The organism is Clostridium sediminicola, from assembly GCF_050402865.1.
GTDB lineage: Bacteria > Bacillota > Clostridia > Clostridiales > Clostridiaceae > Clostridium_AF > Clostridium_AF sediminicola.
The window spans coordinates 1-57,671 of sequence record NZ_BAABMF010000017.1; the positions used below are offsets into that span (position 1 = coordinate 1).

General features: G+C 29.6%; 49 protein-coding genes, 9 tRNA genes, 1 pseudogene and 1 other annotated feature (1 of these 60 running past the window's edge). Of the genes and pseudogenes, 9 read left to right on the forward strand and 50 right to left on the reverse strand.

Annotated features, from left to right (window positions below; all coding sequences use genetic code 11):
* Window positions 1-508 precede the first annotated feature (508 nt).
* Entirely contained in the window at window positions 509-994 is a 486-nt protein-coding gene (gene bcp, locus ACQ3F0_RS20555) for a thioredoxin-dependent thiol peroxidase (protein WP_428867606.1), read from the forward strand.
* A 72-nt stretch (window positions 995-1,066) separates the two neighbouring features.
* Here the strand turns inward: bcp and murD are convergent, their stop codons facing one another.
* The 41 genes and pseudogenes from murD to purR form a co-directional block, all read right to left on the reverse strand.
* The gene (gene murD, locus ACQ3F0_RS20560; protein WP_428867607.1) at window positions 1,067-2,449 is read right to left on the reverse strand and encodes a UDP-N-acetylmuramoyl-L-alanine--D-glutamate ligase; all 1,383 of its coding nucleotides are present in this window, start codon (window positions 2,447-2,449) and stop codon (window positions 1,067-1,069) included.
* A gap of 359 nt (window positions 2,450-2,808) precedes the next feature.
* Window positions 2,809-4,200, reverse strand: a complete 1,392-nt coding sequence (locus tag ACQ3F0_RS20565; protein WP_428867608.1) for a glycine--tRNA ligase — start codon at window positions 4,198-4,200, stop codon at window positions 2,809-2,811.
* Window positions 4,201-4,306: 106 nt separating this feature from the next.
* Window positions 4,307-4,470 (reverse strand) — a binding site (T-box leader).
* Window positions 4,471-4,544: 74 nt separating this feature from the next.
* A tRNA-Asn gene (locus ACQ3F0_RS20570) sits at window positions 4,545-4,619 on the reverse strand.
* Window positions 4,620-4,744: 125 nt separating this feature from the next.
* Entirely contained in the window at window positions 4,745-6,280 is a 1,536-nt protein-coding gene (gene lysS / locus ACQ3F0_RS20575) for a lysine--tRNA ligase (protein ID WP_428867609.1), read from the reverse strand.
* Between the two features lie 36 nt (window positions 6,281-6,316).
* Entirely contained in the window at window positions 6,317-6,796 is a 480-nt protein-coding gene (greA, locus tag ACQ3F0_RS20580; protein WP_428867610.1) for a transcription elongation factor GreA, read from the reverse strand.
* 120 nt (window positions 6,797-6,916) lie between these two features.
* Window positions 6,917-7,735 carry a hypothetical protein gene (locus ACQ3F0_RS20585; protein WP_428867611.1) on the reverse strand — a complete coding sequence of 273 codons (819 nt, stop codon included), beginning with the start codon at window positions 7,733-7,735 and terminating at the stop codon, window positions 6,917-6,919.
* A gap of 49 nt (window positions 7,736-7,784) precedes the next feature.
* Window positions 7,785-8,762 (reverse strand): tRNA dihydrouridine synthase DusB, encoded by a 978-nt coding sequence (gene dusB / locus ACQ3F0_RS20590; protein ID WP_428867612.1) that lies wholly within the window; start codon window positions 8,760-8,762, stop codon window positions 7,785-7,787.
* Window positions 8,763-8,777: 15 nt separating this feature from the next.
* On the reverse strand, window positions 8,778-9,554 hold the full coding sequence (locus ACQ3F0_RS20595) for a type III pantothenate kinase (protein WP_428867613.1): 777 nt from the start codon (window positions 9,552-9,554) through the stop codon (window positions 8,778-8,780).
* 113 nt (window positions 9,555-9,667) lie between these two features.
* The gene (locus ACQ3F0_RS20600) at window positions 9,668-11,338 is read right to left on the reverse strand and encodes a formate--tetrahydrofolate ligase (protein ID WP_428867614.1); all 1,671 of its coding nucleotides are present in this window, start codon (window positions 11,336-11,338) and stop codon (window positions 9,668-9,670) included.
* Between the two features lie 205 nt (window positions 11,339-11,543).
* Window positions 11,544-11,927 carry a thioesterase family protein gene (locus ACQ3F0_RS20605; RefSeq protein WP_428867615.1) on the reverse strand — a complete coding sequence of 128 codons (384 nt, stop codon included), beginning with the start codon at window positions 11,925-11,927 and terminating at the stop codon, window positions 11,544-11,546.
* A 105-nt stretch (window positions 11,928-12,032) separates the two neighbouring features.
* Window positions 12,033-13,913: an ATP-dependent zinc metalloprotease FtsH gene (gene ftsH, locus ACQ3F0_RS20610; RefSeq protein ID WP_428867616.1), complete on the reverse strand. Its 1,881-nt coding sequence runs from the start codon at window positions 13,911-13,913 to the stop codon at window positions 12,033-12,035.
* A gap of 153 nt (window positions 13,914-14,066) precedes the next feature.
* Window positions 14,067-14,603 (reverse strand): hypoxanthine phosphoribosyltransferase, encoded by a 537-nt coding sequence (hpt, locus tag ACQ3F0_RS20615; RefSeq protein WP_428867617.1) that lies wholly within the window; start codon window positions 14,601-14,603, stop codon window positions 14,067-14,069.
* The gene (gene tilS, locus ACQ3F0_RS20620; protein ID WP_428867618.1) at window positions 14,573-16,003 is read right to left on the reverse strand and encodes a tRNA lysidine(34) synthetase TilS; all 1,431 of its coding nucleotides are present in this window, start codon (window positions 16,001-16,003) and stop codon (window positions 14,573-14,575) included. Before tilS ends, hpt begins: the two co-directional genes overlap by 31 nt.
* 458 nt (window positions 16,004-16,461) lie before the next feature.
* A complete protein-coding gene (gene spoIIE / locus ACQ3F0_RS20625; protein ID WP_428867619.1) occupies window positions 16,462-18,855 on the reverse strand; it encodes a stage II sporulation protein E in 2,394 nt (797 codons plus the stop codon).
* An 814-nt stretch (window positions 18,856-19,669) separates the two neighbouring features.
* Window positions 19,670-19,746: transfer RNA gene (locus tag ACQ3F0_RS20630), tRNA-Met, on the reverse strand.
* A gap of 23 nt (window positions 19,747-19,769) precedes the next feature.
* Window positions 19,770-19,845, reverse strand: a tRNA-Met gene (locus tag ACQ3F0_RS20635).
* Window positions 19,846-19,940: 95 nt separating this feature from the next.
* Window positions 19,941-20,016: transfer RNA gene (locus ACQ3F0_RS20640), tRNA-Met, on the reverse strand.
* A gap of 4 nt (window positions 20,017-20,020) precedes the next feature.
* A tRNA-Leu gene (locus ACQ3F0_RS20645) sits at window positions 20,021-20,109 on the reverse strand.
* Between the two features lie 3 nt (window positions 20,110-20,112).
* A tRNA-Met gene (locus ACQ3F0_RS20650) sits at window positions 20,113-20,189 on the reverse strand.
* Window positions 20,190-20,212: 23 nt separating this feature from the next.
* Window positions 20,213-20,288 (reverse strand) — tRNA-Met (locus ACQ3F0_RS20655).
* A gap of 4 nt (window positions 20,289-20,292) precedes the next feature.
* Window positions 20,293-20,381: transfer RNA gene (locus tag ACQ3F0_RS20660), tRNA-Leu, on the reverse strand.
* Window positions 20,382-20,562: 181 nt separating this feature from the next.
* On the reverse strand, window positions 20,563-20,967 hold the full coding sequence (locus ACQ3F0_RS20665; RefSeq protein ID WP_428867620.1) for a S1 domain-containing RNA-binding protein: 405 nt from the start codon (window positions 20,965-20,967) through the stop codon (window positions 20,563-20,565).
* A 48-nt stretch (window positions 20,968-21,015) separates the two neighbouring features.
* The gene (locus ACQ3F0_RS20670; RefSeq protein ID WP_428867621.1) at window positions 21,016-21,309 is read right to left on the reverse strand and encodes an FtsB family cell division protein; all 294 of its coding nucleotides are present in this window, start codon (window positions 21,307-21,309) and stop codon (window positions 21,016-21,018) included.
* 55 nt (window positions 21,310-21,364) lie between these two features.
* The gene (gene yabQ, locus ACQ3F0_RS20675; RefSeq protein WP_428867622.1) at window positions 21,365-21,769 is read right to left on the reverse strand and encodes a spore cortex biosynthesis protein YabQ; all 405 of its coding nucleotides are present in this window, start codon (window positions 21,767-21,769) and stop codon (window positions 21,365-21,367) included.
* 7 nt (window positions 21,770-21,776) lie between these two features.
* On the reverse strand, window positions 21,777-22,067 hold the full coding sequence (yabP, locus tag ACQ3F0_RS20680) for a sporulation protein YabP (RefSeq protein ID WP_428867623.1): 291 nt from the start codon (window positions 22,065-22,067) through the stop codon (window positions 21,777-21,779).
* Window positions 22,068-22,207: 140 nt separating this feature from the next.
* Entirely contained in the window at window positions 22,208-22,471 is a 264-nt protein-coding gene (locus ACQ3F0_RS20685; protein ID WP_428867624.1) for an RNA-binding S4 domain-containing protein, read from the reverse strand.
* A 108-nt stretch (window positions 22,472-22,579) separates the two neighbouring features.
* Window positions 22,580-22,855 (reverse strand): HU family DNA-binding protein, encoded by a 276-nt coding sequence (locus ACQ3F0_RS20690; RefSeq protein ID WP_428867625.1) that lies wholly within the window; start codon window positions 22,853-22,855, stop codon window positions 22,580-22,582.
* 93 nt (window positions 22,856-22,948) lie between these two features.
* Window positions 22,949-24,400 carry a bifunctional methyltransferase/pyrophosphohydrolase YabN gene (yabN, locus tag ACQ3F0_RS20695; RefSeq protein ID WP_428867626.1) on the reverse strand — a complete coding sequence of 484 codons (1,452 nt, stop codon included), beginning with the start codon at window positions 24,398-24,400 and terminating at the stop codon, window positions 22,949-22,951.
* A 15-nt stretch (window positions 24,401-24,415) separates the two neighbouring features.
* Window positions 24,416-25,969 carry a putative polysaccharide biosynthesis protein gene (locus tag ACQ3F0_RS20700; RefSeq protein ID WP_428867627.1) on the reverse strand — a complete coding sequence of 518 codons (1,554 nt, stop codon included), beginning with the start codon at window positions 25,967-25,969 and terminating at the stop codon, window positions 24,416-24,418.
* A 103-nt stretch (window positions 25,970-26,072) separates the two neighbouring features.
* Window positions 26,073-26,627, reverse strand: a complete 555-nt coding sequence (gene spoVT, locus ACQ3F0_RS20705) for a stage V sporulation protein T (RefSeq protein ID WP_428867628.1) — start codon at window positions 26,625-26,627, stop codon at window positions 26,073-26,075.
* A 162-nt stretch (window positions 26,628-26,789) separates the two neighbouring features.
* Window positions 26,790-27,803, reverse strand: a complete 1,014-nt coding sequence (locus ACQ3F0_RS20710) for a peptidylprolyl isomerase (RefSeq protein ID WP_428867629.1) — start codon at window positions 27,801-27,803, stop codon at window positions 26,790-26,792.
* 53 nt (window positions 27,804-27,856) lie between these two features.
* Window positions 27,857-31,372 (reverse strand): transcription-repair coupling factor, encoded by a 3,516-nt coding sequence (gene mfd / locus ACQ3F0_RS20715; protein ID WP_428867630.1) that lies wholly within the window; start codon window positions 31,370-31,372, stop codon window positions 27,857-27,859.
* Window positions 31,373-31,390: 18 nt separating this feature from the next.
* Window positions 31,391-31,963, reverse strand: a complete 573-nt coding sequence (gene pth, locus ACQ3F0_RS20720) for an aminoacyl-tRNA hydrolase (RefSeq protein ID WP_428867631.1) — start codon at window positions 31,961-31,963, stop codon at window positions 31,391-31,393.
* A gap of 189 nt (window positions 31,964-32,152) precedes the next feature.
* Window positions 32,153-33,334 carry a S1C family serine protease gene (locus ACQ3F0_RS20725; protein WP_428867632.1) on the reverse strand — a complete coding sequence of 394 codons (1,182 nt, stop codon included), beginning with the start codon at window positions 33,332-33,334 and terminating at the stop codon, window positions 32,153-32,155.
* A 185-nt stretch (window positions 33,335-33,519) separates the two neighbouring features.
* The gene (locus ACQ3F0_RS20730) at window positions 33,520-34,929 is read right to left on the reverse strand and encodes an ATP-binding protein (RefSeq protein ID WP_428867633.1); all 1,410 of its coding nucleotides are present in this window, start codon (window positions 34,927-34,929) and stop codon (window positions 33,520-33,522) included.
* Window positions 34,929-35,615 (reverse strand): response regulator, encoded by a 687-nt coding sequence (locus ACQ3F0_RS20735; protein ID WP_428867634.1) that lies wholly within the window; start codon window positions 35,613-35,615, stop codon window positions 34,929-34,931. The genes ACQ3F0_RS20730 and ACQ3F0_RS20735 overlap by 1 nt, the downstream gene beginning before the upstream one ends.
* Before the next feature lie 156 nt (window positions 35,616-35,771).
* Window positions 35,772-36,728: a ribose-phosphate diphosphokinase gene (locus ACQ3F0_RS20740; protein WP_428867635.1), complete on the reverse strand. Its 957-nt coding sequence runs from the start codon at window positions 36,726-36,728 to the stop codon at window positions 35,772-35,774.
* Window positions 36,729-36,752: 24 nt separating this feature from the next.
* Window positions 36,753-38,123, reverse strand: coding sequence for a bifunctional UDP-N-acetylglucosamine diphosphorylase/glucosamine-1-phosphate N-acetyltransferase GlmU (glmU, locus tag ACQ3F0_RS20745; RefSeq protein ID WP_428867636.1), 1,371 nt, complete (start codon window positions 38,121-38,123; stop codon window positions 36,753-36,755).
* 223 nt (window positions 38,124-38,346) lie between these two features.
* Window positions 38,347-38,649 carry a septation regulator SpoVG gene (gene spoVG, locus ACQ3F0_RS20750; protein WP_428867637.1) on the reverse strand — a complete coding sequence of 101 codons (303 nt, stop codon included), beginning with the start codon at window positions 38,647-38,649 and terminating at the stop codon, window positions 38,347-38,349.
* Between the two features lie 1,226 nt (window positions 38,650-39,875).
* Window positions 39,876-40,145, reverse strand: a pseudogene (gene spoVG, locus ACQ3F0_RS20755) (septation regulator SpoVG); the annotation flags it as partial.
* A 109-nt stretch (window positions 40,146-40,254) separates the two neighbouring features.
* Window positions 40,255-41,073 (reverse strand): pur operon repressor, encoded by an 819-nt coding sequence (purR, locus tag ACQ3F0_RS20760; protein WP_428867638.1) that lies wholly within the window; start codon window positions 41,071-41,073, stop codon window positions 40,255-40,257.
* A 328-nt stretch (window positions 41,074-41,401) separates the two neighbouring features.
* Between purR and murC the strand changes: the two genes are divergently transcribed.
* Window positions 41,402-42,787 (forward strand): UDP-N-acetylmuramate--L-alanine ligase, encoded by a 1,386-nt coding sequence (gene murC, locus ACQ3F0_RS20765; RefSeq protein ID WP_428867639.1) that lies wholly within the window; start codon window positions 41,402-41,404, stop codon window positions 42,785-42,787.
* Between the two features lie 251 nt (window positions 42,788-43,038).
* Here murC and ACQ3F0_RS20770 read toward each other — a convergent pair whose 3' ends face one another.
* The 3 genes from ACQ3F0_RS20770 to ACQ3F0_RS20780 form a co-directional block, all read right to left on the reverse strand.
* Window positions 43,039-43,704, reverse strand: a complete 666-nt coding sequence (locus ACQ3F0_RS20770) for a rhomboid family intramembrane serine protease (protein ID WP_428867640.1) — start codon at window positions 43,702-43,704, stop codon at window positions 43,039-43,041.
* 189 nt (window positions 43,705-43,893) lie between these two features.
* Window positions 43,894-44,766, reverse strand: coding sequence for a metal ABC transporter permease (locus tag ACQ3F0_RS20775; protein WP_428867641.1), 873 nt, complete (start codon window positions 44,764-44,766; stop codon window positions 43,894-43,896).
* Entirely contained in the window at window positions 44,763-45,530 is a 768-nt protein-coding gene (locus ACQ3F0_RS20780) for a metal ABC transporter ATP-binding protein (RefSeq protein ID WP_428867642.1), read from the reverse strand. Before ACQ3F0_RS20780 ends, ACQ3F0_RS20775 begins: the two co-directional genes overlap by 4 nt.
* Before the next feature lie 637 nt (window positions 45,531-46,167).
* On the opposite strand from ACQ3F0_RS20780, the gene ACQ3F0_RS20785 reads away from it, so the two are divergent.
* From ACQ3F0_RS20785 to ACQ3F0_RS20805, 5 genes are all read left to right on the forward strand, one after another.
* Window positions 46,168-46,479: a hypothetical protein gene (locus ACQ3F0_RS20785; protein WP_428867643.1), complete on the forward strand. Its 312-nt coding sequence runs from the start codon at window positions 46,168-46,170 to the stop codon at window positions 46,477-46,479.
* A gap of 49 nt (window positions 46,480-46,528) precedes the next feature.
* A tRNA-Pro gene (locus ACQ3F0_RS20790) sits at window positions 46,529-46,604 on the forward strand.
* Between the two features lie 167 nt (window positions 46,605-46,771).
* Window positions 46,772-47,296, forward strand: a complete 525-nt coding sequence (locus ACQ3F0_RS20795; RefSeq protein WP_428867644.1) for a phosphatase PAP2 family protein — start codon at window positions 46,772-46,774, stop codon at window positions 47,294-47,296.
* A 92-nt stretch (window positions 47,297-47,388) separates the two neighbouring features.
* Window positions 47,389-48,045, forward strand: coding sequence for an HAD family hydrolase (locus ACQ3F0_RS20800; protein WP_428867645.1), 657 nt, complete (start codon window positions 47,389-47,391; stop codon window positions 48,043-48,045).
* A gap of 72 nt (window positions 48,046-48,117) precedes the next feature.
* Entirely contained in the window at window positions 48,118-48,567 is a 450-nt protein-coding gene (locus ACQ3F0_RS20805) for a hypothetical protein (protein ID WP_428867646.1), read from the forward strand.
* 10 nt (window positions 48,568-48,577) lie between these two features.
* Here the strand turns inward: ACQ3F0_RS20805 and ACQ3F0_RS20810 are convergent, their stop codons facing one another.
* The 5 genes from ACQ3F0_RS20810 to ACQ3F0_RS20830 all read right to left on the reverse strand — a co-directional run bounded on the left by ACQ3F0_RS20810 (window position 48,578) and on the right by ACQ3F0_RS20830 (window position 54,156).
* On the reverse strand, window positions 48,578-49,594 hold the full coding sequence (locus ACQ3F0_RS20810; protein WP_428867647.1) for a LacI family DNA-binding transcriptional regulator: 1,017 nt from the start codon (window positions 49,592-49,594) through the stop codon (window positions 48,578-48,580).
* A 185-nt stretch (window positions 49,595-49,779) separates the two neighbouring features.
* A complete protein-coding gene (locus ACQ3F0_RS20815; RefSeq protein ID WP_428867648.1) occupies window positions 49,780-50,721 on the reverse strand; it encodes a PucR family transcriptional regulator in 942 nt (313 codons plus the stop codon).
* Window positions 50,722-50,731: 10 nt separating this feature from the next.
* Window positions 50,732-51,841 carry an ABC transporter ATP-binding protein gene (locus tag ACQ3F0_RS20820; protein WP_428867649.1) on the reverse strand — a complete coding sequence of 370 codons (1,110 nt, stop codon included), beginning with the start codon at window positions 51,839-51,841 and terminating at the stop codon, window positions 50,732-50,734.
* Between the two features lie 102 nt (window positions 51,842-51,943).
* Window positions 51,944-52,876 carry a tRNA modification radical SAM protein MnmL/YtqA gene (gene mnmL / locus ACQ3F0_RS20825; RefSeq protein WP_428867650.1) on the reverse strand — a complete coding sequence of 311 codons (933 nt, stop codon included), beginning with the start codon at window positions 52,874-52,876 and terminating at the stop codon, window positions 51,944-51,946.
* A 203-nt stretch (window positions 52,877-53,079) separates the two neighbouring features.
* On the reverse strand, window positions 53,080-54,156 hold the full coding sequence (locus tag ACQ3F0_RS20830; RefSeq protein WP_428867651.1) for a hypothetical protein: 1,077 nt from the start codon (window positions 54,154-54,156) through the stop codon (window positions 53,080-53,082).
* Window positions 54,157-54,348: 192 nt separating this feature from the next.
* Here ACQ3F0_RS20830 and ACQ3F0_RS20835 point away from each other — a divergent pair, with 192 nt between their 5' ends.
* Window positions 54,349-55,416: a YkvI family membrane protein gene (locus tag ACQ3F0_RS20835; protein WP_428867652.1), complete on the forward strand. Its 1,068-nt coding sequence runs from the start codon at window positions 54,349-54,351 to the stop codon at window positions 55,414-55,416.
* Between the two features lie 45 nt (window positions 55,417-55,461).
* Complete coding sequence (locus tag ACQ3F0_RS20840) at window positions 55,462-56,349, forward strand: radical SAM protein (RefSeq protein WP_428867692.1); 888 nt, start codon at window positions 55,462-55,464, stop codon at window positions 56,347-56,349.
* A gap of 261 nt (window positions 56,350-56,610) precedes the next feature.
* Here ACQ3F0_RS20840 and ACQ3F0_RS20845 read toward each other — a convergent pair whose 3' ends face one another.
* A protein-coding gene (locus ACQ3F0_RS20845) for a YgeY family selenium metabolism-linked hydrolase (RefSeq protein ID WP_428867653.1) crosses the window boundary here: on the reverse strand, window positions 56,611-57,671 show its 3' portion. The gene runs 139 nt beyond the window's last position; 1,061 of the gene's 1,200 nt are visible here — the last part of the coding sequence; the start codon falls outside the window, past its right edge; its stop codon occupies window positions 56,611-56,613.

The following is a 57,671-nucleotide window of genomic DNA, read 5'->3' on the forward strand; positions in this document are numbered from 1 at the left end:
GTCCTGAGCCAGGATCAAACTCTCAATTTGAAAAGTTCAATCATTTACTCATTACTTAAATTCATTGACTGGCATTTATTATCATTCTCTGTTTAATTTTCAAAGATCAAATCTGTTAAATCTTTCTTGCTGTTTTTTCGACAGCTAATTTAGTTTAACACTTTAATTCATCGTTGTCAAGAGTTTTTAATTTTTTCTTTCGACCGTTTTTTCGGTTTCTCTTGGCGACAAGGAATATCTTATCAAAATTATTCTAACTCTGTTTTTATTTTAATCCTAATATAGCAATTTATATGTATATTTCTTTGAATTTCTGAATATATTTAAGTTTTTCTCATACTGATACACTAGGCGTAGTTTATACTTGTCCTTGGCAAATTTTATTTGAATTTGCTGTTGAGACATATATTGCATCCTCAAATAAAATTATTTATCATTGAAGTATAAATAGATTTGTTTTATAATTATTATTAATAAACAAACTTTCTCATTAAAGGATGTGATTTTATTGAATAATGAAAATATTATAGAACTTTCAATAGGTATGAAAGCTCCCGATTTTACCATTTCCGGATCTGATAATCAAAATCATACTCTAAGTCACTACAGAGGTAAAAATGTTATACTCTATTTCTACCCAAGAGATAACACTCCTGGATGCACTAAAGAAGCAGAGTCTTTCAGGGATCACCATCGATGCTTAACAAAATTAAACACTATCGTTCTAGGAATTAGTAGCGATGCATTGAAATCTCACAATAAATTTATTGAAAAACTAAAACTTCCTTTTATACTTTTATCTGATGAAGATGAAAAAGTGTGTAAGTTATATGATGTATTAAAAGAAAAAAAACTTTATGGAAAGATATCAATAGGAATAGAAAGAAGTACCTTTATTATAGACGAAGAAGGCATAATAAGAAAAATTTATAGAAAAGTTAGAGTTAAAGAACATGTGGCTAATATAATAACTTTTCTTGATAAAAATAAATAAGATAACCCACTTATAGAAGTTAAGAGTTAAGGATGGAACAGCGAAAGCTTTCCATCCTTAACTCTTAACTATCTATTCTGATAGTGTTTTCACTATTTCCTTAAATTTAATTCCTCTATCTTCAAAATTTATAAACTGATCAAAACTTGCACATGCAGGAGACAACGTTACAATATCACCTTTTTCTGCTACTTTATATGCCAATTTTACTGCTTCTGCAAGATTATCTACATCAAAAATTTCTATTTCAGCTTTCTTATTAATACCTTCCTTTTCAAAAGCTTCTCTAATTTTATCTTTAGTATCTCCTAATAATATAAGTTTTTTAACATACTCATATCCGTCTTTCGCCAATACATCAAAAGGAATTTTTTTATCATATCCACCAGCAATTAATATAACTTTAGTTTCAAATGCCTTTAACCCTGCCAATGTCCTAGTAGGACTAGATGCTATTGAATCATTATAATATTCAACCCCATTAACCTCATCAACAAATTCTGATCTATGCTCTACTCCTCTAAAAGTTGTTGCTACTTTTTTCATTGCATTAATGTCAACATCATCATACGTCATACAAAATGCAGCAAGAAGATTTTCTATATTATGCATACCCTTTAATTTAACTCTATCTTTTGAACAAACTTTTTTACCATAAATATATAAGTTTCCTTCACTAAAATAAGCACCTTCTTTAATATCTTCCTTGGTACTAAATTTCCTTATATTATTATGAGCTTTCTTATCCATATTATCAGATAATTCATTATCTCTGTTAAGTACTAGGACACTTCCTTTTTTCTGAAACTTAAAGATATTTTCTTTTGCTTCCACATACTCATCCATATCTTTATGGATATCAAGATGATTTGGTGTAATATTTGTAATCAATGCTACATTCATTGATTGTTTCATAGTCATTAATTGAAAACTAGATAATTCTAGTACAACTTTATCTTCTTCTGTCATTTCTTCAATTTGAGCAAATAAAGGTGTTCCAATATTACCTCCAATCCAAGCTTTATATCCCATTTCTTTTAGTATGTTGTATACAATAGTTGTAGTTGTTGTTTTTCCGTCACTTCCAGTGATGCCATAAACTTTACCAGGACAATATTTCACAAACTCTTCCATCTCAGAAGTAATATAAGCACCTTCTTCCTTACATTTTACCAATGCAGGATTATCTATTCTCATTGATGGCGTTTTGAAAACTACTTGGAATCTAGTTAATCCAGATAAGTAATTTTCACCTAGCACTAATTTAACCCCTAATTCTTTAAATTCTCTTGCTGTATCACCTAATTGTTCTTCTTTCTTTCTATCAAAAGCAGTAACCTTTGCTCCTAGTTTAACAAGGAATCTTATTAGAGGAATATTACTTACTCCAATACCTACTACTGCAGTCTCTTTCCCATTAATAAAACTTTTAAATTCATCAAAGCTTTTACTCATTTTGCACCCTCCACTAATTTTACTACTAATACTATATTAGTTAAAAGTTAATGTGCTTTTACTATCACAAAAGGAATCATTTAAATCTTTTTTTAATTAAAAGCTTTCACCTAAGTAAAATGTTTCCTGAACTTTTAACTTTCTTAAACTTGTCACTAGATATCTAAAACTATACTTTTATTTTAAAATATTTAGTTTGTTGGAAGTAGTTTATCTATAATTATTACCATTTATTGATTAATTATAGCACTAAACGTAGTTATTGACTATATTTTTATCAATTCACCATAGAAATAAAAGACGAACTAAATCAGTAACAAGTGAAAAACCCAAAGACAAGTTTGCCTTTGGGTTTTAAATTAAAATTCTACTTTTTCAGCTAAGAATGCTTCTAATTCATCTATACTTATTCTTCTTTGCTCCATTGTGTCTCTATCTCTTATAGTAACAGTATTATCTTCCATAGTATCAAAATCTACAGTGATACAATATGGAGTACCAACTTCGTCTTCTCTTCTATATCTTTTACCTATACTTCCTGCTTCATCATAATCAACATTAAATTTCTTACTTAGCATAGCATATACATCTAAAGCCTTATCTTTTAATTTTTTAGATAGTGGAAGAATAGCTGCTTTATATGGTGCTAATGCTGGATGGAAACGAAGTACATTTCTAGTATCTCCATTTTCTAATTTTTCTTCTTCATATGCATTCACCAAGAAAGCAAGTGTTACTCTATCAGCACCTAAAGAAGGTTCTATACAATATGGAACATATTTTTCTTTTGTTGTTTGGTCCATATATGATAAATCTGTTCCTGAATGCTTTATATGCTGATTTAAGTCATAATCAGTTCTATCAGCTATACCCCATAATTCTCCCCATCCAAATGGGAACAAAAATTCAACATCAGATGTTGCATTAGAATAAAAAGCTAACTCTTCTTCTGAATGATCTCTAAACCTCAATTTTTCTTCTTTCATACCTAAATCAAGTAAGAATTTCCAACAATAGTCCTTCCAATAATTAAACCATTCAATATCTGTACCTGGTTTACAGAAGAATTCTAATTCCATTTGTTCGAATTCTCTTGTTCTAAAAGTAAAGTTACCCGGTGTTATTTCATTTCTAAAAGATTTACCTATTTGACCTATACCAAAAGGTATTTTCTTTCTAGCAGAACGCTGTACATTCTTAAAGTTAACAAAAATACCTTGTGCTGTTTCTGGTCTTAGGTATATTTCAGCCGCAGAATCTTCAGTAACTCCTTGGAATGTTTTAAACATAAGATTAAATCTTCTAATATTTGTGTAGTTTAGTTTTCCGCATTTAGGGCAAACAATATTATTTGTATCTATATATTCTTTAAGCTCTTCATTAGTCCATCCATCTGCTGTTTCTGTATCTTTACCATTATCATGTAAATGATCTTCAACTAATTTATCAGCTCTAAATCTCGCCTTACATTCTTTACAATCCATTAGAGGATCTGAGAATCCGCCAATATGACCAGATGCAACCCAAGTTTGAGTGTTCATTAATATACCACAGTCAACACCAACATTATATGGACTTTGTTGTATAAATCTTTGCCACCATGCTTTTTTAACATTGTTTTTAAATTCAACACCAAGTGGACCGTAATCCCATGAATTTGCCAATCCTCCGTATATCTCAGAACCTTGGAATATAAATCCTCTGTTCTTACATAAAGCAACAACTTTATCCATTGAAATTTTTTCTGACATAATAATTACCTCCCTTATTAATTTTGGCTATTTATACATTTATTATCCTAAGAGTCGGCTTAAGAATTAGTAGAAAAAAAACCAAATAAAAAAAGACCTACTAACCTAAAGGGACGAATTAAATCCGCGGTTCCACCCTTCTTGGCTATAGCCCTACTTTAAACTACTATACTCCAAAGCGCCATTCGCAAAAGTTTCTTAGTTGTTTTCACCAAACACAACCTCTCTATAAAAATAACTTTTACTACTCCTCTTCTTCTCAGTATATCTATATTAATTTGTTCCTTATGGGTATTTTATCAAAGCAACAGAAAATGTCAAGTGTTTTTCCCAAAAAATATAAATGGCTCCGCGGAGAGGACTCGAACCTCCAACCTATCGGTTAACAGCCGAGTGCTCCACCATTGAGCTACCGCGGAACATTTTTACTACAAGAAAAATTATATCACTTTTTATAAAAATTGCAAGTCTTTTTCTTAAAAATCTTTTTCCAATTCTTGATTACAGTGAAAAAACAAAGCCCGCTTAAAAGCGAGCTTATTAATTATTGTTTTGTAGGTTTCATCGTAGGGAATAACAATACGTCTCTGATAGAACTACAATTAGTTAAGAACATTACTAATCTGTCTATACCGATACCAAGTCCACCTGTTGGTGGCATTCCGATTTCTAAAGCATTGATGAAATCATCGTCCATCATATATGCTTCGTCATCTCCTAATTCTCTTTCTCTTAGTTGTTGCATAAATCTATCTTTTTGAACTATCGGATCATTTAATTCTGAGTATGCATTACATAACTCTCTACCATAAACAAATCCTTCGAATCTTTCAGTTAATTCATCATTTCCTCTTTTCTTTTTAGTTAGAGGTGAAATTTCAACTGGGTAATCAGTTATGAATGTAGGTTGAATTAATTTATCTTCAACAAATTCTTCAAAGAATGCATTTAAAAGATCTCCTTTAGAGCAGTCTTTTAATTCTTTCTTTGTTTCAACATGCTTTTCTTTTGCTATTTCTCTTGCTTCTTCGTCTGATTTAATTTCATTAAAATCAACACCTGCGTACTCTTTAACTGCATCAGTCATTGTAACTCTTTTCCAAGGTGGTTTGAAATCTATTTCTGTTTCTTCATAGGTTACTTTTGTAGTTCCTAATACTTTATCACATATGTATGCAACCATGTTTTCAGTAATATCCATCATATCATTATAATCAGCATAAGCTTCATAAAGCTCAACTACTGTAAATTCTGGGTTATGTCTTACATCCATTCCTTCATTTCTAAAGTTTCTTCCGATTTCATAAACTTTTTCTAATCCACCAACTATCAATCTTTTTAAATAAAGTTCTGTTGCAATTCTTAAATACATATCTATATCTAATGCATTATGGTGAGTTGTAAAAGGTTTAGCAGCTGCACCACCAGCTATAGGAGAAAGTATTGGTGTTTCAACTTCAATGAATTCTTTATTATCTAGGAATTCTCTCATATATCTTATAATTGCTGTTCTCTTTAAGAAAACATCTTTTACGTCTTTATTAACAATTAAATCAACATATCTTTGTCTGTATCTCAAATCTGGATCTTTTAAACCATGGAACTTTTCTGGTAATGGTTTTAATGATTTTGTTAACAGTTGAAAATCTTGTATTTGTAAAGTAACTTCGCCAGTTTTTGTTTTGAAAACTTTTCCTGTTATTGAAACAAAATCTCCGATGTCAAAAGTTTTGTACTCTTTTAGTTTTTCTTCTCCTACAACATTCAATTTGATATATAATTGAATTTTACCATATCTATCGTGTATATCAGAGAAACCTGCTTTACCATGAACTCTTTTAGACATAAGTCGTCCTGCAACTTTTACTTCTTTATCTTCGAGCTCTTCAAAATTTTCTTTTACTTCCATTGAAGTATGTGTACGTTCTACCTTATATACATCAAAAGGATCTTTTCCTTCTCCTTGTAATTTGGCTAATTTCTGTCTTCTTTCAAGAATAAGGTTATTAAACTCCGCTTCTTCTTTAGCTGCAAGTCTCTGAGCTTTTATTTCTTCTTTCGTCAACTGCTTTTCTTCCATAAAACTTTTACCTCCATCTAAATTTAATATAATCTATTATCTATGAATATCTAATACTTCAAATTTACTTACACCATTTGGTACTTGAACTTCAATAATGTCTCCTACTTTTTTACCTATTAATGCTTCCCCTACTGGAGATTCATTTGATATTTTATATTCTATAGGATCTGCTTCTGCTGAACCAACAATGTGGAAGTCAACCTCTTCATCAAATTCATAGTCTTTTACTGTTACGTGAGTTCCAATAGTAACAATGTCTTTAGGTAGTTCGTCTTCATCAACAAGCTCAGCATTGTTCAACTTGTTTTCCAATTGAGCAATTCTACCTTCTACAAATGCTTGTTCGTTTTTAGCTTCATCATATTCTGAATTCTCACTTAAATCTCCATAAGACAATGCAACTTTTATTTTTTCAGTTATTTCCTTACGTTTAACAGTTCGTAAATATTCTAATTCTTCTTCTAATTTTTTTAAGCCTTCTCTAGTTAAGATGTAGTTTTTATTATTACTCATTTAGAAACTCCCCTTTGAATATATTTGAATTTATTACTTTTCTAGTAATTTTATGTAATTATAGAACACATGGTTCTTTAAGTCAATATATATTGAGAATCCAATATGAAATTTATATAATTATAATTCAATAATTTTATTATCAAATTTAATTTTATCTAGATATACCTTGTTATTCTCAAAAGCCTTCTCTATACTTTTTTCCTTTGCAACTTCAAAAAATGCACCCAATAATTCAGGTGTAACAATGTCTTCATCAGCCCATTCAGTTTTATAGCTTACATTATTAATATGTATATTATCAAAAGAACTTGGTCTCAAGCTATTATCCAAAAGCCATATAGGACATAACACTTTTATATATATCGGTGTAGCCGTAATAATAAAGTCTGCTTTATTTATAAAAGGTATAATATCATCTGTTATTATAGGCGAAACACCAAAATTTGATACTAAATAATCAAATATTTTTCTGTTCTTTTGGTTATCCCATTCAGATACTAACACAATATACTTACACCATTTGGATATTTCATAAATAATATTCCTATTAATATCATATTCTGCATTATTTATAACAATACAAGCATTAAATAAACTTTTTTTCTGTAATCTGAGAATACTTCTAACACTCTCTACTATGCTATATGATAAAGCTTTCTTCTGAAAATCAGTAGAATATTTATAATCATATAACCTATGAGATTGAGGGCATAATAAACTTCCTTTATTCTTCTTAAGTATTTTATTTACGTTTCTAACATATGCTTCATCATCAAAATTAGAAGGAAATCTATAGTTTTTAACAATTACATCTAAGCTCTTTATGTATATATCTCCATCATGTCTTAGATAAAATGCGTCTTTAACTCTTGCCCAAAAAGATTTATTATAATAGATATTTTTCAAGTCTGACGAATATTTGATAATCTTTTTCATTCCAGTTCCTCAAAAATTATTATACTTTATTCTATTATAGAAATCCAATTTAAATTCCCTCTATTTCTAACTCTTTCTTGTATCCCAAAAGAATTTCGATAACTTTTGAAGGATTCAGTTCTGTATTAATTTCATTTTTTATCTTTGTGCAATTATTTAATCCTTTTACATACCACGCAACGTGTTTCCTCATTTCCCTGACTGCTTTAGCTTCTCCAAAATATTTAATAGCATTTTTATAATGTTTCAAACATACTTGGATTTTTTGACTATCAGTTGGATAAGTTATTTTTTCGTTAGCTATAGCATCTTTTATTTGCTTAAATATCCACGGATTACCCATGACTCCTCTAGCAACCATTATACCATCACAATTTGTTTCTGAAAAAAGATTAACAGCATCTTCTCCATAAAATACATCTCCATTACCGATAACAGGTATAGAAACTGCATCTTTTACTTTTTTAATAATACTCCAATCAGCTTTTCCTTCATACATTTGTTGCCTTGTACGTCCATGAATAGAAATAGCATCAACACCTGCATCTTCCATATATTTTGCAAATTCAACTGCATTTATATTTTCATTGTCATACCCTTTTCTAATTTTTACAGTTACAGGCTTAGTACTAGCTTTTTTTAATTCTTTAACAATTTCATAAGCTAGTTTAGGTGTTTTCATTAATGCAGATCCTTCGCCGTTTTTAACTATTTTAGGGGCTGGACATCCCATATTTATATCAATCAAACAAATATCATCGTTGTTATTAAAATCATGGCATGCATGTGCCATGATTTTGGGATCGCTGCCAAAGATCTGAACTGCTAATGGTTTTTCTTTTTCTGAAACTTTCATCAAAATCTTAGTATTTTCACTATTATAATAAAGTCCCTTAGCACTTATCATTTCTGTGTATACAAGTTCACAACCCATATCAACGCAAATTTCACGAAAAGCTATATCTGTAACACCCGCCATTGGAGCTAAAAATATATTATTTTTAAAGTTTATGTTACCTATCTTCATTAGTATCTTTCCCTATTATTTATTTTTATCATAAATAATCTTCAACCCTGCTAGAGTAAGATTTTTATTTATTTCATCTATAGTATTTGACTCCTTAGTAATCATTGATGCAAGTCCACCTGTGGCAATTACAAATGGCTCATCTTCACCTAAGTCCATCATTTCTTTCTTCATTTTGTTTACTATATAATCAACTTGCCCAATATAACCGTAAACTATACCTGCTTGCATACTATTAATAGTATTTTTACAAATTACAGATGGTGGTTTAATTAATTCTATTCTAGGCAATTTTGCAGCTTTTTCAACAAGCGCATCTGAGGAAATTTTAAGCCCTGGACAAATAGCTCCTCCTAAATAATCCCCACCTTTAGTTACAGCACAAAAAGTTGTAGCTGTTCCAAAATCTATAATAACTACAGCTCTTTTATAGATTACATGTGAAGCTACTGCATTTACTATTCTATCAGCACCTACAGATTTAGGATTATCATACTTAATATTTATACCTGTTTTAACTCCCGGACCTACTACAATGGCCTTTTTATTAAAATATTTTCTTATCATATGTTCGATAGAATACATGATATTCGGTACAACAGAAGAAATAATCACACCATCTATTTTATTTATATCTATATTACTCATAGTAAACAACTTCAATACCTGGACACCATATTCATCAGCAGTACGGTTTGGATCTGTTCCCACTCTCCATTGAACTACAAGTTCGTTTTCATCATAAATTCCTAACACTATATTAGTATTTCCAGCATCTAATACAAAAATCACAAGAATACACTCCTTAATAAAATACAAGAGCAGCTTTCACTGCTCTTAATTATAGTCCTTTTGTATAACAATTTAATTTTAACAATAACGGACAATTTGTCAAGTACACTTTTTTAAAATAATCCTACAATAGTTCCATCTTCATTGATATCCATTCTATTTGCTGCTGGAACTTTTGGTAATCCTGGCATAGTCATTACATTTCCAGTTAGTACAACTATAAATCCAGCACCACTAGATACTTTAACTTCTCTAACTGTTACTTTGAATCCACTTGGTTTTCCAAGTAATGAAGGATTATCTGAAAGAGAATATTGAGTCTTTGCAATACAAATCGGCATTTTGTCCAAGCCAATCTTTTCTATTTCTTTTATTTGCTTTTCAGCATTCTTAGTATAAACTACTCCATCTCCACCATAGATTTCTTTTGTTACAATTTCAATTTTATCCTTTATAGATAATTTTTCATCATATAAACACTTGAAATCACTTTTTTTGTTTTCAATTGTCTTAATAACTTTTTCTGCTAAAGCAACTCCGCCTTCGCCTCCATTTGCCCATACTTCTGTAAGTGCTACTTCAACATCATGTTCTGCACAGAATTTTTGGATAAATTGTATTTCTTCTTCTGAATCTGAAGTAAATCTATTAATAGCTACAACTGCTGGTACATTGTATTTTTTAATGTTCTCAATTTGTTTTTCTAAATTACTAATACCTTTTGATAAAGCTTCTACGTTAGGTATAGTTAATTCATCTTTTCCTACTCCACCATGATGCTTCAATGCTCTAATAGTTGCAACAACTACTATACATTCAGGTTTTAAGTTTCCATATCTGCATTTTATATCTAAGAATTTTTCTGCTCCTAAATCTGCACCAAATCCTGCTTCAGTAACAGCGTAATCCCCAAGCTTCATTGCCATTTTAGTTGCAAGTATACTATTACAGCCATGAGCTATATTAGCAAAAGGTCCTCCATGTATAATTGCTGGTGTATTTTCTAATGTTTGAACTAAGTTTGGTTTTACTGCATCCTTCATTAATAGAGCCATTGCTCCATCTACTCCTAATTCTTTACAATATACTGGCTCTCCATCAAAATTATAAGCAACTAGAATATTACCCATTCTTTCTTTTAAATCCATTAAATCATTAGCAAGACACAATATCGCCATTATTTCAGAGGCAACAGTTATCATGAATCCGTCTTCTCTTACAAATCCATTAGGCTTACCACCCATACCTACAACAATTTGTCTCAATGCTCTATCATTCATATCTAAAACTCTTTTGAAAATTATTCTTCTTGAATCAATTTTCAACGAATTTCCTTGATGTATATGGTTATCTATTGCTGCTGATAATAGATTGTTTGCTGCTGTTATTGCATGCATATCCCCTGTAAAATGCAAGTTTATATCTTCCATTGGTACAACTTGTGAATAACCGCCACCTGCTGCACCACCTTTTATTCCAAAAACAGGTCCTAAAGAAGGTTCTCTTAATGCGATTACTGTTTTCTTTCCTAATTTCCATAACGCCTGCCCCAAACCAACAGTTACAGTGGATTTTCCTTCCCCTGCAGGAGTTGGATTAATTGCAGTAACTAATACTAATTTTCCATCTTTTTTGTTTTCTAAATTGTTCAGTGCATCTAATGATATCTTACATTTATATTTTCCATAAAGTTCGATATCATCTTCACTTAATCCAATCTTATCTGCAATTTTAATAATCGGCTCCATTCCTGCACTTTGAGCAATTTCAATATCTGTCTTCATTTTAATACACCCCTTTTTATTTTTTATCTATCTTAGTTTTACTGTATTAAATAATTGCTTTGCAATAATTATAAATTGTGAAGCAATTCATAGTGACAAGTTACAAGTAATAAGTGACAAGTTGTTGATACCTTTGTTTTAGTTCATCTTTTATTTCTATTACAAATCTATTTATTTAATAATAAAATTATTTAAAAACCAACTATTACTTAGTGTTTTCCATAAACTTCTCAACATCAATAATATAACGAGTATGGCTTCCTTCCCCTATTTTACCTTTTTCATCGTATGCTTCTAATTTGAAATATAGTTTTTTTCCTTTGATTTCTTCTAATTCTGAAAAGCATTTAACTTTCATACCAATAGGTGTTGCTTTTATATGTTTTATATTTACATCTATTCCTACAGTAGCAAATCCTTCTGGTAAGTCTTTTGCAACACTACTTTGTGCGGTATTTTCCATTAATGCAATCATAGAAGGAGTTGCAAATACTTCTACCAATCCTGATCCTACATTAGCTGCAGTATCTTTATATTCTACCTTTATTTCCATTTCACCCTTGATGCCTTTACTTATATTGAAATCCATTTTAACACCCCTATTTATTTTTATATACACATTCCTATTTTACCTAAAAACCAAAATAAATTACAAGTAAATAATGAAAAAAATAGGGTGTATTCACCCTATTTTTTATAGTAATTCATTATTATCTTCTTGAATAACGATATCTTCAACTACAACATCTTCAAAATTATCTACTGTAATAGTATTTCCATCAACTATTGAATAGAAATCTTCTGCAGATAATTTCTCTTTTTCCAATAATGCCTTAGCAACTGCATGCAATTTTTCCATGTGCTCAGTAAGTAAACTTTCTGCTCTTCTATAAGCTTCGTCTACAAAATTCTTCACTTCATTATCAATAAGAGATGCAATTTCTTCACTGTAGTTTTTGCTTTTTCCAAGTTCTCTTCCAATAAATACTTCATTATGATCACTTCCATAAGAAATAGTTCCTATTTTTTCACTCATTCCATATTCCATAATCATTTTTCTAGCTATAGCAGATACTCTTTGAATATCATTAGAAGCACCAGTACTTATATCTCCAAGAATTAGTTTTTCAGCAACTCTACCACCTAGAAGTCCTACCATTTCATCTTTTAGCTTAGACAAAGACATATACGCTTTATCCTTTTCTGGTAAGTGCATAGTGTATCCACCTGCCATACCTCTTGGGATAATGCTTATTTCATGGACAGGATCTGCATGAGGAGAGAACCTCATTACAATAGCGTGACCTGCTTCGTGATAAGCAGTAAGCTTTTTATCTTCATCATCAACTACTCTAGATTTCTTCTCAGGACCAGCAATTACTCTTGCAACTGCTTCTTCTAATTCTTCCATTCCTATTTCGTCTTTCTTTCTTCTTACCGTTAATAACGCTGCTTCATTCATAAGATTTTCTAAATCTGCTCCAGTAAATCCTGGTGTCTGTTTTGCAAGTACATCCATCTTAACATCTTTAGATAATCTTTTGTTTTTTATATGAACTTTTAATATCTCTTCTCTACCTTTTACATCTGGTGCGCCAACTAATATCTGTCTATCAAATCTACCTGGTCTTAATAAAGCTCTATCAAGTATATCTGGTCTATTTGTAGCTGCAATCAGTATTATACCTTCGTTAATACCAAAACCATCCATCTCAACAAGTAATTGATTTAGAGTCTGTTCTCTTTCATCATGTCCACCGCCAAGACCAGCACCTCTTTGTCTACCTACAGCATCAATCTCGTCTATAAATATAATACATGGTGAATTTTTCTTTGCCTGTTCAAACAAATCTCTAACTCTTGATGCACCAACACCTACAAACATTTCAACAAAGTCAGAACCTGAAATACTAAAGAAAGGTACTCCTGCTTCACCAGAAACAGCTTTTGCTAATAATGTTTTACCTGTTCCCGGAGGCCCAACTAATAAAACACCTTTTGGTATTCTAGCACCCATTTCTAAATATTTTTTTGGTTGTTTTAAGAAATCAACAATTTCTTCTAGCTCTGCTTTTTCTTCATCAGCACCTGCTACATCATCAAAAGTAACATTTTGCTTATCTGGAGTTGCCATTTTAGCTCTACTTTTACCAAAATTCATAACTCCTCTATTGCCACCGCCACTTTGTGACTGTTGCATAAACATAAACCAAAATCCTATCAACATTATTATCAAAATAATTGTAGGAAGCGCACTTACCCATATAGGCCATGTTGTAGGCCTCTTCCAGCTTATTTTAACATTATTGTTTGGATATTCTTCAATTATTAATTTTACTATAACACTTTCAGGTGCTACAACCTCGAATTTAGTTTCATCTTTCAATGTTCCTATCGCTGTTCTACCATCATCTTGTATTTCTATATTACTAACTTGATTTCCTACCCATTTTTCTGTAAATTTATCAAAAGTTATTGAGTTACTACTATTAGCTCCTTCTGATAATACTAATGCGGATAATACTACCATTATTAATACTACTATCCAAATAGTTGCACTTGAAATTTTTTTCATCGTAAGCCCCCCTTCATACTTTGATTACTATAAGATTTTAACATATCATATTTTCCTTTACAATATTGTATATTATGGTTATTCCAAAAATGCACAATATATATTAATTATGTTTCTAAATTTATTCATATTTTTGAGTTTACCCACATTTTTTTAAGAATAAATCTCTTCTTTCAAAATTCCTATGTATGGTAAGTTTCTATATCTCTCAGCATAGTCAAGTCCATAACCAACTAAGAAATAATTTTTCACTTCAAATCCTATGTACCTAACATTCGTATCTACTTCTCTTCTCTCTGGTTTATCAAGAAGACATGCTATTTCTACACTATTAGGGTTTCTTGATTTTAAATATTTAACTAAGTATTGAAGAGTATATCCTGAATCAATTATATCTTCAACAACCAGAACTTCTTTACCTTTAATTTCATGATCTAAATCTTTTAAAATCCTTACTACTCCAGATGTTTCAGTTGAGTCTCCATAACTAGATACTGCCATAAAGTCCATATTACAGTATATACTGATTTCTTTCATTAAATCAGCCATAAACGGAACAGACCCTTTTAAAATTCCAATAAGCAACAATTCTTTACCTTTGTAATCTTTACTTATTTGTTGTCCCATTTCTTTAATTCTTGCTCTTATTTTCTCTTCAGTTAAGAGAATTTCTTTGATGTCATTTTGCATTCCTTTTCCTCTCTTTCTATTATAATTTGGAGAATTCTCTTAGTATTATTGTCTATTTTATATTTATTACTAATCCCACATCCAATAATCCAAGCTATATTACCTCCAAAACAAATCATTGGTATCCTATCCCTCTCATGCTGTGGTATCTTCAAATCCATAAAATAATCTTTTACTTTCTTTCTACCCTTCATTCCTAAAGGGGAAAACTTATCTCCATTTTTCCTATACCTTAGTATTATATCATTATTTGCCTTATCATAATCAAAATATTTTATGAATTTATTATTTTTTAAGATTTTTTTACCACTTTTTGATTCAATTAACTTCATTTTCACAGTAAAACACTCTGATTGGATAAAATTTCTTTTATTGATTTCTAATCTATACTCTAAATTTTTATAATCTAATGATTTTTTCACTTCTAGCTTTTTTCTAACAATTATATCTCTATAGGTATTCATAATTTGCACATTGTCTGGTAAGCTCAATACCTTCCCTGTTTCTTTTTGTTGAATTTGAATTATATCATCTATATGTTTTTTTTCAATATTCTTCAGATTGCCTTTTATTTTTTTTATAGTATTTCTTAAAATTCTAGATAAGATTGCTCTATGTTCATTAAACGCTTCTTTTGATATCTTTATTTCATTGCTATTTTCTAAACAGTATCCATCCATCTTTTGCGAAGCTATTGTTTCCAAATAATCATTATCATCTTTCATTATATCAGCAAATCTATTTAACGTGTTAGTAATATCTCCATTAAAGTTTTCTTCAATATATGGTATTAATTCTAACCTAACTTTATTTCTTGAATAAATTGTTTCATAATTAGTCTTATCAATTCTAGGTAACAGTTTGTTATCTTCACAATAGTTTTCGATTTTTTTCCTAGTAATACTAATCAACGGTCTAATAAATATTTTATCTCTTACGGGTTTTATTCCTATTAAACCTTCTATTCCACTTCCTCTTATAAGTCTCATAAGTATTGTCTCTGCTTGATCATTAGCATGATGTGCTAGCGCTATTTTATTTGCTGATATTTTTTTCATCAAAGCAGAAAAATAATCATATCTAGACTCTCTTCCCGCCATTTCACAAGACAATCCCTTTGTTTTAGCAATCTGATGTATATCAAACCTTTTTGAATACAATGGAATATCATATTTAGAGCATATTTCACTCACGTATTTCTCATCATCATCAGAATCTTTTCCTCTTAAACCATGATTTACATGAGCAGCTACAATACGAATTTTAAGTTTATCTTTTAATTCATAAAGAATATGCAAAAGTGCTACTGAATCAGGTCCCCCTGATAAAGCCACAATTATCAAATCATCCTCTTCAATCATATTATATTTTTTTATTGTTTCTTTTACTTTTGTTATCAAACTATACACTTCCCACTATTTCTTTAAATATACTTATTTTAAGTTAAGCTTAACATTATATCTCAATGTCGTATTTGAAATAAAAGACGAACTAAATCAGTGACAAGTGATAAGTTACAAGTTAAGGATGATTTTCTTGCAGAAAATCTTTAACTAAGCCTTTATCATCTTCGATGATTGAATAATGTGCTTTTGCTGATGCAAAAGAAATCTTTTATTTAGTTAAAAGCTTTCGTTTACGAAAGGTCTACACAACTTGTCACTTATCACTTGTAACTTGTCACTATAAATTGCGAAACTCTTTTCTTCGCAATTTATCTATAATGCGAGTCAAAATTAACACTTGCCCTAAAGCATAGGATTATTTTAACATAGTTATATTAGATATTATATACTAAAACTCAAAAAAATAACTCTAAAGCTATTATACTCTTTAAAGTTATTTATAAAGTTTATCTCTAGTATAAATCATATACTTTTGATACTATAACCGTCATGTCATCTTTTGCATAGCCACCACTAAGTTTTTTAGCATTTTCAAGTATACCTTCTGCTAATTCTTTAGGTTTATTTATATTACTATATTTAATGTAATCAAGAACCCAATCATATTTTCCTGTGTGAGTACTATCATAGTCTAATATCCCATCACTCACCATAACAATAATATCTCCATTATTGATATTAGTTGAATATGCATCAATATCTGGTGTATCTAAAACACCTATTGGTAGCGTATTGGATGTTATTACCTTTACTTCTTTTCCTGTTTTTATAAAACTTGCAACAGCTCCTACTTTCATAAAATCTAGCTCCCCAGTATATAAATTAATATTCATCAAATCAACTGTTGAAAACTTTTCATCTTCAGAAAATTTCAAAGTCATAACTGAATTGACCATATTCAAGGCACTATTTTCATTAAACCCTGATTTAATCATAGTCTTCATTAAATCTATTGTTGCCTTACTTTCTTGATTAGCTTCAATACCTGATCCCATACCATCACTTATTACATTAATATACGAATCATCTTGTAATTTACCATAACAATAACTATCACCATTAAACTTATTTCCTTTTTTGCATTCAGCAGTAGCATAAGTAGACACATAATATTTAGGTGTTTCTTCGAAAACAACTCTACAAAGATTAGTATTCTTATCTATATCACATCCATCATTTCTAATACACATAGATGTTTTCAACACTTGATTGAGCAAAGGAACTATTTTTTTCACACATAATTGCACTCCACAGCATGCTGGCAGTGTAGCGTATATAACCACTCTTTCATTTTTATCATTTATGCAGTATATATCTTTGAATTTAATTCCTTTGTTTTCTAGAAGTTTTCTAACTTTTTTTTCAGTATCAAAATCCATTTTTACATCATCATTAAAATCATCTGTAAGTTCTTTGATAGATGAAGACATTCTTTTTATATGACTAGATAATAGATTCCTTGATTCGCTTACCTTTTTACGACTCATTTCACTTATAATATGGTTATTAACTATTTCCTCGGTGTTACTCATTATCAAGGTTCTTTTTATACATTTACGCTCTATTTCATGAGGTATAACACCTTTCCTTCCTTCCTCATAGTTTTCTATTAATTCCCCAAATGCGGCATAGGTAATATAGTTTTCTCTTTTCCAACATATTGAACTCATATCGCAATTACTACAAACTCTATCTGCTAATTTTTCCACAAGAGCATTACCTTTATTTTTCATAGCCAATTTATCATTTTCTGCTAGATTAAACAAAACTTCTGAAACATTCTCTAATATATTTGAATAATCAAAAAGTCTATTAGTTAACTGTGTTTTCATTTTATCTATATAATCTTTATTTAAATACCGTTGCTTTTTCTCCCAATCCAGTTCTAAAATAAATTTATTATATACCTTCCCTGGTAAAACGAAAAATATAATACACGGTATAATTACTTCAAGTAAATTAAATTCAATGCTTAAATTCGCATATAATTTTAATATTAAAAAAATCATTAAACTACTAGTACCACTTATCCATTTTCCACTATCTCTAAATAAACCTGCGATTAACCCACAAGTTCCAAATACACTTATGTATATTAGAATATTATTTGAAGACATACCTATTATTGCTCCTAATGCAATTCCTGAAGCTGCTCCTGTTGTACTGCCATTTACATATGCCATAATTAATATAAATAAAAAACCCAATAAATTTTTCAATGATAATCCATAGAAATCAAGTCCCCATGTTCCTGAAATTATTAAAGAGACTAATATCGCCATACTTAATATCTCTTCACTATTATACAAATGTTTAGTTTTAATATTTCTGAAACATATTATTGATTTACCTATCATAAAATATAATGGAAAGATACAGGTCATTTGTAAAAAAGCATTAAAGAATGCTATATTTATTGATAACCCACTAATAAAAATTTCACTTAAAATCATTTCTATAAATACTACGCCAAGAATAATTGCCAACTTTGTTTCTCTTTTAAATTTCCCAATTAAGTATGCTAGAATAACTATAGTTGATAATACAATAAAATACTCATATATATTACTAACTTTATCAATTAAGAACATATAAGCAAAAAAACTTCCTAGTGCACATGGTAATAATAAATCTTCTTCTTTATAAAAGGTCATGACTATCACAAATGCAATCCCAAAAGGTGCTATAGTTTGATCTACATTCAATAACAATACTCTGCTAACAAAAAAAGAAATACTGAAATATAAGGCTATATTTAAGAGCTTCGAATTTTCTAATTTGCTTTTACTTTTATTTCTTTTCTTCCTCACTCTATTATAAGTTGATACTTCAACTCCATATTGCACAATAAACACCTCCAAAGATTTGATTGACAGTTTAAATTATAACAAAGTTAACTGGAATTTATTGTCAATTAATCGTGCTCTAAAAAAAAAATCGTAAGACATGAGGTGTTAGAAATTTTTAAATTATTACTTTTAACGATTTTCTTTTCAGTTTTTCTTTTTATAAAAAAATATCCTTAATCACTTCAAAACTCTTGTATTTGTTTTTATCTAATGATAATTTTTATATTTTTAAGAATATAAATTATTAACATATATATATTTTTATTATAGATTTTGTCATACGATTTTTGTCATAGCAATTCAATTTGACATTTTACTTAAAAATGAAAGACACAATTGAAATAAAAGACGAACTAAAACAGTGACAAGTGACAAGTTAATGATGATTTTCTTTGAAAAAATCTTTAACTAAGCCTATATCATTTTTGATGATGGAATAAAGATCTTTTGCTACGCAAAAGGATTTTTTATATCTTTTGTTTTATTAAAAGCTTTCGTTTACGAAAGGTATCCACAACTTGCCACTTGTAACTTGTCACTATAAATTTCAAACTTGTTTCTCAATCTATAATTAATGTGCATTATAAATCACTTTAAAACTAAAATATATAAAAAAAAAGCGGCAAAGCCGATTGGCTATGGAACCTTAGGTTCCCTTCGACGACGCTATCGCATCTGAGCACCCTCCTAAAAGAAGCGGGAAATACTTCCCCTGCACCCCTTCATTTTTTATTGCATAGAAAAGTATAAATTTTATACTTTTCTATACAATAAAAAAAAGCACTTATAAATTATAAGTGCTTTCTATATATGGTAGCGGAAATAGGACTTGAACCTACGACCCACCGGGTATGAACCGATTGCTCTAGCCAGCTGAGCTATTCCGCCTCATTACATAAATATTAGATTTTTGGTTGCGGAGACAGGACTTGAACCTGTGACCTTCGGGTTATGAGCCCGACGAGCTACCAACTGCTCCACCCCGCGTTATTATATATTTAAGAATTCACAACTTGCAACACAAATAGTTTTCTTGGTATTAATGAAACTATTCAGCTTTTCAATAAGCATCAAAAAACTAATGGTTGCGGGAGCAGGACTTGAACCTGCGACCTTCGGGTTATGAGCCCGACGAGCTACCAACTGCTCCATCCCGCGTTATTGGTGCCGAAGACCGGAATCGAACCGGTACGGTGTGTTAGCACCGCAGGATTTTAAGTCCTGTGCGTCTGCCAGTTCCGCCACTTCGGCATTTGGTAGCGGAAATAGGACTTGAACCTACGACCCACCGGGTATGAACCGATTGCTCTAGCCAGCTGAGCTATTCCGCCTTAATGCATGATATTAGTTTTTTTGGTTGCGGAGACAGGACTTGAACCTGTGACCTTCGGGTTATGAGCCCGACGAGCTACCAACTGCTCCACCCCGCGTTATTGGTGCCGAAGACCGGAATCGAACCGGTACGATGTGTTAGCATCGCAGGATTTTAAGTCCTGTGCGTCTGCCAGTTCCGCCACTTCGGCATTTCTTTTTCGTCTCCGTTTGGCGACATAGACTATTATATATTAATCATTTTTCATTGTCAACACTTTTTTTTATTTTATTTTTATTTCTTTTATTTATTAAAGTTATACAGTCTATAAACACGCACTATAACTGCCTTAAGGTAAAATAAAAAAGGAACGAAAGTTCCTTTTTATCTTGTTATCCTTTTTTGGAATATTTGCCACTTTTACCATTTTGGTGCTTTTTCAAGTCTTGCGCTCTTTCTTCACTATCTTTTAAAAACTTTGATAGAGCGTCTTCAAAATTTTCTTTTACTTTTTTTTCTCTGTTTTTGTTCCAGTCAATTTCTTCTGGTCTAACAGATTTCTTTTTTGGGTTCGCTTGCTTAATTGATAAACTAATTCGTCCACCATCATCTACAGAGATAACTTTTACTTTAACTTTGTCTTGCTCTTTTAAATGTTCTTTTATATCTTTTACATATGTATCAGAAACTTCAGATATATGAACAAGACCAGTTTTCCCCTCCACTTCTACGAATGCTCCAAATTTAGTAATGTTAACTACTGTACCTTCTAAAATGCTTCCTAATATTAAGGCCATGTTAATAAAATTCCTCCTCATTGTATATAAAAAATTATTGCGAACTTATTATTGGTTTTGTTGCTCTTCATCAACTACAACTGTTTCTCCTTCTTTAATAAACCCTAGCCTTTCTCTTGCTAATTTTTCAACATATCTAAAAGTGTTGGACATTTTTATTTGATCAAGCAAATTTTTATTTTCATCTTCAACTTTTTCTAATTCCATTGAATAATTAGCTAAAACTGCTTTTTTCTTATTCATTACAATCTCTTGATGAATAAAAGTGTAACCTAAATAGATAAAAATTGCAGCTAATATTAAATTTTTCAATTTTGATTTCGATTTAGATTTATTTTTCATCTCAATACTCCTAAAATATATTATATCTATATTTTAGATGTCTTTTAATATATATTCAAGAATTATTTCTATTTTTCTTGATAATATTGTAATAAAATAGCTCTAGAGGGTATATTATTATGTTAAATAATATTCTAATTAATTTTAGGATAAAATTCAACAATTTATTTTCAAATTTTATAAAGTAATTACTAAAAAGCTTGATATACAAAAATATTCCTAAAAAAATCAAGAGATATACATACAATAAAGCATAAGCATATCCATTATATAATAAAAAGATAAAATCAAGCAAACCAACTAAAATCCAAAATAATATATCTTCAATGAATGTAAGATATCTATTTGGGTTTTCAAAACCTCTGATTATCCTATATATATCAAATAAAATCCCGGTTATTAATCCAGTTGTCAGACTAAAAAATAAAACATTTAGTTGAGTATCTAATTCCATAATCATAATTTACTCACCTAAATAATCTTGCGATTATACTTTCCTTATCACTTTTACTTTGAGTTGTAGAATAAATAATGCTATTTACCTGTCCTAGAATAATCACATCACCATATTGAACATCAAGTTTATTCATTTTCAAACCTTCGCCTTTTATAGTTAACTTCCCAAGCTTTGTATCAAGTTGTATAATGTTTTCATCAAAGGATATTACTTCTACCACTCCTGAAAGGACTAATTTATTCCTATTTTCTAAAGATAAATTACTTTTATTTATATCAACTATTTCTTTTTTTGCTTCCATGGTCACCCCTCCTACTTGTAAATATTTATATGCTATAATTGCAGTTTTTATTACTATGGATAACTAACTAAAACTACAAATCATTACAAGTCTACAAGGTATTCAATTACTCTGTGAAGGGGTTAACTATTAGTACACAGTTATGGTTGATTTTCTTCTGAATCAATAATTATCTCATACATATTCTTAGCATCAGCCTTATTGACATGACTAGCAATATTTAAGACTTTTGCTTTAAGTTCGCTTTTAGCAAACCTAATTTCTATTATATCATTTTCTTTCACTTCTGTACTGGCTTTTGCATTTTTTCCATTAATTGACACTCTACCACTTACACATGCTTCTTTTGCAATTGTTCTTCTTTTAATAATTCTAGATATCTTCAAAAATTTATCTAATCTCATACTATCCTCCTATAAAGTAGAAAAACCGTATCTCAGCTCTTTTTTAAAGAAACTATAAATACCTTCCTACGCAATATAAAACAAAAAACCCAGTATCCTGGGCTTTTATTATTTGTTAACTCTTTCTTTGAATTCTTTACCTGCTTTAAATACAGGAGCTATAGATGCTGGAATTGTTATTACTTCTTTAGTTCTAGGATTTCTTCCTTGTCTTTCAGCTCTTTCACGAGTTTCGAAAGTACCGAATCCAACTAATTGTACTTTATCTCCACCTTCTAACGCTTCTTCTACGCTTTCTATAAATGCTTTTAAAGCCATTTCTGCATCCTTTTTTGTTAACCCACTCTTATCAGCCATTTTTGCTACTAAATCAGATTTATTCACTTTTGTTACCTCCTTAAAATAATCGTAAAGATATAAGTTTTATTCTTTTTTTTATTTAAAAATCCTTCTTTTTGAAGAAATTTTTTCAAAATTTTAATATTTATTCTTTTTTGCTTCTTCCCAAAGTTTATCCATTTCTTCCAAATTCATTTCTTCTAATTTTTTCCCAGTCTTTAAAGCTGATTCTTCTATGTATTGAAATCTTGAAATAAACTTTTCTATAGTATAATTTAATGCAAACTCGGGGTCAATGTCAAGAAATCTTGCCACATTTACCAAAGTAAATATTAAATCTCCTATTTCTTCTTGTATTTTTGCCTTATTTTGGGATTTATATACCTTTTTGACTTCTTCATATTCTTCAATTATTTTATCAAATGCATAAGATACATCATCCCAATCGAATCCAACTTTAGCAGCTTTCTTTTGAACTTTTTCAGCCCTTATTAAACCTGGCAAATTTTGGGGAACTCTTTTTAGTTCCTCTGTATAGGAATTAATATCTTTTTCAACTTTTTTAATCTTCTCCCAGTTCACTAATACATCATCTGAATCTTTCACTTTAGTGTTTCCAAAAACATGTGGGTGTCTGATGGTTAATTTATTACTTATTCCTTCAATAACATCATTTACACTAAAATATCCTTCATCCTTACCTATCTGTGAATGAAATACCACTTGTAGGAGTACATCGCCTAATTCTTCAATTATTCCATCAACATCTTTATTATCTATAGCTTCAAGAACTTCATAACATTCTTCTATAAAACATCTTTTAATAGATTCATGGGTTTGTTCTCTATCCCAAGGACAGCCATCTTCTCCCCTGAGTTTTTCCATAATATTTAGCAAATCATAAAAATCCCTAGTATTATCTAAATCTTTTGGAATATAAACCGATGTCAAATAATCAATATCTTCTTGTCTATCAAGTTCATAAAGATAAATTTTTCTTATACTTTCAAGCCCCTTTACTCCAGCCGCTCTAACAAAATAAATTTCTGTGTCATCCTTGTAATACTCGCATAATTTAAGCTTAACTTCAGAAGCGATAAATTTATCATATACCTGTGTTATAACAGTGTCAACTCTTTTATCATAAATTTGATTATTTATATCAAATGCATCGATAATTTTTAATCCACCAATAGGATCAATCTGCAAACTTTCTATCATTGCATCTATAAAACTTACAGCGGGTAAAATCTCAAAATCAACGTTCTTTTCCTTGCAAAGTTTTAGTAATAAATTCACTGACTTTTCTGCTACTAACGGATGTCCCGGTACAGCATATACAATGTTTCCGGATTTTTCATGCTGCTTTATTAAATCATTTGCAATTTCACTGTAAACGTAATCAAAATCATCTGATTTCTCATATAAAAAATCGTAACTTTTATAATTCACTCCATTTTCTTTTAGCTCTTTTACGTTTGGGTGTATTTCCGTTCTAAAAAAAATATTTTCGTTATTTTTCAATAGTTTTAATGTTCCTATTGTCAATGCGTCGATATTCCCAGGGCCTAAACCTACAATTTTAATCATGCTTTTCCCTCACAATCATGAAGTTTTCTTACAAAGCTTTTTTCCTAGCCTTTTCTTAGCTTTGCTATAGTCAAAAACTCCAAATATTAATATAAATAATCCATATACTATTATACCTGTAAATACTGCCAGTACACAAGCTGATGAATTACTCATTGTTAGATTATACAACTTTGTATAGGTAAAGACAACCATAACCGACATTAAAATTGCTGCATATGCTGGCTTTATTAAAATTTCATAAAAATTAATTTTAATATTTAATTTTCTTCTTATCAAAAACATATTTAAACTAAACGAAGTAAAATAAGCTACCATTGTACTAATAACTGCACCAAAAATATTTATTTCTGGTCTAGGAATTAATATAGATGCCAAAATTATTTTTACTACACAACCTATTAATAGATTTATTATCGGCATTATCTTTGATGTTGTAGCTTGTAATATTACTGTAGTAGACTGAGTCAAAATAATAAATGGAATAGCCAAAGAAGCATATTTTAAAATATCATGTCCTCCAGCTTGACCTCTAAAAATAAGTACCATTATGGGTTTTGATAATATGTAAAGTCCACACATTGCTGGTAAAGCTATTAAAACCGAAAGCTTAAGTGCATTTGTAATGTTGTATTTTACTTTTTTAAAATCCCCCCGTGAGTATGCCGCTGAGATTATAGGAATCAAAGAAGCACATAAAGCCACTGATAGAGTCAAAGGGACATTTGATAATACAGAAGCTTTTCCTGTTAATTGGCCATATAATACTGTTGCTGATTTTAGGGAATACCCCGCTTTTAATAATTTTTGTGGGACTATTATTGAGTCAATCAAATTCATTATTGTTCCAACTGCTCCACCTAAAGAGATTGGTATAGCAAGCTTTAGAAGAGTATTCATTACTTTTGGATCATATCCTACTTTTTTTACTTTGAATTCTTTCCTTATTTTTATGTATTTACTAAATAAAAACATAGTTCCAAGAATACCACCAGCTGCCGCTCCTAAAGTAGCTCCTCCTGCTGCATATTCTACACCTTTTGGGAGCAATAGTATTGCTAACCCTATCCCTATAACAACACGTCCAATTTGCTCTAAAATCTGTGAAATAGCAGTAGGTGTCATGTTCTGCAATCCTTGAAAGAACCCTCTAAATACACCCATAATGGATATAAATATAGGAGCTATTCCTAATGCTATTAAAGAGTAATATGCTTTTATATCCCATTTAAATATGTTTATTAAGTTTTTGGAAAAAATAATCATAAATGAGCTCGTACCAATACCTATTAAAAACATTAATAATAAAGCTTCTTTAAAAACTCTAAGCGTACCTACTTCATCATTGTCTGCAATTCTTTCAGATATTATTTTTGACATTGCTAAAGGGATACCTGATGATAGCGCAATATAAAACATATACATAGGATATGCCATTTGATAATACCCTATTCCCTCATCACCTACTAAAATTGTAAGAGGTATCCTAAAAAAAATTCCGATAAATCTGGCAAAAACTCCTGCCATCCCTAGTATTAACGTACCTTTAAATAAAGATTGTCTTTTCAATTTCATCCCTCCGCGTTTTATCTATATATGGTATTTTGTCTATAGCATTTATATTAAATTTAGAGGGGTTTTATTACAAAAATAAATGGCAGTAACCCGCCATTTATTGTTCCATTTGCTTTCCTAGAAAAGAAGCTGCTGTTTCAGCCATTTTTTCTTCCATTTCACCAAACTTAACTTTATCTTCTGTTGATACTATCATAACTGCTCCAATAGCATCTCCTTCAGCAATAATTGGTGAAAAAACTTGAGATGAATATTTGCCTTCGAACTCTTCATCGTCAATTATTGGGACGAATTTATTTGAACCTTCCCCCATATTTACAGTCTGTCTTTCTTCCATAATCTTTTCTAATTCTGCACTTATTTTTTTGTCTACATATTCTTTCTTTGGTGCTCCACTAGCTGAAATGATACTGTCTTTGTCCGCTATTAAAATTATGTTCCCAATTGTTGAATGTAGAGATTCTGAATACTCTTTTGAGAAATCACTCAATTCTCCAATTGGTGAATATTTCTTAAGTATAACGCCTCCTTCTCTATCAGTGAATATTTCTAGAGGATCTCCTTCTCTTATTCTTAGAGTCCTTCTTATTTCTTTAGGTATTACTACTCTTCCTAGGTCGTCTATCCTTCTAACAATACCTGTGGCTTTCATCTAGAATTTACCTCCTTAATTATTAAAAATCTATTTCGATATTATTATCCGTACAAATATGAAATTTTATACACATTTGTATAGCATTAATTTTTATACTAAAAAAATGATGCCTTCAAGGATCTTATTTTACTTTTAAGAATCCCTGTAAGGCATCATTATTTAGATAAGTTTATCTTCATATTTTTTTATATTCGCATTTTCTTTTAATTCTTCTAAAGCAACATTAACAGCTTCATTTTGCTTTGCAATTAAAAGTTCATATTCTATATATTCTTTAGCTTCTTCAAAGGCTTTAGCTGGCTTTTCTTTTCTACTAGTGCATTGAATAAGATGATATCCAAATTGAGTTTTAACAGGATCAGATATTTCTCCTTCTTTTAACACTAATGCTCCATTCATAAAGTCAGCATCGAAACTAGTAGTATTTGCAGGAACTTCTCCTAATTCTCCACCATTATCTTTTGTTCCATCAGTTCCATATTCTTTAGCCATATCAGCGAATGTAGCTCCATCATCCAATTTTTTCTTAACTTCTTTTGCCTCATCTTCAGTTGCTACTAAAATGTGTGATAAAGCTAACATTGTAGGATCTTCATTATCTGCTGGATATTTATCTTTATATTTATCATATTGATTTTTAACTTCTTCTTCACTTACCTTAACATCCTTAAGAATATCTTCTTGTAATTTTTTGAATATTATTGTCTTTTCAAAATAATTTTTTAATATTTCTTCACTTGCACCCTGTGCTTTTAAATCTTCTAAATATTTAGCTTCGTCATCATATTGACTTTTGATTGCCTCTATTTGCTGGTTTACACCTTCACTAATTTCTTCATCTGTAGGCATCAATTCTCTTTTTTCAGTCTCTGCAACAAGAATTTTTTCTAAAATCATATTTTCTAAAACTCTTGATTTTTGACTTTTCAAATATTCCATAGCTTCTTTATTATCTTTATAGTTTTCACCGTATTGCTCTTTCGTTTTTTCAATAATAGCTCCAACTTCATAATCACTATCCAAATCTTTTCTAGTTATTTCTTCGTCATTAACTTTAGCTATGACTGTTTTATCTATAGCCGCTTGTGTTTTTTCTATAGAAGCACAACCTGCTGTAGTCACCACTAACGTACCTAATAGACAGGCTGCAACTATTTTTTTTATATTCTTCAATTTACTTTCCTCCGTTTTCAGTTTTTTATGCATAAACTAATTCTACCACAAAATTATTTTGTTTCAATAAGTGATTTTAAATGTTCAAAGAATTCTTTCAAAATATTAACTAAAAATTCTTTTTTTACTTCTTTCAATTCAAAATTAATAATAGGTTTATCACCTAAACTGAAAACTATATAATTACTGTATTCTTGGAGTATGCCATTTATAAATTCTCCACTAAAGTGATTATTGTTTTCAAATTTTATGATTACTTCATTATTTTTTTCTTTTACCTCTTCGATACCTAAAGAATTCGCTATACTTCTTAACAAAGCTATTTTCATAAGATTATCAACAGAATCTGGAATATCTGAAAATCTATCTTCTAATTCTTCTTGAATATCCATCAAACTTTCTTCTGAATCAATAGACGCAATTCTTTTATACACTTCTATTTTTTGCATTTCATCTGATATATATCTCTCAGGAATAAAGGCATCTATTTTTAGATCAACAGTAGTTTCTATTGGTTCTTTTTCAATTTCCCCTTTTAGCATCTTTATTGTGTTTTCTAACATTCTACAATATAAGTCGTAACCAACCGAAGCCATTTGACCATGCTGTGAGTTACCAATAACATTCCCTGAACCTCTTATCTCTAAATCTCTCATCGCTATTTTGAATCCAGAACCTAATTCAGTAAAATCTTTGATAGCTTTCAATCTTTTTTCAGCAACTTCAGACAATATCTTGTCAGGTTTATATGTCAAATAAGCATATGCAATTCTATTTGTTCTACCCACTCGTCCCCGTAGCTGATAAAGTTGGGATAATCCAAACTTATCTGCATCATATATAATCATTGTATTAGCATTTTGGATATCTAGCCCGGTTTCGATGATAGTTGTACAAAGTAGTATATCATATTTTTTATCCATAAAGTCTAACATTACTTTTTCAAGTTCTCGTTCTTTCATTTGACCATGAGCAACAGCAATTCTCGCATCAGGTACAAGATTATTTAAGTATACTGCCATTTCTTTTATAGTTTCCACTCTGTTATATACAAAATATACTTGCCCATCTCTATCTAATTCTCTTAATATAGCATCACTAATTAACTGTTCATTAAATTCTACAACATATGTTTGAACAGGATATCTTTCTTCTGGAGGTGTTTCAATAACACTTATATCTCTTATTCCTGTCAATGACATATGAAGGGTTCTTGGTATTGGAGTCGCTGTAAGTGTTAATACTTCAATATTTTTCTTTAAGTTTTTAATTTTCTCTTTATGTGTAACCCCAAATCTCTGTTCCTCATCAACTACTAATAAACCTAATTCCTTGAATTGTACATCCTTCTGCAAAATTCTATGCGTTCCAATTAAAACATCTACATTTCCAGCTTTTACTTCTAAAAGAGTTTTCTTTTGTTGAGTTGGTGTTCTAAATCTACTTATCATATCTATTTTAACAGGAAAATCCGAAAATCTTTTAATTATGTTATTATAATGCTGCTCTGCAAGTATAGTAGTTGGTACTAATATAGCAACTTGTTTTCCTTCCATAACAGCTTTAAAAGCAGCTCTAAGGGCAACCTCTGTTTTACCATAGCCTACATCTCCACATAATAACCTATCCATAACTTTATTTGATTCCATATCATCTTTTATCTCTTCAATGGCTTGTAATTGGTCTGGAGTCTCTTGGAATGGAAATTCTTCTTCAAATTGTTTTTGCCATACTGTATCTTTGTTATATTTATGCCCTTTAAGGGTTGATCTTATAGCGTAAAGTTTAACTAAATCTTCTGCAATCTCATTAATTGCTCTTCTAACCTTTTTCTTTGATTTACTCCATTCATTACCACCTAATTTGTTGACTTTAGGCTGTTTCCCTTCTGAACCAACATATTTTTGTACTAAATCCAGTTGATCAACAGGAACATAGAGTTTGTCCCCTGAATTGTATTTAAGCTCTAGATAGTCCTTTTTACAATCTTGAACATCTAATTGTTTTATCCCTTTGAATACACCTATTCCATGATTGGTATGTACAACATAATCTCCAGGTTTGAGATCTGTATAACTACTTATCTTTGAAATACCCTTCCCTTTGATTCTCTTAGATTTTTTTCTTGATTTACCAAAAATATCTTTATCAGAAATAACACAAATATTTAAATCCGGATATTGAAATCCTTTTTGTTGATTCCCAAATGTTATAACAACTTTTCCTGAATCTATTTTTTCAATTTTATCTTTATAAACACAGTTTAAGCCTTCTTCTCTCAAACTACTCGCAAGTCTTTCTCCTCTTGGCCTAGTACCTGATAAAATAATAGTCTTATAATTCTTAGATTGCATTCGTTTTATATCTTCTATAAGTAAATCCATTTTTCCTTGGTAGCCACTCAAAGTTATTTGTTCAAATCTCAAGTGCCTCCTTTTCATTAATTCATTTTGAGAACTTGACTTAGCTATTGGATTAAATGCTACAAGGTTTGTATTTTGTAAATAACTATAAAAACTTTCTTTATCAGAGATTAGTTCTGCTTGTTTAGGAAGTACATTACCTCTTTGTAAATAATTTTTATAATCATCTTGAAATTCAAAAAATACACTATTAGCTCTATTTAGAGTTCTAACTTCATCATCTAAAATTACTATGAAGTCTTTCATATAATCAAATAGAGTATACGTGTTATCATAAAAATATGGCAAATAACTTTCTATAGTATCGAAAGTTCTATGTTCCTTTAACAACTCAAGATTTCTATTTATTGATTTACTAGTCTTATCAATATCTTCATCATCTGATAATTTTTGAATCAGATGATCAAAATCCTTTTGAATTCTTTCTGCTCCTTTAGCTATTTCATTATCCGTTAGTATAAGTTCTTTTGCTGGAAAAATCTCAATATTATTTACTTTTTCTATACTTCTTTGAGATTCAATATTAAAGTTTCTTATAGAATCAACTTCATCATCAAATAATTCTATTCTATAAGGAAGAGCCTCTACCGGAGAGTAAATATCTATTATGCCACCCCTAATAGAAAATTGGCCTTTTGAATCAATCATATTTACACGTCTGTAACCACTGTCTATTAATATTTGGACTAATTCATCTACATTAATTACATCTCCTAAAGATATTTTCACTGTATTTTTCTTATACAATTCTGGAGATACACACGCAGCCATCATAGATTCTATACTAGTAATAATTATTTTCTTTTTATTATTCAATATTTCTTTTATGACTTTTAAACGCTCCCACCTCAAGTCACCTGAAACAGCATAAACGTTGTAAAAAACTACAGGCTTTGATGGCAGAAAATAAACGGAAGGATAATAAAAAGACAAGTCTTCATACATATTTTTGGCTTCAACATCAGAACTTGTTATTATAAAAGTTGATTTATCGCTTTTATGGAATAATGAATATATTAAATAAGCTTTACCTGAATCCGAAAGTCCATTTATTTCTAAAGGAAGTCTTTTTTCTCTAATATCATCCATGATATTTATAAAATCATTACTGTTCAATAAAGGATCTATTAATCCTTTCAATCTCATTACATAACACCTCACAAACTAGATATCTAGCGTAAACCCATTGTATTTATTCATAGCTTCATCTACATTATCTAATATTATTGTTTCTGTAGCTAATATAACAGCATCAAGAGTCTTTTCTATTCTTATTCTATCATCTTTTGAAAAGTTTTCCAAAACATGATTTACTAAACTATTTTTATCAGGTCCTCCTACCCCTACTTTTATACGCAAGAATTCATTGGTAGATAAGTGAGCTATAATGTTTTTAATACCGTTATGCCCACCAGCACTTCCTTTTTTTCTGATTCTTATTTTACCTACTTCTAAACTTATGTCATCATATATAACTATAATTTTTTCAAGTGGTATATTGAAATAATCCATTATTTCTCGTACACTCTCACCACTTAAATTCATATATGTCTGTGGCTTTAAAAGGTATACTTTTTCCCCTTTTATATCTCCAACTCCATACATACCTTTAAATTTTTTCCTATTGACTTCAATATTATACTCATCTTCCAATAAATCTATAGCATCAAATCCAATATTATGTCTCGTGTGTTCATATTTTTTACCAGGATTTCCTAATCCAACTATTAAATACATATACTTACCTCCAAACTCTAGCAACAATCTATATTTAATGCACAGTTCACAATTCACAGTTAAAGATATCCACAATTGTGCATTGTGAATTCATAATTGTGAATTGTTTATAGATAAACTTACACAGTATTTTATCTATAAACATAATACCCTAAAAGTAAAAAAATATAAAGCCCTGTTTAACGGGCTTTATTCCTCTTTAAAATCCTTTAATTCTACTTCCACATCAATATATTCTTTATCTCTCCATATTTTACAGGAGACTTTATCTCCAATATTATGACTCTCAACTATGCTAATTAAATCATCAAATTTCACGACTATACTTTCATCAAACTCCACTATTATATCACCGACATTAATATGAGCAGCATCAGCTCCACTGCCTTCCATAACATCAGCTACATATACTCCTCGAACTTCTTCAGAGTCACTTCTTAAAGCTGTTCTACATCGAATTCCCATTCTAGGTCTTGATACTCTCCCACTTTCCATCAATTCATCAATGATTTTCTTTGCTTCATTTATTTTAATTGCAAATCCCATACCTTCTGTATTATTAAGTACATTACTAACTTTCAAACTATTTATACCAATAATTTCACCTTTAATATTGCACAACGCCCCTCCACTATTTCCAGGGTTTATTGCAGCATCAGTTTGAATAACATTATAAACTGTATCTTGAAGTCTTATTTTTCTATCAGTAGCACTTATTATTCCAGCAGTAACTGTACCTGCAAATTTTTCACCTAAAGGATTCCCAATAGCTATTGCTGTATCTCCAACTTTTACTGAGGTAGAGTCACCTAGCTTAGCAGCTGGTAAATTCCCAACATCTATTTTTATAACAGCTAAATCAGAAATACTATCTACTCCGATTACTTTTGCTAAAATAGCATCTCTCCCATTAGGCAGTTTAACATATACTTTTTCTAACTCCTCAATAACATGATAGTTAGTTACAATGTACCCATTTGATTCAAATATTATTCCGGAACCAACACTATTTTGCTCCATAAGTTCATTGTCTGAAATACTTGTAATTCCTACTACCGCTGGACCTACTTTTTCAGCCACTTTATTTATTGAGTAATCTTCATTACTTACCCCAACTATTCCATTCAGTACTTTATCACTTTCTTTTAATTTTAGTTCGTCGATTTTTTTATTTACTATAAAAGAGGCAGTTGCTGCTCCTGACAAAGATGCTATCAAAACAAAAATTACTCCCCTTAAAAAAATCTTAATCCATTTAGATTTTCTTTTTCTTTTCTTAAAATTTATATTACCAAAATGGTGATCTTGAATTTCTTCAAAAGAAACGTTTTGAATATCTTCTTTGACAAAATCATTTTTATTACTATTCATCAATTCACCTCCTAATTAAAGATAAACCATACTAAAACTTAATCTAAACATATACAAAAGCTCAGGCTTCAATGAGTCTTGGACTTGTTTTAATTTATAGTTGAAGTTGTATGTCTATGTATTTATTATAGAAAATTATTCTGAATTAGATATGAACAAACTATTATAATTTGTTAACTTTCATTTTACACTTTTTTTAATGTAAAAGAGAATGTTACTCCACCATCTTTCCCATTTTCAACCCAAATTTCTTCATCATGTTCAATAATAATTTTTCTTACAATTGATAATCCCAGACCTGTACTAACCTTTACAGTTCTTGATTTATCCGATTTATAAAATCTATCCCAAATATATCTGAGTTCTTCTTCAGGGATACTCGCCCCATCATTGTAAATACTCACGTATACTTTCTTACCTCTTGTTTTTGTTTTTATTTCAACATATCCTTCATTATTAGAATATTTAATTGCATTATCTATTAAGTTTGTAAGTACTTGAGAAATTCTATCTCTATCTGCAAACACATTCAAATCATCTTCTAGCCATACATCCATATTAATTTTTTTAGCTTTTACTACTGCTTCAAATTTTATCACAGAAGCCTTTATTATCTCATTTAAATCGTTTTCCATCATATGTAATTTGAATTTCCCCTCTTCAATAGCACTTAAATCTAGTAAATCATTTATCAATCGTGTCAACCTTTGAATTTCATCATGAACTATATTCAAATAATAATTTTCTTTGGATTTTGGTATAATTCCATCTAAAATTCCGCTTATGAACCCTTTTATCGATGTAATGGGGGATCTAAGCTCATGAGAAACATTGGCTATAAAAGATTTTCTATTAATTTCAACTTTTTCTAATGAATCCGCCATAGTATTAAATGCATCCGCTAAAGCACCTATTTCATCATTAGACTGTATATCAACCCTTTTATCAACCTCACCATTGGAAATTTTTTCAGCCACACTATTGATTTTTGATAATGGTCTGATAATTATTCTCTGTGAGAAGTAATGAATTACTACTAAAGATAAAATTATTGCAATTGCTGCAGATATCCAAATAATCTCATAAACCTTTTGCAGCGGTTCTTTTATATGACTAATAGGAGTACTCATTAATATTACTCCTTTAAAGACATCATTATAAAATATAGGAATTTCAAAGACATGTGACGGCATTTTAAAAGTTTCGTTAAAAACTTCTCTCTTTTCAACACTTTTTCCCATACGCAAATCAGATAATTCTTCTGTTATGACTTGAGTACCTATTAAGTTCTGATAATCATCTTTTGAAGTTGCATACAGATAGCCATATGTATCCATCAATAAAATATCTGAGTCTGAATATCTTGCAACAGATTTTAATATATCTGTTATTCTTTGAGAACTAATTTTATTGTATAGGTAATTTATCGAACTTGTAGCCACATACTGTGCTTCTGTATCTAACTGTTCTTTTCTCTGCTGAAAATAATACCCTTCAAACCAATAAGAGAGAAATGCTGCCAGAATCACAAAACTCATTGAAATAATAAGTGTATATGTTAAAACCATTTTAGAAAATAATCCTTTTTTCCTCATTATTCCACCTCGAACTTATATCCAACTCCCCAAACAGTCTTTATGCTCCAATTGCTTCCGCCTTCTATTTTTTCCCTTAACCTTTTTATATGAACATCTACAGTTCTAGAATCGCCTGGATAATCATATCCCCATACTTCACACAACAATTGTTCTCTTGTAAAAACTCTCTTTTTATTACTTGCTAAAAAATATAGTAATTCAAATTCTTTAGGTGGCATCTTGATTTCTTTATTTTCATATAAAACGCTATAAGAGTTTACATCTATAGTTAAATTATCAAATTCTAGTACTTCTTTATCAGTGCTTTCTACGTTATATCTTCTCATAACCGCTTTTACTCTTGCTACCATTTCTTTTGGTTCGAAAGGTTTTACAATATAATCATCAGCACCTAACTCTAATGCTAATACTTTATCAAAAGTTTCTCCTTTTGCAGTAAGCATAATGGCAGGAGTTTCGAACTCTTTTCTTATCCATTTCAATACATCTATCCCATCTACATATGGAAGCATAATATCAAGTAGCACTAAATCAGGTTTAAACTCCAAGAATACCTCTTGCGCATTTTTTCCGTCATTACTTACTCTAGTCATATATCCAGAACTTTCTAGATACATCTTTATAACTTCACATATATTTTCATCATCATCAACGATTAATATTTTTCCCATTGTTCCTTCCAAAATTATTCCTCCTCAAAATTATAGACTTCTACTATAAGATATCATAATTTTAAATATTTTTAAGTAAATTTAAAATAAATTTATATAATTGTAACATTTCTTTTATTATATAATAAAAGAATGCACATAAGAATCACTTCTTATGTGCATTTTAGATTATATAAATAAACCACTTACTGAAACATCTTCATATATTCTTTTGATAGCTTCTGCAAAAAGAGGAGCTACTGATAATATTTCAAATTTATCTATCATTTTTTCTTCAGGTATATCTATTGTATTTAACATTACTAGTTTTTTAATTGCTGAATCTTCTATTCTTTGAATAGCAGGACCTGATAAAACACCATGAGAACAGCAAGCAAATACTTCTTTAGCACCAAATTCCATTAAGGCATTTGCACCATTAGTAATAGTTCCTGCAGTATCTATCATATCATCTAGCAATATTACTGTTTTATCCTTAACATCACCAATAATATTCATAACTTCACATACGTTAGCTTTTGGTCTTCTTTTATCAATAATTGCAATTTCACAATTTAGTCTGTCTGCAAACTTTCTACATCTAGCAACGCTTCCTAAATCAGGAGAAACAACAATTACATCATCTCTATCAGCAAATCCTTTTTCAGTAAAATAATTCGCTAATATTGGTGCACCCATCAAGTTATCAACTGGAACATCAAAATATCCTTGTATTTGAGCTGCATGTAAATCTAATGTTAAAACTCTGTCCGCACCAGCTGTTGTAATTAAATCTGCTACTAATTTTGCTGTAATTGGATCTCTAGCTTTTGCTTTTCTGTCTTGTCTAGCATATCCATAGTAAGGTATTACCGCAGTAATTCTACCTGCTGAAGCTCTTTTAAACGAATCAATCATTATCAATAATTCCATAAGATTATCGTTTACTGGAGAATTTGTTGATTGAATCACAAATACATCATGACCTCTTACAGTTTCTTTAGTATTTACTGATATTTCACCATCACTAAATTTACCTACTTCTGAATCTCCTACTTTAACTTCTAAAACATCCGCAATATCCTTTGCTAATATTTCGTTTGAATTTCCCGTGAAGACTTTTAACGACTTGCCGTTAATTACCATTACTGTACCCCCTAATATTTTTGCTTATTTTAATAAACCCTTCTTCTCTACCCAACCTTCTTTAACTACCTGTTTAGCTCTAGCTATTGCTAATGATGACTCTGGAACTCTTTCTGTTATAGTTGAGCCTGCTGCAATGTAAGCATTTTCTTCCACTTCTACAGGTGAAACTAAATTCGTATTACATCCAATAAATGCTTTATCTTTAATAATAGTTTTATGTTTCTTTTTACCATCGTAGTTAACAACAACAGTACCACAACCAAAATTACACTCAGAACCTACTTCAGCATCTCCTATATAAGTTAGATGAGAAACTTTAGTTCCATCTCCTATAGATGATTTTTTAATTTCTACAAAATCGCCTATTTTAACATTCTTGCCAATATCACTATCTGGTCTTATATATGCAAAAGGTCCTACTGTAGTATTGTTACCTACCTTACTATTTAAGATTACTGAGCTTTGAATAGTTACACTTTCACCTATATCAGCATTTTCTAGCCTTGAATTTGGATATAAAATTGTTGACTCTCGAATAATTGTTTCTCCTCCAATAACATTTCCAGGATATATTATAACATCATTTTCAATAATTACATCAGAATCAATATAAGTATTTTTTGGATCTATTAAGGTTACTCCATTATTCATATGAGTAGTATTTATTCTATTTCTCATTATTGCTTCTGCTTCTGCTAATTGTACTCTTGAATTAACACCAATGATTTCATTAAATGCAACATCAATAGCACCCACACTTCCATTTTCAGCCTTGATTATTTCAATAATATCAGTTAAATAATATTCCCCTTGAGAATTATTATTCTTAATTTTATATAATTTATCTAAAAGAGTTGAAATGTTAAAACAATACATGCCTGAATTTACCTCTTGCACTTTTAGTTCATCTTTATTGCAATCTTTATGCTCTACAATTCTTTCTACTATGCCATCACAATTTCTTATGATCCTGCCATATCCAAAAGGATTATCGAGTATAGATGTCAATATTGTAGCATCATATTTACCGTTTATATGGTATTCTATTAAATCACTAACAGTATTCTCAGATATTAGTGGCGCATCTCCAGTAAATATTGCTACTACTCCTTCTTTACCTTGAAGAAACTCTTTAGCACATAGAACAGCATGTCCTGTGCCTAATTGTTCCTCTTGTAATGAATAAGAAACATTCTTTTCTTTAGTAGCAGACTTTACTACTTCTGCACTATCACCAATAATTACATCTACATCTTTTGTTCCAGCTTTTCTCAAATTGTCAATAACGTGGTTAACCATTTCTTTCCCACAAACCTTATGAACTACTTTTGGTAACTTTGATTTCATACGAGTACCTTTACCAGCCGCCAAAATCAATGCACATTTATACAATTTAAACACCTCTTTTTAAATGCAACATATATATTTTAAAAATATAGCACAAATTGATAATTTATGCTAATAAATAAAACACAAATGTCTCTTTACACCTATTTTATTATATTTTATCTAATACCATTTTTCAAGGTATTACGACTTATTAAAATTATTTTGAAAATTTAAAATTTTCCAAAAAAATAAAAAGGAGCATATTCTCCTTTTTATTTTCCACCTATTACTCTTCAATCTCCATAGCTATTTCTTCATCCCTGAAATCAGCATTGTTTTTTGCTAACTCATATTCATTTAGAATAGCTTCCTGAATCTTTTGTCTAGTATCGGTGTTAATAGGATGAGCTATATCTTTAAATTCTCCTGCAGGAGTTTTTCTACTAGGCATTGCAATAAAGAGCCCATTTTGTCCTTCAATAACTTTAATGTCGTGAACCACAAACTCATTATCAAAAGTCACCGATACTATGGCCTTCATTTTTCCTTCAGCAGAAATTTTTCTAATTCTAACATCAGTAATTTGCATAAACTCCACCTCCAAGATGCTTTAAGTATACTATTCTACATGTTTTACGTTTTTCCTTCTAAATTTCAATAAATTTTTGAAAATTTAATATTTTTATTATATTCAAACAATAATGACTAGTAAATAATTGGAATATCGTTATCATCAACACCAGCATACCTGAATAATGAATAAGAATAAACTGACAATTCTTTATGTTTGATTGTATAATCTAGCAAAGAACCTATTCCTTCCAATCTACAATTAAATTGGGATAAAAGATCCCTAACACCATTAATTATAGCTACATCTTTTATTTCACTATTAATCATCAAACAAGAACAATTTTCTAATTTACTCCTTCTTGGTAAAGTTAATGTTTTTAATATTTGATTTTTATCATCAAAGTAGTTTACTGCTATAGACGCTCCAAGATTATGATTAGCACCTCTTTTAATTACTAGCAATTCTGCATTCATTTTTTTTGATACTTCATATGCTAATAAGCAACTAACATCATCCATAGCAACTAAACAATCAATATTATATTCTTGAAACTTATCTTTTAAATCTTCCGCTATCTTTTCATTATATTCACTATCTAATATAAAATCATTTATATATAACTCTTCTCCAGGTAAAATTCTATCTCCACTTACTAAAATCTCTAAAATTTGTTCCTTAAAATCTTTTGATTCTTTTATTGTTTCTTTTTCTATGGTTATATTTGATGCTATTATTTTTTCTTCTTCATTATTCTCTTCTTCAATATTTTTTTCTTTTATATATTCTTCTACAGTATCCCCTACTTCTAGAGCATTCTCTTCTTCAAAACTATCATTTTCTATAACCAAAGTAAATTCTGGTGCTTTTGAATCTTCTATTATTTCATTGGTCTGTAAATATTCTTCATGTAACACTTCAATTTCTTCTGAAGAAACTTCCATATCAATTTTATTTCCTTCGAACTCAATTGTTAACGGTTTTAAAATTTGTCGATTCAAAATACTTTTGTTTGGATCAAATTCCATATCTAGCCTTTTATCTAATTCTTCGTCATTTACTATTTCATATTCTATAATTTCTTTTCTTAGAGAAGTATCTGATTCTCTATTATCTAGTTTTTTATCTTCAATTTCTATATCTTCTACTATTTCACTATCTATGAATCCTTCTTTTATGGAAGTATCTACTTTTTTATCTATTTCTTCTCTTTTATCTATTTCTTCATCATTTGATTTTTCACATTCTATAAATTCTTCTTTCAAAGCAGCAAAATATGATTCTATAACTAATTTTTGGAGTTTCATTCTTACGGATGAGTTTAACGGATGAGCTATATCTATAAATTTGTCTTTACCAATTTTTTTACTTGGCATCACAACAAAAATACCATTTTTCCCTTCTATGACTTTTATATCATGAACTACAAATTCATCCTCAAAATTAACAGAAGCAATAGCCTTCATTTTATCCATACCTTCCATTATTCTGATTTTTACATCAACAATTTCCATAGATTTCACCTCCATTTATAAAATCTCAATAACCTACGAAGTAGTTTATCTATCTCACTCTTATATTATATTCGATATTTTTTTATTATTTCCTTTAGTTGGATATAATTTATTGTGTTTTATCTATAGCCGGTGAAACAATTGGATTACCATCTTCTTCAAAACCTTTAAACTCAATAATAGATACATACTTCTCTTTGAGTTTTTTATTAATATTAACATTATCTATTAGTACGCCTATCCCAACCAATTCACTCTCAAATTCTTTCAATAAATCAATTATTCCAATGGCAGTGCCTCCAGCTTTCATGAAATCATCAATAAAAATACATTTTGAGTCCTTTTTAATTGATTTCTTAGATAACGACATAGTTTGAATTCTATTACTAGAACCACTAACATAATTTATACTAACGGTTGGACCCTCAGTAACTTTATTATCTCTTCTAACAATAATTAAGTTAACACCCAGCATTTTAGCTACTTCGTATGCTAAAGGAATTCCTTTAGTCTCTACAGTGACAACATAATCTATTTTACTTTCTGAAAATGATGATGCAAGTATTACCCCTGCTTTATGAACAATTTTAGGATCAAATAATATATCACTAATATATATAAATTCTCCTGGAACAATCCTACTTTTATCAATAAGTATTTCACACACATTATTTGCAAACTGTAGTGAATCATCCTCTGAAATTGTACACGTATACTTAATACCACCAGAAGCACCAGAAATTGTTTCAATTTTTCCTAAATTCATTTTCTTCATAACTTCTCTAACAACGACAATATCTTCACTAACAGTTGACTTAGCAGCATTAAACATGGACATAAACTGATTTAAATTAATAACTCTATTTGGATTCTCTGTTAAATATTTAGTTATAACAGCTATTCTTTGGTTTCTACTAAACTTTGGCATCTAAATTCCCCTATCTTTTTTATTAACTATCTTAAAATCTTTTTTTATTCAATATCAAAACTAGTTTAAAACATAGCCTTTTTTTAATTATTTACTATTGTTTTTTTACGAACTATAACAGCAAAAATACTTCTTATTATTCATATTTTATTCTATTATTCGTCTATTATCAATCTATTATCAATAAAAATAATGAAATTTCTTTAGTTTTTTTTATTTTTATCATGAATTTTTATTTTAATTCATTTATTTTAGTAATAAATGTATTGTTTTTCTCTATTTTTGTATATAATTATTAAATAGAACGTATATTGTAGGGAGTGATTAGATGTCTTTTGATTTTATCAAAGATAAACATAAAAAAATCCATTTTATAGGTATCGGTGGAATTAGCATGAGTGGCCTTGCTGAAATTTTGCTGCAAAAGGGGTATATCGTTTCTGGTTCAGATAGAAGCAGTTCAAATTTAACAGATAAATTATCAAAGATGGGAGCAAAAATATTTATAGGACATAATTCTAAAAATATTCTAGGTTCTGATCTAGTTGTCTATACTGCAGCAATACCTGAAAATAACCCAGAGCTTATAAAAGCAAGAGAACTTAATATTCAATTAATGGACAGGGCAGAATTTTTAGGTCATATAATGAAAGGTCATAAATACAACGTAGCAATAGCTGGAACCCATGGTAAAACTACAACTACTTCAATGCTTTCTCATATAATTTTAAAAGCCCAATTAGATCCAACAATTTTAGTAGGTGGAAACCTAGATATAATAAATGGAAATGTAAAAGTTGGTGAAAGTGAATATTTTATTACTGAAGCGTGCGAATACAAAGCATCTTTTTTGAAATTCTATCCATATATTGGCTTAATACTTAACATTGAAGAAGATCACCTTGATTATTATAAAGATATAAACCATATTGAAAAAACTTTTTTGAAATTTACTAATTTAATACCACATGATGGCTATCTAGTAGTCAACGCAGATGACCCAAGAGCTTTAAATATATCTAAAGAGTCAAAAAACAAGACTAAAAGCTTTGGTATAAAAAACGGAGATATAAGAGCTGAAAATATTGTTTTTAGATCAAATGGTTGTCCTTCATTTGATGTAACCCAACAAGGAAAACAAATATTCCATGTCGCTTTAAATGTGCCCGGAAATCACAATATTCTTAATTCATTAGCAAGCATCTCAACTGCTTTATGTTTGGGTATCGATAACAAATCCATTGTAGACGGAATTGAAAGCTTTTTTGGAACGCATAGACGTTTTGAGTTAAAAGGTGAATCAAATGGAGTTACTGTAGTAGATGATTATGCACATCATCCAACAGAAATAATGGCCACTTTAGAAGCTGCCAAAAATTTTCCACACAAAAGAATCATTTGTGTTTTTCAACCACATACTTACTCTAGAACAAAAAGTTTATATAATGAGTTTTCTAAGTGCTTCAGCGGTGCTGACAAATTAATTTTAGCAGATATATATGCAGCAAGAGAAATAGATGATGGAACTGTCTCTTCAGCTATGCTAACAGAGAAAATCAAAGAGAATGGCGTGATTTGTGATAACATCCATAGCTTTAAAGAAATAGTTGAACAATTGAACTCATACTTACAAGACGGAGATCTACTCTTAACTGTAGGTGCGGGAGATGTTTATAAAATAGGAGAAATGTACTTAGAAAAAGCACCCCATTAACGGGTGCTATTCTAAATACGATAAAAGGAAAGTACGCACTTGTACTTTCCATCCTTTTGTTAGCATGAAACGCATATATAGCGTAAAAGGTATCAGAACAAGCTTTAGAAATTCTTATTCATTTCCGTAATACAGGCGTTAAGAAAACTCATGTTTGAGCCTTAGCGAGTTTGAGTTTTTAGCATGTATTTAAGAAAATGAATTAGAATTTCTTAGCAAAGTGATGCACCTTTGTAGCTATATATGCGTTTCTATTTATGCCATTTTCTCATTTGAGATTTAAATCTTTTTCTATTACTGTAAACCTGCCTCTTAATCTTTATATCCTTATACATATCTTTACCAAAGAAAATAAAGAAATTTATAATTGCGGCAATTATTGCAAATTTGCCTGACCATGGTTTGGATACAAGATCAATTGCAAACAATCCCCAAGTTAAATATGCTAAATATTTTATTTTAAGTGGAAGGATAAAATATAAGCGTACTGTAAAATTAGGAAACAAATATGCAAAAGCTAAAAATAGCGATAAGTTCAAATACTCATTTGTTGCCCAACCATTTGATACAAAAGAAGCAACAATCGTACCTAGCATACCTATTAAATAATACATGTTAAATTTAAAACTACCCCACTGATGTTCTAAAGTAGTTCCTATTAAATAATAAAAATATAATGCAAAAATAATAAATATCAGATTGCTTGTGAAGGGTATAAAGATAAAAGTTACAAGTCTCCATACTTCACCCCTCAAAACATACGCAGGATGTAAAGCTAATTTTGATACAACTGAACTCCCACCTGGAACCATAAACATTAGTAAAAATGTAAAAGCATTTAACCCAACTATATACATCATTAAATTTTTTATTGCATATCGTCCATATTTTCTCTCTAATTTGTTTAACCAATTCATATGTTTCTCTCCTTTGGTATTATCTGTATTAAATGCACAATTATTGTACATTATGAATTATAGATATAAATAACTACAAAGTAGTATAAATATATCTATAAATATAATATCAAACTTTTTAGATTATTTTAATAGTTTCTGTAAATTTAAGAAAATATTAATATACTTTTTTTATAAATAACACTGAATCTAATATTCTGCATTAGAATTTTTTGAACCATTAAATTCTTTTTCTATCTCTCTGTTACTCAAAAACTTACCAACAATCTTCTTAATAATAGAAATTAATAAATATGAGATAACAGAAACGATAATTATTGAGGCTCCTGAAGCAATATTGTATTTATAGGAAATATAAAGTCCAATTAATCCAAATATTATACCAAAAACAGATGATGTTATCATCATATTTTTCAGATTATACGTAAATTGTTTTGCAATAGCTGGAGGTACAGTCAACATTGCTATAACAAGCATTATGCCAACTACACGTATTAGAACAACAATTGTACATGCGATTAAAAAATACATTAAGTACTCTATAAAATTCACATTAACTCCTATCACATATGAAAACTCGTCGTCAAATAAGTATGCCTTAAAATAGTTGAATAAAGCCACTGTAAATGTAATTATCACTATTACTAAAATCATCATCATTACTAGATCAAATTTTGAAATAGTTAATATATCTCCAAATAAATAAGATGTCATATCTGGAGGATAACCTGGTGTAAAAGAAATAAACAAAATTCCAAGAGACATTCCCAATGCCCAAAACATACCTATTAAGGAATCCGCATTTGTTCCAAATTTTCTATTTATTTTTGCTATTGCAAATGAAGCTATAACTGCAAAAATCAAAGCCCCTATAATGGGCTCTATTCCAAGAAAATAACCCATTCCTACTCCTCCAAAAGCTGTATGTGAAATGCCACCACTCATCATTACCAACTTTTTTTCAACAATTACTGTTCCTATTATGCCACAAATAATACTAGCTAATACTATTCCAAATACAGCATTCCTAAAAAAACTGTAATTAATTATTGTTTCAATCAATACATTCCCTCCCTATGTTTCCCTAAAACTCTATGTGGCACTCCATGTGCAATTAAATCAACAGGACATCCGTATATTGCTTCTACTAATTTTTCATTCATTCCTTTTTCTCCATGATAATATAGTGTTTTATTAAGACATGCTATATTTTTGACATAAGAATTTACTACCCCATAGTCATGAGTAACTATTATAACTGTCATCTTTTCATTGAGTTTCTTTAGTAGTGAATATATCTGAGTTTTTGTTCCTCCATCTAAGCTAGCTGTAGGTTCATCCAGTAGTAGTATTTGTGGATTCATAAATAACGCTCTTGCTATTAACACCTTTTGAAGTTGTCCCCCAGACAACTGACCTATTTGTCTTTTTCTTAAATGGTATATATTTAACTCTTTCATAACATTATCTACCTTTTGCAAATCACTATTATTATTTTTATAAAAAGGTTTTATCTTAGGTTTCAATCCCCCCATTAATATTACATCTCGTACATTTATGGGAAACTTCTTATTAAACTTAGTGTATTGGGGTACATAGCCAATTTTATTTTTTATATTCTTTGGGTCTTCTCCAAAAATTTCTATTAACCCACTATCCTTTTTGACTATTCCAAGTAACAACTTTAATAATGTACTTTTTCCCCCTCCATTAGGTCCTAAAATTGCTAAAAACTCCTTTTCTTCAATAGAAAGATTGATATTTTCCAGAGCACAAATATCTTTATAAAATACATTTACTTTTTTTAGTTCAATAACTTTTGCCAAAAAATCACCTTACTTCAATTAATAATTACATACATTTAATTTTTACCCATCATTTAACTGTAATATTCAATATAATTATACTACTTTATTATAAATTGCGAAGAAGTTCGAAATTTATAGTGACAAGTTACAAGTGATAAGTGACAAGTTGTGGATACCTTTCGCAAGCGAAAGCTTTTAACTAAGTAAAAGATAAAAAAATTCCTTTTGCATAGCAAAAGATCAAATTTCCTGTTAGCGAAGCTAACAAAGGCTTAGTTAAAGATTTTCTGCAAGAAAATCATCAATAACTTGTCACTTGTAACTTATCACTTGTCACTGATTTGTTTCGCATTTTATTTCGATAATGAACTTTTTAGCTAATACCCACAATGTTTAAAAAAAGCTGATTATAAAAAAATTTGAAACATCCTTATTTTAAATTATATGATAAAAAAAATTAAACATTAGTTAAATTATATTTCTGTTAGAAAAATGTCTAAGATTTTTAAAAATGGTTAAACTAAGCTTGCATAGATTATAGAGACATACCACTTCAACTATAAATCTATACATGTCCAAAACTCATTAATACCTGAGATTTTGTACATGTATAGATAAGTTTGCGTATGGTTTGTCTATACATTGGAGGTTTAATATGAAGAATTTTATTATTTCAGCTGTAGCAGACTTAATTCTAATTTTAGTTTCCTATTTTTCTTTCAGAGCAATTATTAGTGGCCCTACACGCCATAGAATATATGAAAAATATTTTAGTTCATTCGCAAAGTTTGTTATCTTTATCTTTATCGGTACTGTACTTATAACTACAGTAAGTGCATTAGTATTATATAAAACAAGATTTATAGTTTATCTAAACGTTATAGCTCCAGCTTTAGTATCTATATTTATCGGCCTTATAATATCTTTGGTTCCTACACGAGGTATTGGTGATAAGAAAAAAAATTAATTTTTTTATTGACAAATCCCCCTACACGATTTATAATATTAAATGTTGTCGGGGTGTAGCGCAGATGGTAGCGCGCATGGTTTGGGACCATGAGGCCGCGGGTTCGAGACCTGCCACCCCGACCATTTCTTTAATTAATATATAAACATAAAAATCATTGAATCATAAAGAACTTTATAAAACTAAAGTTCTTTTTTTTATTTGCTCTGATTAAATTTTTTTAATATCAAATATCTTTTAGTATAAGTATTGCATATAATATGATAAAATGTATGTGGAGGGATGTTAATCTATGAATTCGTTTATTAATACATTAAAAGCAAAAGACATTTCAATACTTAAGATTATAAATAATTCAATTAAATGTAAATTGTTAGATATAATTATGATTCCTTTTACTTATTTAGGTTCTGGTGCAGCTTGTTTAGCATTTACTCTATTCACATTGTTTTATCCAAATGAAGAGATTAATACAGTAGGCTATAGAGGATTCGTTTCACTACTTTTTAGCGGCTTACTTGTTAGATTTATTAAAAATGCAGTGAATAGAATAAGACCATTTCTAAAAATACAAGATTTATACACTAAAAAAATAGGAATTGATGAGTATTCGTTCCCTTCTGGTCATACAACAGCAGCTTTTACTATGGCAGTGTCTATTGCACTAACATTTGCAAATCTTACTATACTTTGTATAATAGTAGCTTCTTTTGTAGGCGTATCAAGGATTTATTTAGGGGTTCACTACCCCTCAGATGTAGCTGTAGGAACGATTATTGGAACCATAACTCCATTAATTGTCAATAATTTCATTTAAAAATATGTGTATGTATACATCACTAAGTTTATTCTCTAAGAGTATAAACTTATTTTTTGTTACTGTAAACTAATAAAAGGGGTGGTATTATAATGTTCAAAAACATAGAAGCAGTTATTTTTGATATGGATGGAACTTTAGTTGATTCAATGTGGGTATGGAGTAAAATAGATGTAGATTTTCTAAAAAAAAGAGGTATTGAATGCCCTAAAAACATAAAAACACTGATTCAAAATTTCACTTTACTTGAAACTGCTCAGTACTTTAAAGATACTTTTAAATTGCCAGAAACAATAGAAGAAATTTGTAGCGAATGGGATAAAATGGCCTTAGAAGAATATGAAAAGAATGTGAAATTGAAGAGTGGAGCAAAGAGATTCATTGAATTATTAAAATCTAAAGGTATAAAAATTGCCTTAGCTACAAGTAATAGCGAATTATTACTCCAAGTAGCACTAAAATCTAATGAAATCTTCCATCACTTTGATGCTATAACAACATCTTGTGAAGTAACTAAGGGTAAAGGATTTCCTGATATCTATCTATTAAGTGCAAAAAAATTAGGTGTTAAACCTCAAAATTGTTTGGTTTTCGAAGATATCTTACCTGCAATAAAAGGTGCAAAATCAGCAGGTATGACCGTTATTGGTGTTGCTGATGAATACTCAGAATTTGAAAAAGATCACATAAGAACTCTATCTGACCATTACATTTCAGAATTCAATGGGTTACATGAGCATATTATATAATTTATTCAGCATAATTTTTCTTTCTCCTTAGTATAAATATAATAAAATTATGTTTTCTATAGGAGAGATTCCATGAAAATACTTCTTATATTGATTATTGTATCAATCGTATTTTTCAATTTTTATAAGCTTGAAAAAAAAGTTTCTTTTCAAAAAAGACAACTGCTTTTATTAAAAAGAGAAAATAACGATTTGAAAAGCAAGTTCATGATTGCCACTACCTCAAATGATAGTGAACAACTTATAGTACAATATGAAAAACCAAACTTTAGTAATGGAACTACTTCAACCAATTGTAAGCTGTACTCTGCGCCAATAGTTAATAGTAATATTTTATCTGGAGTACTAAAAAATACACCATTACAAATCCAAGACAGCGCCTTTTCAAGCAATAAATTATGGTATGAAGTTAATTTGCCTTCAAGGAATAGAATTAACAGTAAAGGCTGGGTTGAAGATAAAGATATAATAATAATCGATGAAATAACTCACGGCAAAGAAATAAGACACAGACGATTTTAATGCACTGTGTCTATTTTTTTATAGAACTTTCTCTATAAATTATTTCTGTAGGTACAATAAATGATTTTTCACTTAATTCAAAATTATTAATATTATTTATTAATAACTCCCCAGATTTATACCCTAATTGATATGCATTAATATCTACTGAAGTTAGCTTTGGATTTGAAAATCTACTTATAGGTACATTATTAAAACTAATTATCTCCATTTGTTCTGGTATTCTAATTTTTTCTTCTTTTAATGCTTCTATTACACCAAAAGCAATAGAATCATCTGTAACTACAATAGCCGTTGGTCTTTCTTTTAATTTTAATAATTGTTTCATTGCCGCATATCCTTCATCTTTTAGAAAATCCACAGTAACAATATAATCTCTATCAAATTTAATGCCATGTTCTGTAAGGGCATTTCTATAACCATCAAGCCTATCTAAAGATACTACAAATTCAAATTTACCTGATATGTATCCTATTTTCTTGTGATCCCTATCAATTAATTCATTAGTAACTTTATATGCAGCAGATACATTATCATTATCAACAAATAAAATTCCATCATCATTCAAAGGTTTACCGATTAATAATATCGGAAGATTATATTCTCTTAATAGGTTTAAAATTTTATTTTCAACAGAAGAATACATTACAATTACTCCGTCAACTCTTCCGCTCATAACAATTTCTTTAATGGATATTAGCTGTTCAGCCTCAGTAGTTCCCGTAGATAAAATTATACAGTAATCTTCTTTATGCGCCGCTGCAGAAATTCCACTTAATGCTTGAGGATAAAAAGGATTAAGTATTGCAATTTGAGTCGATTGCGGCATTACTACCCCAATCGTTTTAGTTGATTTGTTGACTAAACTCCTTGCTATTGCATTGGGATGATAACCTAATCTCTTCATAGCATCTCTAACTCTTTGCTTTGTTTCCTCACTTATTCTTGTACTATCAGAAATTACTCTTGACACTGTTGATGGAGAAACACCAGATTCTTTTGCTACTTCTTTTATTGTAATTTTCATAATTATACCCCTTTTACTTAAAATGAGATACGTTAAAGCCTTTTACAGTTACAGTTGACCGTAATCAGTTTTCAGTAAAGGACCTCTTTCAATGTGTGAACGTTTTAATTTTAATTTGTTTATATTGTCATTATACAATACTTATTCTTTTTCACAAAACAAAAGAGGCAAACTATGTTCACCTCTTACTTCATTTCTTTCCATATTAGAAAAGCAATAATAAAAACTGTAGCTTCTTTAAAATTTCGTATATCAAAGCCTGTTTCCTTTTTAATTTTATCAAGCCTATAAATCAAAGTATTTCGATGAATATACAATTTTTTTGCTGTAATACTGATATTAAGATCACAATTTACAAACTTCTCAATAGTTTGAATAATCTCACTATCAAATTTATCGAAATTATTCTTGAATATACTGTGTATACTATTTTTTAAATCCGAATTAATATTATAAACGATTTTTTCAAATAAAATATCTTCATAGTTTAGAATATCTTCCTTCATTCTAAATTTTTCAACTAATATTTTACTTTCTCTAGCAGCATTATAAGCCTTTTTGATTCCCATAACATCATATATTAAATTACCATAACTAACAAAACAATCACAGTATAAATCTGATACTATAGAATCCCTTATACTTTTAGCATGCTCATCTATATCTTCAAATTCGCCTATAATAATTATATTATCTCCATATACACTAACAAATACATCATTATTATATAATTGATTAATAATATCTACCGCTTCATATCTACTACCTTCTACTGAAATATAAAATAAAACATATCCTTTATCCAAAAGAGGAAAGTTACTTTTGATTTTATCCAAAGCAACTTCATTACCCTCTAAAATATCCTTTAAAACATTTTCATGCTCTAAATTTATTTGCTTATACTCTTCTGTAATAACATATTTAAGTAAATTTATACATGTTTCATGTTTTTTACTAATAGTTGCTACAGCTTTAAAATCTTGTATACCTACTGAGAACTCCATGATTTCAGAATTTTTAAATTTAAGACCGCAGTCATATAAAATCTTCCCATTATTATCGACCAAATTGAATGGTATCCCTGAACTACTACTTAAATCTCTTAAAAAATCACCAAAATCACCCATACGTGTCCTCCTATACTATAGTCAACTCTGTTTCTTTATCAAAAATGTGTATTTTCTTTTCATTAAATGCTACTTTGATTACATCCCCAGCTTTAGCAGTTGATGAACCATTGACTCTAATAGTAAATGCTCTATCTTCTATAGTAGCATAGATGAATGTTTCTGCACCCATTAATTCTGTTACTTCTACTTTTGCATCAACTGCTGTGTTAGGATGTTTTTGAATGAATTCTGAATCGTCATCCATATTCTCTGGTCTAATACCCATAACAACTTCTTTTCCAAATGCTTTTTTTGCTTTCAGAATTTTTGCATCTTCATCTGGAAGCTCAATTTCAACATTACCGAAAGCTGCCATAGCTTTACCGTCTTTTTCATTTATAGTAACATCAGTAAAGTTCATTTGAGGACTTCCAATAAATCCAGCTACAAATATATTTGATGGATGATCATAAAGTTGTTGTGGATTATCTACTTGTTGTATAACTCCATCCTTCATAACTACAATTCTTGTTCCTAATGTCATAGCTTCAGTTTGATCATGTGTAACATATATAAAAGTAGTTTCTAACTTATTGTGTAACTTTGCAATTTCAGTTCTCATTTGAACTCTTAGTTTAGCATCCAAGTTAGATAAAGGTTCATCCATAAGGAATACTTTTGGAGCTCTAACTATAGCTCTACCCATTGCAACTCTTTGTCTCTGTCCACCTGATAAAGCTTTAGGTTTTCTATCTAATAATACTTCAATATCTAGTATTCTAGCTGCTTCTTTTACTTTTCTATCTATTTCATCTTTTGGAGTCTTTCTCAATTTTAGTCCAAAAGCCATGTTATCATAAACTGTCATATGTGGATATAATGCATAGTTTTGGAACACCATCGCTATATCCCTATCTTTTGGAGCTACATCATTCACCACTTTATCACCAATGAATAATTCACCTTCAGTAATTTCTTCTAACCCTGCAATCATTCTTAAAGTTGTTGATTTACCACATCCTGATGGACCAACAAATACTATAAATTCTTTATCTTTTATGTCAAGGTTGAAATCCTTTACTGCAGTAACATTTCCTGAATATACTTTGTAAATATGTTTAAGTTCTAAACTAGCCATTTATATTCCTCCTACATGTTTAAAATTTGTTTATTTCATTAACATAATTGTACATCTTATACTTACAATATTCCATTCGCAAAACAAACAAATCTCTTAGACCTAATTTGTAGGAAAATACAAACCCTGATATAAACCATTTTTTTCAAGAGTCCAATCTATGGCATTTAAGACTTCCCATTTTTTCAAACTCCAAATTGGCTCTATGAGTAAACTTCTTGGAGCATCCCCAGTAAGCCTATGAATAACAACATCTTGAGGAAGTTTTGTTATAGATTTGCATATAATATCAATATACTGATCTTTAGTTAATATATCTACTCCTCCTTTGTTATATAAATTAACAATAGGAGTGTCCTTCATCAAATGTAATAAATGCATTTTAATCCCTTGAATGTCTTTATTAGCTAAATATTCGATGGTTCTTAGCATATCTTTTTCATTTTCACCAGGTAAACCAAATATAGTATGTACTACAACATCAATTCCTCTTCTCCTTAAATTATCTAATGCTTCTTCAAAAGTTTCAATTTTATAACCTCTATTTATCAATTTAGCAGTATTTTCGTTTACTGTTTGAAGTCCTAATTCTACCCAAGTATAAACCTTATTACTATACTCCTGTATCAAATCAAGTACTTTTTCATCTAAACAATCAGGTCTAGTTGCAATTGCAAGAGCTACTACCCCATCCTGTGCTACTGCTTCATCGTATTTTTTTCTCAATACTTCTACAGATGCATAAGTATTTGTGTATGCTTGAAAATAAGCAATATACTTACCAGATTTCCATTTTTTCTTCATCATTTCTTTTATATCTTCAAACTGTTCTGTGATAGAAAAACTTCTATCTCCAGCATAGTCTCCAGAACCTCTTTCACTACAAAACAAACAACCGCCAGTGCTTATTGTCCCATCTCTATTAGGACATGAAAATCCAGCATCTAAAGATATCTTGAACACTTTCTCACCAAATTTATTCCTTAGGAAATAATTTAGGGTATGATATCTCTTTTCTCCCCAAACTTTTTGCATATATTCACCGCCTATAATTATAATTATTAATTATAGCATGGTTAAACCACAAAAAGTAAGTTGAACTAAAATCAACTACAATATCTACCGCAGATTGAAGCGTTCTGACGCTATATATTGTGGTTAAAGTTCAACTAAATTACTTTTTGCGGAATAACCATAGCATAAACTGTAGAAATATATAGAATCATAGTAAAACTTAATTATTCTTCTTTAGTATCTTTTTTCAAATTTTTTTCTTTTAAATCTATCTGCCACCTACCCAAATACTTTTCATCTGCTCCATCTTTGTCAATAACATCGAAATATATTTTATCATCGTCAATATTCACAAAATAAATATCTACTTTGTTTAAAGGAAATTCTTCTTCTAATTTTACAGGGATCAAGTCGCCAGATTCTGTTGAATAAACTCTAAAGCAATTAATACTATCAGCTTTTATATATTGGGCTATTAAATATTTTTCATCTAAAGAAAAAACTAAATCACTGACTTTTGAATTCATTAGTAAATCACAGGGAATTATATTCTTTCCCATTGGTTTTTCTTTTAATTTCATCCCTTTACCACTGTCTTCATCTTCTGGTTCCTTCTCTTTCTCCTCTCCTGCTGTTTGAGTTGTCTCATCAATACTTATAACTCCAACAAATGTGTTACTATCTTCAGTTGTAATAGCAACTAAATCACCCTCATATGAAAAACTTGTCAAAGCAAACTTATCTTTTGGAACTGCCTTCATACTGAGCTTTGCTTTATCATCTTTAGGATAGATATAGCTCCCTATACCATCTATTTCTACTAATAAATTTGTATCAGTAGCATTTTCAAATCTAATTCTCAATGAATCTTTAAAACTAAATATTTCTCTTTGAAGTGAATTATTTATATCCTCAATTTTATATTCCATATTTTCTTTTTTTACTTTAATAAGATATTTTGATAGAATAGCCTTTGAACTATTTTTATCTTGTTTACTAACTTTAACAGTAAAAAAAGCTTTTTCTTCTGACTCATTAACTTCTTCAATCTTAAAACTATTTATAACCATATTATCTACGTTTTCTTCTATACTATTTTCTTTTATGTTCTCTGATAAAAAACTATTGCTCTTGCTTAAATCTCCACTTATTAAATTATCCAAATATCCTTTTACTATCTTGGTAGCCTCTTCAACTTCATATTCATCTTTTTCTTTTACGTTTTCAATCTTCTCTTTTTTGCAAGATGTAAATGAAAATAATAATAATAACATGATAATCAAACTGAGTATTTTTTTCATAACAACTCTCCTTTCCTTTAATTAACGGATTATAGTTATCTCTACTTTTATTTATTGAACAAACTTTATTTTATTTCTTGTTACAAGTATCATCAACTATTATTTTGCGCCAAAGAAATTATTTTATAATGCATTTTCTTATAATTCTCTTATATATTTATTAAGAGGAAAGTATTTCTATGGAGGATGTAAATGAAAAAAAATTTTGTTTTAACTTTTCAAATAGCAGCTGTTTTTATTGGAACCATAGTAGGGGCTGGATTAGCTTCTGGCGAGGAAATAACATTATTTTTCACTAAATACGGTTATAGAAGTTTTTATGGAATAATAATTTGTTTCTTAATATATATTTTCATGGGGTTTTTTATAATAAGAATTAGCACTCAATATAAGTTAAGCTCTTATAACGAATTTATAAAAATTATTAGTCCAGGCTTTTTAGGTTTAATTATTGATAAGATGACAGGTCTCTTTCTTTTATGTGGCGCTTCAATCATACTAGCTGGTAGCGGAGCACTTTTTCATCAATATTTTAATGTTTCAAAATGGTTTGGCATTATCCTTATGTTATTTGTCTCTTTAATTACCTTAATGAGAAATACAGACGGGCTTATAGAAGTAAATTCTTTTATTGTACCTACTTTAGTTACAATAATAACAACTATTTTTGTCCTATACATATTTTTTTCAAAAGATGTTGCTAATTCTAATTATATAAAGAGCATACCAAATTTTAAAACTCATTGGTTTATATCATGTTTATTGTATGCAGGATTTAATATTATATCTTGTAGCGGTGTACTTGTTCCTTTAAGCTCTGAAATAAAAAAAAGAAACATACTAGAATGGGGTGTTTTAATAGGCGCTACCGTTTTAACAATTATTGCATTTATGATAAACTTAATGCTAATTTTAAATGTACCATACATATTTAAATATGACATTCCACTTTTATATATTGCGAATAGATTCGGTTTTTTGATCCAGCTTTTACTTTTAGGTGTAATGTGGCTTGAAATGTTTTCAACTGAAGTTTCCGATATTTATAGTTTAGGAAAAACACTTTCTCATGTTTTTGGGATTTCTTATAGGAAGTCAGTTATAATAATACTTCTATTAGCAATTCCTATATCTCAAATTGGGTTTGTAACTTTGATTAATTATATTTACCCTGTTTTTGGAGCTATAAGTATTGTTTTTATGATTCAATGTGTTATATTTTATTATAAGAACAAAAAACAATTGAAAATCAAGAACTAATCATAAGATGAGGTAAAAAGAATGAAATCAAAAACTTACGAAGAAATGTTAAGAAACTGTACTTTATGTCCAAGAAATTGTGGTGTTAATAGATTAGAAAACGAATTAGGCTTTTGTAACAGTGGAAAGAAAATTAAAATTGCTCATGTTTCACTCCATATGTGGGAAGAGCCTTGCATATCCGGCTCTAAGGGTTCTGGAACTATTTTTTTCTCTAATTGTAATCTTAAATGTGTATTTTGCCAAAACCATAAAATTAGTTCTTCCGGGTACGGTAAAGAGTTTTCTATTAAAGAACTTTCAGATATTATGATCTCTCAACAATCAAAAGGTGCTCATAATATAAATTTGGTTACTCCAACTCATTATGTACCTCAGATAATTGAAGCAATAAAACTAGCCAAGAAAAACGGATTAACTATTCCTATTGTCTATAATACTAATAGTTATGAAAATGTAGAAACCATAGGCGGTCTTAAAGATTATATAGATATTTATCTTGCAGATTTGAAGTATTTTAATGGTAAATACGCCCAAAAGTATTCAAATGCTCCAGATTATTTTAGTATTGCAAAAAATTCTATTTCTGAAATGTATCGTAATGTAGGTAGTCCCGATTTTGATGAAAAAAATATAATGCAAAAAGGAATTATAATTCGTCACCTTATGCTTCCAGGTTTATTATTTGATTCAAAAAAAATTATTGATTATATATTCAATATTTACGGCGATAATGTATATCTTAGCTTAATGAATCAATATACTCCAACCTTTAGAAGCTGTGAATATCCAGAAATAAATAAATCAATTAATCCAAAGCATTATGAATCATTAACCGAGTATTGTATTTCAAAAGGCATAAAAAATGCATTTATTCAAGATGAGGGTACTGTGTCTGAGAGTTTTATTCCTGATTTCAATAAAGATTTCTAGGCTTCCTTTTTATAAATTTTTTCATATCCTTTTTTTGGGATATAGTCCATAATGTATTTTAACCCTTCATTATCAGACAAAGCTTATTTTATTGACTCAATTGAACATATCATATTTGATATTCATTCTACTAACTCAAAAATTACGAACAATATAAATACAAATAGGTTCAAATCCAAATCTAATTTTTTACAATTAAGATATGAATATGAACCTATGAATAATTAGGAATAAGATAATTTTAAAACTGATATATCTAAATTATTTGTTTTTACAATAAATTGTTGGAAGAGCAGCGTACACAGCAGCACATTTAACTAAGTCAGCTTTCCAAGTTTTTTCATTTGGTGCATGAGCTTCTTCTTCTTTACCAGGACCAAATCCAATACAAGGAATTCCATATCTACCCATTATTGAAACTCCATTAGTAGAGAACGTCCATTTATCTACTACAGGTGTTCCGTACATGCCTTCATATGCTTCAACCATTGCTTTTGTAGCAGGCGCATCCTCAGGAATTACCCATGTTGGAAAATAACAATCAGTTGGATAAACAAGGTTTGTCCAAGTTGGTCTTTCATATTTGTACATTGTTACTTCGGCATTATATTTTTTTGCAAAAGGAAGAGAACGAACTTCTTCAAGAGCCATTTCATAAGTTTCACCATCTGTTAAACGACGATCAAGAGAAATTGTACACATATCAGCAACTGCGCAACGAGATGGAGAATTAAAGAAGATTTCAGAAACAGTTACAGTTCCTTTACCTAAGAATGAATCATAATGTAAGTTTTCATTAAGAACTCTAATTTCTTGAAGAATATCAGCCATTTTATAAATTGCATTATCACCACGTTCAGGTGCTGAACCATGGCAAGAAACTCCTTTAACTTCAACACGGATTTCCATACGACCACGTTGCCCTCTACATATATTTCCGTTTGTTGGTTCTGTTATAACAACAAATTCAGGTTTGATTTTGCTTTCGTTATGTATATACTGCCAACATAACCCATCACAATCTTCTTCTTGTACTGTCCCAGTTACTAAAACAGTATATTTATCTGATAAAAGACCCATATCTTTCATGATTTTTGCTCCATATGTAGCAGAAACTATACCACCAAGTTGATCTGATGCGCCACGTCCACCAATTTCTTCATCATTCTCGTACCCTTTGTATGGATCAAATGTCCAGTTACCTAGTTCACCAAGTCCAACAGTGTCAATATGAGCATCATAGGCTATAAGAGTTTCGCCTGTTCCCATGTAACCTAAAACATTTCCCATTTTATCTATTTCTACTTTATCAAAACCAAGAG

Excerpts from the sequence above, each read along its gene's own strand:
- murD (WP_428867607.1), bottom strand. The coding sequence starts at position 2,449 with ATGAGTAAAAGCTTTGATGAATTTAAAAGTTTTATTAATGGGAAAGAG.
- ACQ3F0_RS20565 (WP_428867608.1), bottom strand. The coding sequence starts at position 4,200 with ATGTCAGAAAAAATTTCAATGGATAAAGTTGTTGCTTTATGTAAGAAC.
- lysS (WP_428867609.1), bottom strand. The coding sequence starts at position 6,280 with ATGGAAGAAAAGCAGTTGACGAAAGAAGAAATAAAAGCTCAGAGACTT.
- greA (WP_428867610.1), bottom strand. The coding sequence starts at position 6,796 with ATGAGTAATAATAAAAACTACATCTTAACTAGAGAAGGCTTAAAAAAA.
- ACQ3F0_RS20585 (WP_428867611.1), bottom strand. The coding sequence starts at position 7,735 with ATGAAAAAGATTATCAAATATTCGTCAGACTTGAAAAATATCTATTAT.
- dusB (WP_428867612.1), bottom strand. The coding sequence starts at position 8,762 with ATGAAGATAGGTAACATAAACTTTAAAAATAATATATTTTTAGCTCCA.
- ACQ3F0_RS20600 (WP_428867614.1), bottom strand. The coding sequence starts at position 11,338 with ATGAAGACAGATATTGAAATTGCTCAAAGTGCAGGAATGGAGCCGATT.
- ACQ3F0_RS20605 (WP_428867615.1), bottom strand. The coding sequence starts at position 11,927 with ATGGATTTCAATATAAGTAAAGGCATCAAGGGTGAAATGGAAATAAAG.
- ftsH (WP_428867616.1), bottom strand. The coding sequence starts at position 13,913 with ATGAAAAAAATTTCAAGTGCAACTATTTGGATAGTAGTATTAATAATG.
- hpt (WP_428867617.1), bottom strand. The coding sequence starts at position 14,603 with ATGCAAAATGACATCAAAGAAATTCTCTTAACTGAAGAGAAAATAAGA.
- ACQ3F0_RS20665 (WP_428867620.1), bottom strand. The coding sequence starts at position 20,967 with ATGGCCTTAATATTAGGAAGCATTTTAGAAGGTACAGTAGTTAACATT.
- ACQ3F0_RS20670 (WP_428867621.1), bottom strand. The coding sequence starts at position 21,309 with ATGAAAAATAAATCTAAATCGAAATCAAAATTGAAAAATTTAATATTA.
- yabQ (WP_428867622.1), bottom strand. The coding sequence starts at position 21,769 with ATGATTATGGAATTAGATACTCAACTAAATGTTTTATTTTTTAGTCTG.
- yabP (WP_428867623.1), bottom strand. The coding sequence starts at position 22,067 with ATGGAAGCAAAAAAAGAAATAGTTGATATAAATAAAAGTAATTTATCT.
- ACQ3F0_RS20685 (WP_428867624.1), bottom strand. The coding sequence starts at position 22,471 with ATGAGATTAGATAAATTTTTGAAGATATCTAGAATTATTAAAAGAAGA.
- yabN (WP_428867626.1), bottom strand. The coding sequence starts at position 24,400 with ATGATTAAAATTGTAGGTTTAGGCCCTGGGAATATCGACGCATTGACA.
- spoVT (WP_428867628.1), bottom strand. The coding sequence starts at position 26,627 with ATGAAAGCCACAGGTATTGTTAGAAGGATAGACGACCTAGGAAGAGTA.
- mfd (WP_428867630.1), bottom strand. The coding sequence starts at position 31,372 with ATGAGATTGAAAGGATTAATAGATCCTTTATTGAACAGTAATGATTTT.
- pth (WP_428867631.1), bottom strand. The coding sequence starts at position 31,963 with ATGTATTTAATAGTTGGATTAGGAAATCCTGGTAAAAAATATGAACAC.
- ACQ3F0_RS20725 (WP_428867632.1), bottom strand. The coding sequence starts at position 33,334 with ATGAATAGTAATAAAAATGATTTTGTCAAAGAAGATATTCAAAACGTT.
- ACQ3F0_RS20730 (WP_428867633.1), bottom strand. The coding sequence starts at position 34,929 with ATGAGGAAAAAAGGATTATTTTCTAAAATGGTTTTAACATATACACTT.
- ACQ3F0_RS20740 (WP_428867635.1), bottom strand. The coding sequence starts at position 36,728 with ATGGTAATTAACGGCAAGTCGTTAAAAGTCTTCACGGGAAATTCAAAC.
- spoVG (WP_428867637.1), bottom strand. The coding sequence starts at position 38,649 with ATGCAAATTACTGATGTTAGAATTAGAAAAATTTCTGCTGAAGGAAAA.
- purR (WP_428867638.1), bottom strand. The coding sequence starts at position 41,073 with ATGCCAAAGTTTAGTAGAAACCAAAGAATAGCTGTTATAACTAAATAT.
- murC (WP_428867639.1), top strand. The coding sequence starts at position 41,402 with ATGTCTTTTGATTTTATCAAAGATAAACATAAAAAAATCCATTTTATA.
- ACQ3F0_RS20770 (WP_428867640.1), bottom strand. The coding sequence starts at position 43,704 with ATGAATTGGTTAAACAAATTAGAGAGAAAATATGGACGATATGCAATA.
- ACQ3F0_RS20785 (WP_428867643.1), top strand. The coding sequence starts at position 46,168 with ATGAAGAATTTTATTATTTCAGCTGTAGCAGACTTAATTCTAATTTTA.
- ACQ3F0_RS20795 (WP_428867644.1), top strand. The coding sequence starts at position 46,772 with ATGAATTCGTTTATTAATACATTAAAAGCAAAAGACATTTCAATACTT.
- ACQ3F0_RS20800 (WP_428867645.1), top strand. The coding sequence starts at position 47,389 with ATGTTCAAAAACATAGAAGCAGTTATTTTTGATATGGATGGAACTTTA.
- ACQ3F0_RS20805 (WP_428867646.1), top strand. The coding sequence starts at position 48,118 with ATGAAAATACTTCTTATATTGATTATTGTATCAATCGTATTTTTCAAT.
- ACQ3F0_RS20810 (WP_428867647.1), bottom strand. The coding sequence starts at position 49,594 with ATGAAAATTACAATAAAAGAAGTAGCAAAAGAATCTGGTGTTTCTCCA.
- ACQ3F0_RS20815 (WP_428867648.1), bottom strand. The coding sequence starts at position 50,721 with ATGGGTGATTTTGGTGATTTTTTAAGAGATTTAAGTAGTAGTTCAGGG.
- ACQ3F0_RS20820 (WP_428867649.1), bottom strand. The coding sequence starts at position 51,841 with ATGGCTAGTTTAGAACTTAAACATATTTACAAAGTATATTCAGGAAAT.
- mnmL (WP_428867650.1), bottom strand. The coding sequence starts at position 52,876 with ATGCAAAAAGTTTGGGGAGAAAAGAGATATCATACCCTAAATTATTTC.
- ACQ3F0_RS20830 (WP_428867651.1), bottom strand. The coding sequence starts at position 54,156 with ATGAAAAAAATACTCAGTTTGATTATCATGTTATTATTATTATTTTCA.
- ACQ3F0_RS20835 (WP_428867652.1), top strand. The coding sequence starts at position 54,349 with ATGAAAAAAAATTTTGTTTTAACTTTTCAAATAGCAGCTGTTTTTATT.
- ACQ3F0_RS20840 (WP_428867692.1), top strand. The coding sequence starts at position 55,462 with ATGTTAAGAAACTGTACTTTATGTCCAAGAAATTGTGGTGTTAATAGA.